The sequence below is a fragment of the Deinococcus sp. Arct2-2 genome (assembly GCF_004801315.1).
Lineage (GTDB): Bacteria > Deinococcota > Deinococci > Deinococcales > Deinococcaceae > Deinococcus.
The window spans coordinates 1-56,464 of record NZ_SSNW01000009.1 but is presented as its reverse complement, the minus strand read 5'-3'; the positions used below and the strand labels follow the sequence as shown (position 1 = coordinate 56,464).

Here is a 56,464-nt window from a genome sequence, read left to right as displayed (position 1 = left end):
AGGCCTTTCACTTAGAGTGATGTGCTTGGAGCTGGCCGAGAACCTCCCGAACGGCGGCAATTGAGATGCGCCCTGGTGGTGCAGCGAAGTTCATCAGTTGCCACAAGCGGGGCGTATTTCTTGCCCGCCCAGTCAGCACCGTCGCTATAGTTCCTCTATGAAAACATTTCTTTGGGCTTCGCTTACTCTCGCCACGCTTGCCGCTTGTGGCAGCACAAAGGTTCCTGTTGAAGTGAGTGGCACTTGGGCGGTTCAAATGTGTGTAGATGGAGAGCCTAAGGGCGTTAGGCCACTCGTCAGTCCAGTTGGATGCACGGACTATGTTGCGGCCGGAACGATGAACCTTCAGAAAAGCGCCACTACAAGTGCGGTCAGTGGTACATGGACGGACGCGGCAAGCGTCACATACACCGTGAGTGGTGATGCTGAAACTGGTCGTATGGCGCTGCTCAGTTCAGCCAAGCAGTACAACGTTCAGGGGTCGTTTAAGTACGACGTAGAACCTCGCTTTCAATACTTGGGGAGATACACACTTCCTTTGGCGGACGGCACATTCTCCAATGGCTTGATTGGTATGAAGCGCGTCAGCCAGTAAGCATCCCCTTTAGCCTTTGCCCCGCTCCAGCGGGGTTTTTCATTCCTTAGAAGAAGGTGACCGATGGTATCTGTGCAGGGGCAATCCTGGAGTCCTCCTTTTTTTGTCCTGGACTTGGCCAACAGGCCCTAGAACGACGTTTTCGAGGTCGTCCAGCTCATTCTCACTGAGGCTGTACGCCTCACCGCTCGTATTCGGCCACGAGTCGTTGCCCCCGCACCGTGTATGGGTTGGTGAGGTCGTCAGTCTGGCGCTCGACCCGCTCATATCGGGGGGTGAGCTGTTCAAAGCGGCCCTGCTGAAGGGTCAGGTACGCTTCTATATCCGCTTGACAAGCTCCAAGCGCGGTCAAATGAAGATGCAGTTTCTCTCGCAGGTCGGGGGTGAACGGGGGCAGGCTCACGCAGAGACCCGGTGCTTCACTTCGGCTGGATTAACCACCAGAAGTCCCCTTGCTACGGCTTCCCACTCTGGGAACCTCTTCATGTCGGCGATGCACTCAGCCCAATGGCGTCGTGCCTTCTGCATACTCTGTAAGCGCTCTTCTGCCGCCAGAATGGCTTCTGTGTCGTTATCCCGCAGAGCGTATCCGAGGGTGATTTCAAGCTCCTTCTCCGTCTGGGCACAGCCCTCGTCAAGAAATTCCACGAGGGCAACGAGGTCGGTGGGCTTCGTGGGGCGTGGTTGAGTCGTCATAGCTGTCTCTCCGGTGGCCGTGGCGCGGGCCTTAGCTTGAGTGTCGAGGGAAAACCGTGAGCGTGAGCGCTTCAGGGAGTGGGGAAAACCCATGCCCTGAAAGCTTGGGCCCTTCCCTATAGACAGGGCGACCCGACGGCGAAATAGGCGTCATAGAAGGCTGTCAGCAGGATTACGCTTAGAACAGTGGTATATCGTTGTTGATGTCAAGGTCTTCGCCTGCTTGAGGGCCTTCGTCCACCTCTTGCTGCAATTGAAACTCCAGAGTCACTAAGGCCAGACTTTCATGCAGCTCGGCGAGACGCTGCATCCGTGCTTTATACAAAGTGGCCAGACCAACCTGCTCTGCGCCTTGAAGACGGGTGTGTAAGTACCTGTTCCGCAGAGCCAACACGTCGTGGGCAAGATGGGCGTCCAGGGCCTTCAAGAGACCTTCAAAATCAGACGCGAGGATAGATGGAGCAGTAAAATTCACGGGAAACCTCCTAAAAACGAGAGCGGCGATAAACGTTGCGCCGGACTGCGTTGGAGCGTGAACCTTGAAGGGCCGCTTCTGCTCAAGGGCCAGAAGGGATAAGGCCGGGAAGGCCGAAGTCAGGTGATGAACGTCAAACGTTCACGCTCCAGCGGTGCGGTCTGCTTGTGGCAGTCCGGCGGACCAACTGGTTCTCAACGCTTCTCGGCACCTTGTGTCCCAACCCCAGTGCTTACTCTCACGCTGTCCTGCTTCGTGGCCTTACATTTCGGCTAATAAAATAGACGGACGGATGAACGATTCCTAATGGGACAGGCTCTGTCGGAATCGTCTCCAAACGATGGACGAGGATTATCGTGTGCTTTCCCGAAACCTGTCAATCCCCTGAACCCTCGTCGGCGGGGGTAACTCATCCGCCTAAGGCGGTACGTTCGGCTCGGCTGGGCCGCTTAGCAAGAGCCGCCCCACCCGAAAGTGCAGTGAACGCTGTCCAGCAAGAGCAACTGTGCCGTGAACGCCATCCGCGCCCAGCGGCCAGTGACCCCCTCAATACAGTGGGGCGGTGCTGAACAACCAAGGCCAAGCCGAAGAACTGCTCCGCTGCACCTGTGAAGGGGGACGGCTGGCGCTGAACCTGAACCGCAGGAGCCGGTTCTTCTCGGAGCGGACCTGTGTCCAACTCGGCATCCAACTCAGAATTCAACTCGGAACATTCCCATCTGCGGGAACGCCGCCGCAGGGCAGAAGGCCTGTGGTGCAAACCAATCGGCCCATTTTGCCCCGTCTTAACTCGGCATCCAACACGGAAATGAACAGAGAGCCACGCCTTGTTCGGCGAGGCCGCAGGGCACCTACGTCACGGCAGGAGAGCAGGGCCTGCACCCCTACGAATGCCGGTCTAGCTGATGACGTCCATAGAAAGAAGACGGACGTGGGCCACTCAGCACCCACGTCACGTCCTGTCTCTGCTCCCTTACTGCTTGTACACTTCCCCAGTTTCACTGGTAATCGCCAGTTCGCTACCGAGCCTCTCCAGCCCCAGTACGGTGTAGGCGCGTCCTGCCAGCGTTTTGCCGGGGCGCTCGACCCGGTAGTCGTAGTCGAAGCGCACCTGCCGGGTCAGGCCGCCGTCCGACAAGGTTGCCACCTGTGAGGCCAACGAATAGGTACGGCTGGGCCAGCGTTTGAAGTAGGCGCTCTTGTCTGCATACAAGAACGATTTAGGCTTTAGCCCTTGCTTGAAGTAAGTCACGTTGTCGGCGTACATGTTCAGCGCCGAAGCGGGGTCACTGAGTTCGCCTGCCGCGAGGTAAGCCACGACAATGCGGTTCACCTCCTCGTCGGTGATGCCGAATGCTGCGCTATCGTCGGTGTAGAGGGCCAGTTGGGTGTTCGGCAACTCCAACGGGGTCAGCGTCCCCTCCAAATCGTCGGGGTTCACGCCGGAATCCACCAGCCGGAAGCACTCGTCCAGCCGCTCTTTCTTTTGTGCAGTGGCTCTATCCCAGACGTACTGAGGCGCGTTGTACACATCTAACTGTCCTTCGGCAGGCGTGCCGTTGAGTTTCACGTACACCCAGTAGTCGTTCTCGGCCTTGCGCTGACAGGAAGCAAGGTAAGCACTGCGTTGGTCTTTGGCGTCCTGTACCTCTTGGGCGGCTTGCTGGGCTTCGGATTCGGCCTGCCCCTCAGCGTCCCGTTTGGCCTGCGCCGCCGCTTCTTCAGCCGCCTGCTTTTGTGCTTCCAGTTTGGCTTGGCTGGCCTGTGCCGTTGCCTTGGCTGCCTGCGCCGCCACACGTTGCTGCTCTAGGGCCAGCGTCGCCTGTTCGCGGGCGGGTACGGCTACCGCGAAGTAGTACCCGGCAAAGGCAGCACAGACGAGCACCAACGCCGCCAAAAGTCCGGAGAGCAGGTTCTTATTCACGCCTCATCTAAGCGCAGCTCGCCCTCTCATGCAAGCAGATGTGACCAACCCCGGAAGATGTGCCGCCTTCTTGCTCAACAGGGGCGGGTATCTTGAAGACGATTTCATGTCTAAACTCACCCTCAAACAACTGGAGCGGCACCTGTTTGCCGCCGCCGACATCCTGCGCGGCAAGATGGATGCTTCTGAATTCAAGGAATACATCTTCGGTATGCTGTTCCTGAAACGCGCTTCGGACGTGTTCGGGGCGCAGTACAACCGCATTGTGGCCGACCAATTGGCCCTGGGCCGTACCCCCGACGAGGCCAAGCAACGCGCCGAGTCGCGCTCGCGGTACGAAGACCAACAGGTGTTCTACGTGCCGGAGCAGGCCCGCTGGGAGTACCTGCGCGACCATCTGCACAAGGACGTGGGCGACGGCCTGAACAAAGCTCTCGCGGCACTAGAAGAAGAGAACTTCGCCGCGCTGGAAGGCGTCGTCGGGCACATCGACTTCAACCGCCGCGTTGGGCAGACCCGGATTGCAGACAGCAAACTGCGCGAGTTGATTGACCACTTCAGCAAGCAGCCCCTGCTGAACGAGAACTTCGAGTTTCCTGACCTGCTGGGGGCCGCCTACGAGTATCTGGTCAAGGAGTTCGCCGACAGTGCAGGCAAGAAGGGCGGCGAATTCTATACGCCGCGTGACGTGGTCCGGCTGATGGTGCGCCTGCTGAACCCGCAGCCGAACATGCGTGTGTACGACCCCACCGTTGGCTCTGGCGGCATGCTGATTCAGAGCCGCCAGCATGTGGAAGAACATGGCGGCGACCCCTCCACGGTGGCCCTGTACGGTCAGGATGCCAATGGCGGGTCGTGGGCGATGGCGAAGATGAACCTCATCATGCACGGGATTTACGACGCCACGCTGCACAACGACGACACGCTGGCCCGCCCGCAGCACCAGGAACCCGACGGCGGCTTGACGCGCTTTGACCGCGTGATTGCCAACCCGCCCTTCAGCCTGAACTACGTGCAAAAAGAGTTGCAGGTGACCAACCGCTTCAAGTACGGCTACACGCCCGAAGGCGGTAAGAAGGCCGACCTGATGTTCCTTCAGCACATGCTGGCCGTGACCCGTCAGGGCGGCATGGTCGCCACCGTGATGCCGCACGGCGTCTTGTTCCGGGGCGGCGAGGAAAAGGGTATCCGCACTGGCCTGCTGAACGACGACGTGCTGGAAGCCGTGATTGGCCTGCCCGCCAACCTGTTCTACGGCACCGGCATTCCCGCCGCCATCCTGATTTTGCGGCACCGGGGTGACAAGCCCGCCGAGAGGGAAGGCAAGGTGCTATTCATCAACGCCGACGCCGAATTTCACTCTGGCCGCGCCCAGAATTACCTGCGTCCGGAGCATATCGAGAAGATTGCCAGCACCTACGCCGCCTTCCACGATGTGCCGGGATACGCCCGCGTGGTGGGCCGCGAGGAGCTACGCGAGAACGACGACAACCTGAACATTCGCCGCTACGCCGACAACACCCCCGCCCCCGAACCGCATGACGTGCGTGCCCACCTTCAGGGCGGCGTGCCCCGGCGCGAGGTGGAGGCCCAGCAAGGGCTGTTCGCCTCACACGGCTTCGACGTACTGGAAGGCGTGTTCCCCGCGAGTACCGAGCGAGACGAATACGTGCAGTTTTCTGGGCACGCGGTGGAGCGCCCCCACCTCCGGCCTATCGTGGAGGGGAACGGTGGTGTACAGGCTGCCGAGTCTGCCCTGACCCGCCGCTTCGGCGCGTGGTGGGACGAGCATCACCGCCACATTGCCTGCCTGCCCGACACGAAGGCGCTCCAGACCTTGCGGGCCGAGTTGCTGGGGAGCTTTCAGGCAGCGTTCGGCGTAGTAAACGACCAGCAAGGCTCTATTGTGATTTCCACAACAGAGGAGATAAACAGCGATGCAGACGCACAAAACGTAGGCATAACGATTACCGTTACACCTCAAGCTGACCCAGCTATTGAGATGAACCCAACACCCCTCCTGACGCCCTTCCAAGTGGCCGGGGTCATCGCTTCCTGGTGGGACGATAACAAATTCAACCTGAAGACGCTGGCGGCCAACGGCTGGGCCGAGCTGCTGAGTGGCTGGATTGCCAACGCCACCAGCGAAGACGGCGACACTGCCACCACTGGTGGCATCGACCGTGACCGCCTGCTGCACGTCCTCGCCCCTAAAGCCATGAAAGACCTTGCTGCATTGGATGAACGCCGGGCCGAACTAGAAGCATCGCTAGCCGAACTGGAAGGCGACGATGACGGCGAAGACGAAGCCGACGAGCGCGATCCGTTGGAAGCCGCCCGGAACGCTGCCGAAGCCCGTTTGGTCAAGCAGAAGCTGACCGCCCTGAAGAAGAGCCACAAGGCCACCCTCGCTAACGCGCTGGGCAGTTTGGCCGCCGCCGCCCAAGCCATGAGCGACGCGCAGCGGGAGGCGTTGGCACTCGGCCTGATGCGCGAGAACCTGGAGACGGCCCTGACCCGCGCTATTACTACGCACCGCAACCGGATTGTGACCACGCTGGAGAACTGGTACGACAAGTACCATGTGAGCCTGCGGACGCTGGAGCAGGAGCGCAACGCCGCCGCCGAGCAGTTGGATGGATTCTTGCGGGAGCTGGGTTATGCCGGAGTTTAGATTCCCTCTCTTAGAACTAAATACCATGTCACTACGTATCACTGACGGGTCACACTTTAGTCCAACACCACAAACTTCTGGGAAGCCAATCGCAAACGTCAAAGACATGCGCGTCGGCAAAATTGACATCGACTCCTGTACCATAATTTCGATTAAAGATTTCAACCTACTAAAACGCAACGGTTGTTCTCCGGAGAAGGGCGACGTACTCTTTTCTAAAGATGGGACAATAGGCAAAACAATTCTTTACACACAAGATGAAGAAATTGTTACGTTGTCGTCAATAGCGATTATAAAACTCAAGAAGGAGCATTCTGCTAACTTCGTCTCTCAAGCACTTAAGTTTGACCATGCTACGAGACAAATAGACATTCTCACCTCTGGAAGCGCTTTGAGAAGACTGGTTTTGGGTGACTTGAAGAGTCTCAAGCTGCCTGCTCCCCCCCTTTCCGAACAGCGCCGAATTGCCGACATCCTCGATACGATTGACCGCACCATCGAAGACACGCGGCGCATCATCGCCAAGCTTCAGGCCGCCCGCCGAGGCTTGCTGCACGACCTGCTGACGCGGGGGCTAGACGAACGTGGCCAACTCCGCGACCCGGAAAAGAATCCGGAATTGTTTCAGGACACGGTGCTGGGGCGCGTGCCGAGGGCGTGGGAAGTTAAGCCTGCGAATCACGTCTGTTTGGCCATCCTTGACTGTATTAACCGTACTCCGCCAGAAACTGAGCATGGTTATGCAGTGCTCAAGACACCGAATATCCGGGATGGGAGACTTGTCGCATCAACTTTGACTTTTACGGATGCAAAGTCACTTGGTAAGTGGAACCGTCGTGGAAGCCCGAAACGTGGCGATGTTGTGTTCACTCGCGAAGCTCCCGCAGGTGAAGCATGTGTCCTACCAGACATGGATGAGGTCTGTCTTGGACAACGTGTCATGCTTTATAGGCCAAATCCAGAGGTCATGGTTTCTGAATTCATGCTCCTCTCTATTTACAGCCAGCATGTGCAGGACACAATTGATAAGTGGACTGGGGGCTCAACCGTAGGCCATTTGCGAGTGGGAGATGTGCGTAAGCTTCCTTTCCTTGTTCCTCCTTTGGCTGAGCAAAATCGTATTTCAGAACTTGTAGGACAGCAAAATTTGCGCGAACAGAAAGAGCAAGCTCAACTTGCCAAGCTGCAAACGCTCAAGCGTGGGCTGATGGAAGACCTGCTGACGGGGCGGGTGCGAGTGACCGTCGGAGAGAGTGAAGCCGCAAAGCGGCTCCAGGCTGAGCCAGAGCCACCCGCCAACATCCCCTTTGAACCGCATCACATCCCTACTTTTGACCCGGCTGTTCACTTCCGGGCGAGTGCGGGCGCAGACCCGGCCGCCCAGACCGATTGGGTGACACAGGCACGTGAGATAGCGGCACGCCAGCAAGTCCAAGCCTACTCGCGGGAAGCTTTGGACAGGGCAGTCCATGACCTTGCAGAGCTGTCTATGACGCTGGACGGCATCTTGCAGGTTCCAGATGTTCTCAAGGCGGCAGGCGTGCGCTTTGTGCTGCTCAAGCACCCCAAGGGCAGCAAGACCAGTGGAGCGGCGTTCTGGTTGGATGCTGAGGCCAAGCCCCCGACCCAGCCGGTGGTTGCTCTCTCCATGCGCTACCCGCACATCGACGTGTTTTGGTTCAACTTGTTTCACGAACTGGGCCACATCTGGCATGGCCATGCGGCAGTCATGGGCAAAGAATTGGTGACCTACAGTGACCCGGCTCCAGCCGAGAAGGAGGCGCATGCCTACGCCCGCGAAGCCTTGATTCCCGAAGCCGTCTGGCAGCCCTACTTGCAGAGTGGCAACCATACGGTAGGAGGCATACACGCTTTCGCCAGAACAGTCGGGCGGCATCACGCCACGGTAGCTGGGCGCTTGGCTCATGACTTGGATGCTTTCAACCGATTCAACAGTGGGGAACACCGCTCGGCTGTCCCCAAAGACTTGTTTGACCGTCTACTACTGCGGCTTGGAGGTTCTCTATGAACGCGGATTTGTATGGCCGAGAACTTCCGCCCCTGTTTGATGACTTCGTTAAACTGGACACACTCGATGAGCTGTTTCAGCGCAGCCGGGACTATCGGGGCAGCCAGCAGTACCTCAATACGTTGCGGTTCATTCGGAAATTCACGCAGTACAGCCCCTACAACACCTTCCTTATTCGGATGCAGCGCCCAGAAGCCACCTATGTGGCCACGGCAGCCAAATGGAAACGCGAGCACCGGCGCATGGTGCTGCCGGAAGCCCGTCCACTGGTTGTGCTGGTACCGTTCGGCCCCGTTCACTTCGTGTACGACCTTACCGATACAGCGGGAGACGACTCGCGTATTCCAGAACAGGCACTGCATCCTTTCGCGGTGGGTGGGCGGCTTGCACCCCAGGTGTGGGACAACACGCTGGCCCATGCCGAACAAGAAGGCATCTTGGTCGAGCAGCAACCGATGGAGCCGCTGAAAGCAGGTTACGTCCGCCGAACCGAAGCACATGAAAAAGGGCGCTTCGTGGTCATGCTGAACTCGACCCAACCACTCGAAGAGCGTTACGCCACGCTCATCCATGAATTGGCCCATGTGCTGTGTGGTCACTTGGGTAAAGCCCCCAATGAAAAGAGCTGGGATGAGCGTTCGCGCTTGCCCTTGGCTGAGCGGGAAATCGAAGCGGAGTCGGTGTTGTATCTCGTGACTGGACGGCAAGGGGTCTACGCGAAATCGGAAGAATACTTAGCCAACTTCATCGGCCAATTTGGGGACACGATTCCGCCTATCAGCTTCACGACGGTACTCACCGTATCCGGGGACTTGGAGCGGTGGGGGCAGTCGGCCCTTAAAAAGACAGGCAGAGGGGCACAAGCGGCGACAGACTCCATGCAGCAGTTGTTCGCCCGGCAGTTCTGGGCACCCACGGATTCAGAGCTAGACGACACGTAAATAGGTGCAGGTGGGTGCGGCAGCAGTGGTAGCGTGACAACCAACCTATGAAAATCGCGGACATCCTCAGCCAGATTGACCTGAACACCGTGGCACTCCCAGAGTTTCAGCGCGGCTACGTCTGGAACCGCGACCAAGTGCGTGGCCTGATGCGCTCGTTGTACCACCGCTACCCAGTGGGCAGTCTGCTGACGTGGATAACGCGGGGCGACACGACGGCGACCAGAGGGGGAGCCGCCTCCAGCTTAGGAGCCGTTAGCTTACTCTTGGACGGCCAGCAGCGCATGACCAGCTTGTACGGCGTGATGCGGGGCAAACCACCCCGTTTTTTTGACGGCAACCCCAAAGCGTTCACGGGGCTGTACTTCAACCTCGAAACCGAAGAGTTCGAGTTCTACGCGCCGCAAAAAATGCAAAACAACCCTCTCTGGCTCAGTGTCACTGAGCTGTTTACCGACAGCGCCAAGGCAGGCAAACTTATTGGAAAGTTTTATAGAACATATGAAGAAGCTCAAGCGGATGTGTTCAGCGACCGACTTAATCGGCTCAAGACGGTTGCGGATATTCGTGTACATATCGAAGAAATTGTTGGGGAAGACAAAACTGTCGAAACCGTCGTAGAAATCTTCAACAAGGTCAACAGCGGCGGCACCAAGCTGTCGAGCGGGGACTTGGCGCTGGCCAAAGTGTGCGCTGAATGGCCACAGGCGCGGGAGGAGATGCAAAAAGCCCTGCGCGAGTGGTCGGCGATAGGCTTTCACTTCAAGCTCGACTGGCTGATGCGCGTCATCAACGCCGTCGTAACTGGAGAAGCGTATTACGCGGCCCTCTCGCACGTCACGCCAGCTCAGTTTCAGCAAGGCTTGGCAGACTCGAAGAAGGCCATCAACCGCCTGCTGAATCTGGTGAATTCGTCCTTGGGCCTCGACAGCGACCAAGTGCTGGGCAGCCGCTACTCGTTCCCTCTCATGGCCCGCTACGTCCATCAGCGGGGCAAGGACTTCAACAGCCACACTGAGCGGCAGAAGCTGCTCTACTGGTACATTCACACCTTCTTGTGGGGGCGGTACGCAAGCTCCACAGAAAGTGTTTTGGCGCGTGACCTGAACCTCATCAGCCATCCGGAAGGGGCACTTGACCGCCTGATTGCCGACTTGAGGCGCAACCGGGGTGACCTGAAGGTACGTCCCGAAGACTTTGAAGGCTCGACGAGGGGAGCACGCTTCTACCCCATGCTGTACATGCTCAGCCGGGTCGAGCACGCCCGCGACTGGGAAAGCGGCATTGAGCTGCGTAACGCACTCCTTGGCTCACTTAGCAAGCTGCAAGTGCATCACGTTTTCCCGCAGGCGCAGCTCAAGAAGGCCGGGATAGACCGCCAGCTCATCAACGCCATCGCTAACTTCACGTTCTTGACGCAGGAAACCAACCTGCTGATTTCTGATGACCTGCCCGAACAGTATCTGCCCACCTTCGCCGCAAAACATCCGGGGGCCATTGAATCGCACTGGATTCCGATGACGCCGGAGCTGTGGTCGTTAGACCAGTACCGGGCTTTTCTGGCTAAGCGCCGGGAGCTGCTCGCCGGGGCTGCCAACACCTTCTTAAACAGTTTGATTGGCGGCACCCTGACCACCGCCACCGAAGAACCGCAAGACACCCTGCCTGCGGCCAGCACGGCTATGAGAGACGAAGAGTCGAAGGTGTTGGAGGAAGTCAATGCTTGGGTGATGGCTCAGGGCTTGCCCGAAGGCGTCCTGCGGCATGAACTGGTGGACACCGGGGGCGAACTGCTGGCGACGCTGGACATGGCTTGGCCGGACGGCCTTCAAGAAGGACTGAGTCAACCGGTGGCCCTGCTGCTGGCCGAACCCGACCTCACCCTCGCTGCGGCCAACCAAGCGGGCTACCTCTATTTCACGGATGCCGCGCAGTTCCGGAGCTATGTAGAGCGCGACGTGCTGGCCGAAAACCAAGCAGCCGAGGCGTGATGCTGAGTCCCAACGTGGCCCCTGCGGGGGTTTCTGACGGAATCGAATAAAACCACCGAGGTTCAGTCATCCTCTGAGCTTCCGCTTGGGCACCCACAACGCCTGTTCACACGCTACCCATCCTGAGTAAAGTCTTGCGAATAGACTTTACTCTACTTGTTTAGGATAGGCAGCAGAAGGCCTGCAATAGCCACCAGCAACGCCAGAAAACTGACGAATGTTGCCACGCGCAGTTGTGTTCTCCGCGCCCGCACCTCATCAGCCAGTTGTTGGGTGGATTTCTGAGAAGACGCCTGACTCGTATCAATTTTCTGGTCGAAGCGGGAAATCTCAGTTCGAATGCCGCTCAGGGTGTCTTGAACCCGCTTGAGGTTGGCTTGAGTTGACTGCGTGTTTTCCTCCAGCTCAGCACGGTAGCCAGCGAAGCGTTTTTCGGTGTCGCCCCGCAACCCACTAGCTTCACGCTCCATGTCGCCCCGCAGGTTTCTGAAAGCCACTTGGAGGTTGTCTTCGGCAGCCCTCAGTTCGCTGCGGAGGCCAGTGCGAAACGCATCGTAGTCGCGCTGCATCTGCTCGGCTCGGTTGTTCAAGTCGCTGGTCAACCCATCTACCCGGTCTTGCGTTCGCTGTATTAGAGCATCCGAGTCGCTGTATACCTTGCCCAGTCGGGCTTCAAGTTGGTGAGTCAAGATGTCTAGGGCTCTCTCAGTCTCTTGAAGCAACGTGGCCGTATCACTGTATAGCTGTTGGAGACGAGCTTGAGATTGAGTTTCATGGGTGCCGAATCTTTGCTCAAAGAGGGCAAATTGTTTGTCTGAGTCGTGATGCGATTTGGTCAGGCGTCCTTCGACTTGCTTGGTCAAAGTGCTCAGGTTGCTGTCGGTCTCTTTTGCCAATGTGGCAAAACGACCATAAAGCTCTTGGAGACGTGCCTCGGACTGCTGTTCATAAGTCGTGAACCGGTGTTCAACCATTGCAACTTGTGCATCTGCTTTTTCAATCGACCGTTGAAAGTTGTGTTCAAGCATCTGAAGTTCAGCATTGGACTGCTCGACGTTTTGCTTGGTGGTTTTGTAGACTACAGTCAAGTCCTTAAACTTGTCTTGAATAGTCTTCAGGTTATTCAGGAGGAGCACCGCTTGCTGAAGGCGGCCCTCCACCTCATTGAGTTGGCTCTCTAGGTAATTTAGGTCTGTTACACGTTGGGTCATACGTCTCCTCAGCTTGCCTCTTGCAGCAGCTCATCTAGGTCAGTGAAGCCTTGCAGCAGGTCAGCCACCGAGTCCTGAAGGGTGGCGACCACCGCATCAGCGGTCTTGGCCAATGTTTTGGTCTTGCGAACCGCACGCACGGTTCTGGTCTCATCTGCCTGCGTTCCGAACAACGTTGCGGCTTCGTGCTCCACCAGCGCGAGGCCCACGTCTGTGTTGAAGGGGCCTTTGATGGGTGTCAGCAAGTGAAAGCCTTCTGCGGGTTCGACATGGCTGGCTTCGCGGGAAAAATCGAGCAGGGCGGGCAACTCTGCTCCCTGCACCACGCCCTCCTGAAAGCCGCGCTTCAGAAATTGCATAGCTTCCAGTTTTCGGTCTGGTCGGCGGCGAGCCAAGGCCCCACTGAGGTACAGCGCGGAGAGGTTGGTGGAATCACTTTCCAAGCGGCTCACTGCGCGGGAATACATTCCAGCCACTGCGCCGCGTAGCACCGACGTCTGAATAACCCTCGTCAAGTCGTCGCGGTTAAATGCCTGCATCAGGTCGGGCAGCATTCTGGCCACCTCTTCCATTTGAGCGTCACGGGCAGGAATAGCCGCTTCTTTGCGGGTGAAGTTCAGGTCGGGGACACAGACATCGCAAAATCCGCACTGGTAGTCATCGGTTGGCAGATAAGCCGCGTCGTCAAAGCGTCCACGAAGGACGAGCCGACGACAAGTGTTAGAGGTCGCGTAGTCCAGCTCGTTGCGTAACATGTCGTAGCGCATCCGTGGAACAGTTTGATAGACCCGCTCCAACAAGATGCTGGCGCTGCTTTCGAGCAGGCTGCGCCCTTTATCGGCAGGTGCGGCTTGGACACGGCGTCGCTGCGTTGATTTGGGCCGAAGAGGTGCGACGCGGGCCTCGGCCTGCTCCTCGGAGTACTCGAATTTCAGCAGGAGGTCTTTGAGGCGGTCAACCAGCCTGTCTGGAGACCACTCTGCATTCAGCGTCACACTGAATTCGATGCGGGTCAGCGATTTGTATTTCAGGGCGTAGCCTTCCACCATACCAAGCTGCTGCAAGCGGTAGAGGGCAAGCTGCGTATCTTTGCTCTCGTCTTCGTTGAAGCGTTCATCCGTTTCAATGGGTTGGCCTGCCACCAAGGTGTCGTAAATGGTCATGACATCTTGAACATCCTCGCTAACCCCTGCGTAGCTGGAATGAATAAACCGTGCCTGCTTGCCGTAGTCACACAGGGTCTCTAGACCGAAAGGGCACTTGTGGAACATGAAATTGGCCTTTTCAGTGACGCAGGGGGGTTCGGGTTGACTGCGCAACTGGCTCAGGCAGGTCGGCGTTGGTGGGGCGTAGAGCAGCGCGACGTGGGAGTGGTTCCCATCACGTCCGGCGCGGCCTGCTTCTTGGTAGTAGCCTTCCAAGCCGGAGGACAGCGCGTGGTGGACAATAAAGCGGAGGTTCCGTTTATCAATGCCCATGCCGTACCCCTTGGTGGCAATCAGGATGGGAAAGTCGTTGTTCTGAAAGTCATCCTGATTTTTCGAGATAGTTTTGTCCCAGTTGGATAAGCTCGCGTAACGAACAAAGGTCTCGCCGCAGGCCAGACACCGCTTGCTTGACGTGTCTATCATCCCTGCCAACTTGAGTTCGGCCTTGGACATCGGTATCCAGAGCGGGGACTTGCAGGTGGGGCAGACCGTGGGTGCCGTGCTGGCATGAACCCTCACCAACTCAGGGTCGAAGGTCACGCGCTCATTGACGGTTTGCGCAATCGCGTGTACCCCTTCAGGCAGAGTGCCACGCCCATGGGGATTGGCATAGACCGCGAAGACGACGCCCGCATGGGTATACGGGGGCGGCTTTCCATGAGGGACGAGGTCGTTTGCTGGAATCTTTAAAACAGCAGGGAGGGTCTTTTTGAGAAGGCTCTCCAAATAGGCGGGCTTAGCCGAACTGGGTACCGGATGAACCGAGAGGCTTAGGTTGGGCCGGTCACTACTGGAGAGCTGAACGACGCTGTCTTCGGGCAAGTTCAGAACAGACCGGATGTCCTTGCGCACCAACTCTGAGGCTGTAGCGGTCATCGCTAACAGCGGAATTGACCGGCCACTGGCCTCGGCCAGCAGCTCACGCAAATTGCCAATCTGAAGATACGCGGGCCGGAAATCATGACCCCATTCAGAAACGCAGTGGGCCTCATCAACCACGATGGCTCCGACAGGCGTGCTGGCCATGCTGTCCCGAAGTTCCTCGTAGAACGCTTTAATCTGGAGGCGTTCCGGTGAGATATACAGCAGCCGAAGCTTTCTTGCCCTGAAGGCTGCCATCTTTCGGTCTTTGAGTGGCGCGGCATCCGCTCCAGTAATGGCGTCCACGCATGACAGCCCCAAGCGGTGCATGGAATGCAATTGGTCACGCATGAGGGCCTTAAGTGGACTGATGACCAAGGTAGTCTGTGGAACCATCACGGCGTAAAGCTGAAACACCAAGGACTTGCCGAAGCCAGTGGGAAGAATCCCCAAGCCGGATTGACCCAGCAGCGCCCGCTGGACCAGATGGGCTTGCTCTGGTTTGACCTCTGGAAGCGTGAAGTAGCGACGCGCAAAAAAGTCCAACAGGTGCCGCTCGACATTAGCGGGAGGCGTGTCCTCTTGGGGCGGCGAACTGACCTGAGCCAGTAGTCGAGAGCTAAACCGGGCCAAGAGTTTGGGTCTCAAGGCATCCACTGGAGCCGAGTTGTTGTCGTCCGCCGCAAACAAATAGTCCCCAGACAGTTCTGCCGAGGGTTCTGTATGGTCTTCAAGCGTGATTCCTGTCTGGGGCGCATCTGGAAATGAAGTGTTGGATAGGGGATAAGCGGCCAGTAGGTCACGGTACAGCTCTGGATTTCTAGGCCGAACAGTATGAATATAAATTTGGGGCAGACCGACTGGGCACCCATACAACACCCCTACACGCTCGATGAGACTGACGATGTCCATCACAGCCAACGGCAACAGCGGGAGTTCAGGCTCGAAATCGACCAAGGTCAATTGCTTTTTTCCAGTCGAATCAGACAGTAAAGCGAGGACGGCCTTCTGAACTTCTGGGAAGAGGGTGGGTAGTTGCTGGAGAAGCAACTCCAGGGAATGCAGGGCCAGTAATCCAGCAGGTGGGGTTCCGTCGTCCTCCACGCGTGCTCGAACGAGGCGAAACAAAACCAGGTCATCTGCACACAGGTCTGTCAAAAGGCCCTCAGCCCGCCCACTCCGGATGTCATTAAAGCTAAAGGGCGTGTAGCGGAAGCCCTGCTTGGCCAAGTCCCGTTGCCGCGCTTTCTCGTCATCGAAGCGTTCAGAGTCCTGCAAACTCGACGAGTGATAGCGGCGGCCTTCAACCTCTAGCGCATATTTCGTGCCGGTGTTCAGCAGAAAGTCAATGCGCCGCTGCTTTCCTGCCGAATCTACGAAGGGAGCTTGAGGCTGGAGGTAGGTCAACCCCGCTAGGCCAAAGGCGGGAACAAACGCCTCGTGCAAAAACGCCCGTTCCGCGTAGTGTTCATCGGGTTGTCCAGGAGTGAACAACAAATTGTGAACTTGGCAGAACTCATCTACCGAGCCGTAGCTTTGCCTTGGACTGCGCTCGCCCTTTGAAAACAGCAGATGTTGCAGGCTTTCGTTTCGGATTCTCCATCGGCGAACCCAGCTGTACTGACCTTCCGAAAACAACAGCGTCGTATGGTCACTCTCAACGTCAAATTCTTCAGGTGCCAGTGATTTGGCCAAGCCAACAACGGCAGAACGGAGCGGAATAGGCAAGGCTCCCAAAGGTTCTTGAACGGTGTTAGAAAGCATAGTGAGGCCGCTCAAGTGATACGAGAGTTGCCAGATTTTTTGCATGTCGCATTATGGTGCGAAGCGGAGAGCAATAAACGTAAATTCGTGTGTTGCTCTATCGGGGCCGGGCTATGCTGCCCTGAATGACGACGTCCCACGGCCCCGAATACAACGAGGTGGAATTCCCCCTGATGGGGCAGCTCAGTGGCCTTGGCTGGGACATTCTGTTAGGCGACACCTTCGTTCCGGCCCTGACCGAGCGCGAGTCGTTCAAGGAAACCCTGCTGATGGGCCGACTACGGGCGGCAGTGCGGCGGATTAACCTACCCCACTGCCCCTGGCTGGACGACAGCCACGTCACCGAAGCGCTCAGTGCCTTCACCCGCCTGCCTGCCGGAGTCAACGGCCTGATGGCGGTCAATGCCCACCTGACGGGACTGCTGCTCGACGGCGTGCAGGTGACGGGGCCAGACGGCAAGGGGCACACGGTGCGCTTCTTGGACTTCCGGAACCCAGCCAACAACGACCTGTTGGCGGTCAACCAGTTCCGGGTGGACCCGCCGGGGTACACCGGTGGGCCGGGTTTCATCATTCCCGACCTCGTCCTGTTCGTGAATGGCCTGCCCTTGGTGGTAGTCGAGTGCAAGTCGCCCGATGTAACCTCGCCGATGGAAAAAGCCGTGGGCGACCTGCTGATGTACCAGAACCTGCGCGGGAGCACCGAACCCGAAGGCGTGGAGCGCTTCTTTCACACGGTGCAGCTGTTGGTCGGCACCAACTTCTATGGGGCCGTCCTCGGTACCGTGGGTGCGCCGATGGAAGCCTTCCTGACGTGGAAGGACACCTATCCCTTCACGCGGGAACAGGTGCAGACCACGCTCGGTAAGCCGAAGCTGCACCCGCAGCAGGTCTTGACAGCGGGCGTCCTGAACCCGGCGACCCTGCTTGACCTGCTAGAGAACTTCACCCTGACCGATGCGGGGGGCAAGCGCGTGGCCCGCTATCAGCAGTACCGAGCGGTGCGGCGGGCACTGACGCGGCTCCAGACTGGGGAAACTCGGCTCCTGGGCGCTGAGCATGACAAGCGCGGCGGCATCGTCTGGCATACGCAGGGGTCAGGCAAAAGTCTGACCATGATGTTTTTAGTGCGGGCCATTCGCACCGTGCCGGAACTGCGCCCGTTCAAGATTGTGGTGGTCACTGACCGCCGTGACTTAGAGAAGCAACTGAGCAGCACCGCCAGGGTCGCCGGAGAGCCACTGACAGTGGCCAAGGGGGTCAAGGCCCTCAACTCGGCCCTCGCCCAACCGGGGCCGGGGTTCGTGTTCGGCATGGTGCAGAAGCTTCGTGGACAGACCGGCGAGGACTTCGACCCCCAGCAGGCGGTGCTGAACCCCAGCGAGAAGATTCTCGTGCTGGTGGACGAGGCCCACCGCTCACACACCAACACCCAGCACGCGCACCTGCGGGCGGCCCTGCCGAATGCGGCGCTCATCGGTTTTACCGGAACTCCCATCATTCAGGGCCAGCAAAAGAAGACCCAGGACATTTTCGGCCCCATCATCGACCAGTACACCATCCTGGAGAGCCAGCAGGATAAGGCCACCGTGCCGATTCTGTACGAGGGCCGCAGCGTCAAGGCGTTCCTGAAAGACGGGCAGTCGCTCGACGGTCTGTTCGACGTGTTCTTCGATGAGCTGGACGATGCGGCCCGGAAGAAACTGCAAGAGAAGTACGGCACGCTGGGCGAACTGCTGAACTCCCCTAAACTCATAGCCCTGAAAGCCGAAGACATGCTGCTCCACTATGCTTCTCAGGTGCTGCCGAATGGCTTCAAGGCGCAGGTGGTGGCGCACAGCCGCGAGGCCGCCGTCGAATACCACCGGGCGTTCTTGAAGGCGCAGGTAAATCTGGTAGACGAGCTGAAAAACTTGCCTCCCAGTTTCTTGAGCCTTTCTCCCGACAAGCTGGGTAATCTTCCTGAACGCACCCGCTCCCTTGTCCTGGCCCACCCTTACCGGGAGCGGCTGAGCAAGCTGGAATTCGCCCCGGTAATTTCAGACGGCGGGAAGTCCGACCCGGCGGACTGGGCGCAGTGGACGGATTCGACGAAGCAAGAAGGCCGCATCGGGGAAGGCGGGCAGTTTAAAGACCCGGCGCACCCGCTCAGCATCCTCATCGTCAAGAGCATGTTGCTCACCGGCTTCGACGCCCCCGTCGAGCAGGCCCTTTATTTGGACAGAAATATTCGCAACCATGAGCTGCTTCAGGCCATCGCCCGCGTCAACCGGACTGCGCCGCACAAGACCCACGGTTTAGTCGTGGACTACTACGGGGTCGGCCACCACCTCGCGCAGGCGCTGAGTGACTACACGCAGACCGACGTGGCTGGGGCCATGAACTCGATTAAGGACACCCTGCCAGTGCTGGAGACAGCCCACCACGACGTGCGGCGCATCTTCACCGAGGCCGGAATCGGGCTGGAGAACCGCGAGGACGCCGTCAACCATCTGATTGACCCGAAACTCCGGGCCGAGTTCAAGGTCAGACTCTCAGCCTTTCTGAACGCGCTGGACATCGTGCTGCCCCGCCCGGAAGCCCTCCGGTACGTGCAGGACGCCGCCCTGCTGGGCCGGATTGCCGACACCGCCCGTCAGGTGTATGCCGAAGGAGAAACAGATTCCCCTCTGGGTGGCGGCGAGAAGGTCAGGGCGCTTATCGCGCAATATGTGGACGCCAGCGGGATTCAGGTCAAGGTGCCGCGCATTGAGGTGCTCGACCCGAACTTCCGGCAGGAGGTCGGCGGGTTCACGTCCAAGCGCACCCAGGCCGCCGCGATGGAACACGCCGCCCGGCTCTTTATCAACACCCGAATCGGCGATGACCCGGTGTACTACCGCAAGCTCAGCGAGCGGCTGGAAGAACTCCTGAAGCTGCATGCCCAGCACTGGGACGCGCTGGTCGAAGCCCTCCTGGCCTTCTTCGAGGCGATGCAGGCGGGACGGCCTGCCGACACCACCGGCCTGAACCCGCACACCGAAGCGCCGTTCTTCAGCCTGCTCCTAGAAGCTCAGCCGGAGAAGCCCGAAGACCTCACCGGAGCGCAGGGCCAGCGGCTGATACAGGGGACAGTGCATATCGTCCAGGCGTTACGCCAGCGCACGGCGATTCCGGACTTCTGGCGCAACGCTGTACAGCAGGGCAAAGTCCGGGGCTGGCTGGCGAGCTACCTGGACGACCAAGGCCTGATACCGTTCTCGACATGCGAAGCGGTGGCCGACGAGTTGATGAATCTGGCGCGGCGGCTTCATCTGCGCTGGGTGACACCGGGCTAACGCTGGCCCCTGCCGAATGGACGCTGACGCTGCACGACCTGACCTTCACGGTGCGGGAGAGTGCCCGGCGGAGGACGGTGAGCCTCGGTCTGGAGCGCGACGGAGCCCTGTTGATTCTGGCCCCCAGCGGCACCGAGGCGGGCGTGCTGCGGCAACTGGTCTTGTCCCGGCAAGATTGGCTCTACGGCAAGCTGGCCGAAAAGACCCGTCTGCACCGGCCCCGCCGCGAACGGGAATTCGTGGCAGGCGAGGGATTTTTCCATGCTGGGCGGTCATACCGGTTGCTTCTCACGGAGAAGCAGCCCGAAGAAGAAGCGCTCAATTTGAAGGGGGGACGCTTTCAGCTTCACCGTGCCGAAGCGTCGCGGGGCCGCGAGCTGTTTATTCAGTGGTACTCCGACCATCTCTCGACTTGGGCCAAGGAGCAAATCATTCGTCTGCACTCTCGGTTGCGCGTCCAACCCTCCAGCGTGCGCGTGGCAGACCTCGGTCAGCGGTGGGGGTCATGCGGTACCGGACAGGCCGTGGCCCTGCACTGGCGGGTAGCCCTGTTGCCACGCCGGATGGCTGAATACGTGCTGGTGCATGAACTCGTGCATCTGGAACACCACCATCACCGCGAGGCGTTTTGGACTCGCTTGGGCGTCCTACTGCCGGATTACGCCGAGCGCAAGTCGTGGCTGGCCCTGCATGGTGCCGAGTATGACCTCTAGGCTGGCTGCGAAGGGACTCATCGGCAGGACAGTGGCTGCGACGGTAAGGAGTGCGCCGAAAAGTTGCTGTTGCACCGCTGAACCGACCCCTTTTTTCCACCAGAAAACGGCCCGCAGCAAAGTTGTAATGCTGTCCTGAGGAGGCCCCCCCGTGTACATCGACGCGCCCGCCAACAGGCAAAGTCCGAGAGGTTGTAGGACTCCCCCCATACACCCGCCCCGGAGTTGCACGCGACTTGACCTTGCTTCGACGCACAAACGGTCAAGTCATCGGCCCAACCCCAGCGCCGCCTGAAGGCGTCGTGGCGCTTACGCGCCGATTGCGCTGTGAAGGGTTAATTTCAAGGTTGTTTGGTTTCGTATCGCACAATGCCGGGCGCGACGTGTATCTCAAGCAAGCGATGGGCCTCACCACGTCGTTTTTCAGCATCGGGAAGCTGGCGTGTGCTTTCCTAACCCTGGCCAGGGATTTCTCTTGACTTTGAATTCTTATTTTTGGGACTCTGGTAAGTAATGATTGTATCTTCATCCACCCCTATAGCCAGAATAGTACGTCTGGGACGAGGAATTCCCCGATTTCATTCCACAAGAGCAGTACAGTGATGGCAACACCGCCAGCGAAGGTCACGCGAGAAGAGTTGTTGCCCATCCTTAACACCACTCTACGGGGCGAGGTCACCGTGATTGTGGCTCCACCGGGCTCACAAAAAAGCGCGGCTATGTATCAGGCTGTGCATGACATTGTTCTTGACCGTTCGTCTCGCCTGCTCCCCCGGTACCGAGTCTTGTGGGCCACCCACGGCACACAGGAAAAAGAGTCGAAAGATTCCAAAGAGTCTCTGGGACAAGAAGCCAAATGCCGACTCCATGCCCTGCTTGACCCCCGATTCAATATCTTTGCAGCCGACCCCTTCGAGAGACCGTGGGAAGTCGTCAACATCTTGTATGGCCACGACTACGCCACGCAGAACGGCATCAACTATTACGAGCAGTTTGATGAGGCTCACCGAACACTGGCTCAGGTGGTCAGTCACGCCCATTTACCCTCATTTCTCCAACATCCGGAGCACAAGCTCTCTAAGCTCCTGCTGAAGGACGTGCAACTCATCGTTGTGGACGAAGACCCTGTCGGCTCGTTCATATACACCCTTGAGGACTCCGAAAAGAGCAACCCGTTGACGTTGGCCTTCTTTGAGAAACATCAGGCGAGTGGAACAGATGGGCCCATCGAGGGGGCATTGCTCAGGCTCATGCACCGGGCCTTGCGGGGTGAGTTCAATGCCTCTGCTGACAGGGTAGATGACGGTATCAAGAAAAAGACGCTGTTTAGCCTCACTGGAAAGGTGTTCTGGACTGAATTGCATAGAGAATTGGCGGGCCTGAGCCTGAACACGGCCTGCTTTAAGCACGCCCTCAAGAAAGCCACCAAGGGGCGGAAATCCCCTGTGCCAGAAGACTTTTTCCGCACGTTTGAAGAAGACCTGTCCAGTCCCTGCAACACCAGTGCCCGCTTCGGCTTAACTTGGGACAAGAACAGCAAAGGGGAGGTCACCCAGATGAAGTTCCGAGGTGAAGTGCTGCGCGTCCTGCCCCGCGACACTCCACCCATCATCATCTTGGATGCCTATGCCAGTCCAGAACTGCGGCAGTACGAACGGATGTTTCCCCACCACACGGTGCGCTATGTCCAGAACTGGCCTTACACGCCGCTTGACATCGAGTATGTAGGAGACAAAGAGGCCGAGGAGGACGCGCTCGAAATCGACCGCAAGAACCTTCGGAAGGGCACTCAGCAGCTCAAGCGGCTCCACTATCTGATGGCGGAGACCGGCGAACTGACGCGGGGCCACGCGGCAGGCACGGTGGTCTTGTCCTATAAGGAATCTGTCGAGGTTCTGCAAGACGAAGCACCTCAAGAGCGGTGGTCATGGCACTTTGAGCCGCCGTTGGCGCCGGGAGCCATCCGGTTCATGTACTGGTTCAGTGGTCGTGGCGTGAACACCTTCGATGGCAGGCATGTCGTGGCTTGGCATGCCCCGCGACGCCCCAAAACCTATGAACTCCACACGCTGGCGGCCTTGGCCCCCCACTCTCCACAAGACCGCAAGCAACTTGCTCTCCACGGCTATCAGAGTGAGCTGCTTCAGATGCTCCACCGGGGTAGACAGACCAATTATCCTGTAGGAGAGCGTCCGCGTGTGGTCTTGATGTTCAATCCCGGCCCGTTGCCGACCTCTTGGGCACGGTGCCGGAAGTTCACGCCCCGCCTAGCCTTTCAGCGCTGGAGTCGCAATCCGCTTCATGCGGGCGCGGTGCAGGCTCTGGCCGAGGAGCTGTTTGTGCTCTTCGGTGGGGTGCCTCATGCGTGCCTGGCTGGGCTAGGTCTCTACAAGCTCAAACCGCAGGAGGCCGCCCTGTGGAGGGTTGCCCAGGCCAAAGTGGTCAAGAGGCTCACCACCTTTAGGCGGGCGGGCACCGACGCCAAGGTGCTGACGGCGTGGCTCTCGAATCCAGACGCCATCCAACGCCTCTTGGGTGAATTTGACGCTGCGGACGGCGCCCATACCCGGCTTGTTGAGGCCCTCTTGCACGCGGCCCCATCAGCTCGGCTGCACACGCTCAACAGTCATAACGTGGCTGTGCCTAAAACGATAGGAACATCTACCACTCGCATCTATGCCGAGAGTCCAGCCGAGGCAGAAGAGGTTCTTCGTCGTCTGTTGAGGTGAATTTCTTTCTCCGCCAACAGAGTTCTCTTGGTTTCTTTTTTCTCTTTTTTTGATTCCGCCTCCCCCTTCACCCTCTGCCCGCCCAGTCTCCCGCTGGGCGGTTTGTTTTGCCTAGGAGCATCCCATGACATACACCCGCACGTTGACTCCCCGTATCCAAGCCCAACACCGACAAGTTCAGGAAGCCCACAGCCTCGGTTTCCTGAACCCCGAAATCGCCGAACTTCTCGACCTCAGCCTGTCCACCGTCAAGCGCTGCAAGAACGAACTTGGCCTCGGCAGCAACGAACCCCGTAATGCCTTGGCCAAGTGCGGAGAAGAGGTGGTAGCCGAATACCTAACCGCTGAGGGCCACCCTGTCTACCGGCAGTGGCATACCGCCCCCGATGACCTGCGCGTCAATGGGTGGCGGCTGGATGTCAAAACCACTGGCAGCCTTCACGGCAGATGCTTTCGCTTCCGCCTCGATGAACGCCGTACCACCAAGAGGGGCCAGAAGGTCTACCAGAAAGACTTCCAGCGAGACGTGGATTTCTTCTTGCTGGCCGTGGTGGAAGAGGGCGTCCTGACCCAACTGTACTGCGTGCCTGTCGCCCTCCACGCGCCTATTCTTTCGGTTTGCCCCGGCGACCCCGCCTGCGCTTTTGCGCCGTACCGGTGGGCGACGCATCTGCTGGGATTGCCGATGCGTCAGGCAGTGTGAGCGGCACGCCCCAGAACGGCAGCAGCGCGTCGAGGGCATCCACCAAGGCGTCCAGACGGCTGCGGTCAAGGGTCATCTCCCAGCCGAGGGGGCCGCCCCCCTGCTCGGCAGTGAGCCAAGCCCGCAATCCACCCACTGTCCATTCGTTGCGGCCAAACACCACTTCCACCTGCCCAGCGGCGATGGCCTGCCGCCATTGGGGGAGACGGCTGCGGAAGCTCTCCGGCTCGCTCAGCAGCAGGTCTGGGATGCTGCGCCGCCGCTGGTTGCGGGGGCCCTGAATGTCGGTGTCGAGCCAAAGGAGAGCCTCTTCCAGCGGGCAAATCGCCACCCACAGCAGCAGCGAGGCACACAGCTGCACCCCCACCGAGGCCCGGTTGTTGCCGTAAGGGTGTTCTTCGCGCCATGCGATGTATTCAAGGTTGCCTCTCAATGCAATGGTGGCCGCACAGACCTGCTGCTGGAGGACAGTCGGCTTGGCACTCATCGGCTCACCCTTTGATTCGCCATCAGACGGTCGGCGGGCGAGACTCGGCCATGCACCTGCTGAAGGTCTTCGGGCAGGAGCTGGACGTAGCGGCGGGTCATGTCGAGGTTGGTGTGGCCCATGACGTGCTGGAGCGAGAACACATCGCCCCCGTTGCGCAGGTAGTTGACGGCAAAGGCCCGCCGAAAAGCGTGCGGCGCGGCATGGGCCCTCGGAATCGCGGCCTGCTTCGCGAGGTCGGCCAGCACCTGTGAAACGCCGGAGCGGGTCAGGGGCAGCCCGGTTCGGCCTAAGAAAACTCCTTGCACACTGATATGCCGAGGCTGGCGGTGGCGACGAATGTATCTCTCTAGCGTTTCGGTAGAACGCATGCCTAGCGGAACCACCCGCTCCTTGTTGCCCTTGCCAACGACCAGGAGGTGGCCTTCGGTAAAGCGCACATCGGTCAGGGTGAGTCCAGCCAGTTCAGCCAGCCGCAGCCCCGTATCGAAGAGAGTCACGACCATCGCTGTGTCGCGGCCTTTACTTGGACTCTTACGGGCCACATCCAGCAAGCGGCGGCACTCGTCGGGACTGAGCGTGACCATCATTCGCTGCGGTTTCTGGGGTCGTTCCAGACGGCGAGTCGGGTCACGGTCGAGCAACTCTTCAGCTACGGCCCAGCCGAACAATCCTTTCAGGGCGCGGTAATGGGCGTCAATGCCGCCTTCGGCGAGGCCCTTCTCTTGCAGATGCTCCAGGTATCCCCGCAGGTCGCCCACTGTGACGCCCTCGGCCTGCATGGGGTGCTCCACTTCGGTCAGGAAGCGGCATAGACTCCGGGCGGTGGCCCGATAGTAGGTGAGTGTGTACTCGCTGCGCCGCCGCAGCTTCAGGCTCCGGGCGTGACGTTCCCACAGTTCGGACAAGTTCATGAGTGCCCCCTTGCGGTGTTCGGGGTCAACTTTCGGCCTACCGTGCTGAATAGTGTGTTGCTCTCCGGACTGCCCAGACCACACGATTCGGCCTATCTCATCTCACTCATGACGCGAGAGCAAAACGAAAAAACCCCGTCCTAGACGGGGCTAAAAGCTCTTGGTGGCAAAGGCCGGATTTGAACCGGCGACCCAACGATTTTCAGTCGTTTGCTCTACCAGCTGAGCTACTTTGCCGAAATTCCCCAAAAGGGGAGGGGATGGCGGTCCGGACGGGATTTGAACCCGCGACCTTCTGCGTGACAGGCAGATATGCTAACCGCTACACTACCGGACCATTCCTTAAACTGTAGGCCGCTTCAGTCCTCCCAGAAGAAGACACTGAAAAGCAGCGGGGTTAAGGATAGCCGCGCTCCTGCGCCTTGTCAACCGGACGGCAAGAGGGCGGCCAGAAATTGGGGGTCTGCACCGCTCAAAAAGGACTAAAACGGCACGGCCCGCACGCTCTGAACGGGGCTGAGGGCGTCGGCATCCAGCATCAGCTCTAGGTACTCGCGGCTGTGTAGCGCGTCAATCATGGCAAAGTCGGGGCGGCCTTCTTCGTCTTCATGAATGTAGATTCCGTTTTCCAGTTGGGTGTGGCCGTACACGCCGAAGGCCAAGCCTGCCATCTGCACGTATTCCGGTGAGTCGCGAAACCAGCGTTTGGTGGAATGATCGGCGTAAAAGAGGTCGTCGTAATAGGTGTGCGCGGGCAGAGGGCTGACATGCGCGAACTGCACCCCGGCCAGCCGGATTTCCCGAATGAAACCCTGAATCCAGACGCTCAGGTGGGGCGGCAGATGAATGCCGCCGTGCGCCGGGTCGAATTCCACATGCACCATGCCAGCCGTCGTGCCCAACACATACGAGGTATTCAGCACCGCGTCGTCGTGGTTGCCCAAAATGAGATGCACGGCGTGTGGCGCGGCCTCCTGATAAGTTTTCAGGCGCTCCAGTTGCTTGACCTGCTCGCGGGCGGCCAAAAATAAGTGGTCAGGGTCGCGGGGATCGAAGTCCAGCAGCCCCGTCAGGCGGGCATATTCGCGCAAGTTTTTGGGATGCACGAGGTCGCCGATGATGACCACCTGATACAAGCCCGCCCGCACCGGCAAGGTGGGCAGGCCGTCCAGATCCACGCAACTCGCCGCCCGGAGCGCTCCCCACAAGCCGTCCCAGTCGGCGTGAACGTCCCCTATGGCAATAAACTTCTGCACGCCCCTCGCCTCCTGTCTGCTGGCTCTTTCCGCTCCTATTCTGCCCTAAGCTCAGGCCGTTCCGCAGGGCAAATGCCGGATTAGCCCTTCAGAATCCCCTGAAGTTCCTTATAAATGGCTCGGCTTTCGTCCACGGTTTCGCCGTAGCCACGAAGCACCACCCGCGCCGCCGCGCCGCCTTTGCCCGCCGCCTTCAGTTGCTCCATCAGGTCTTCGATGTGCCGCCGCGCTTTTTCCATCTGAGGATCGCGGGGTGGTTCGGGCGGCAGCGGTACGGCTCCGGTCATGCTCACGGCCCCTTCCTCGGCCTCCACATCCAGATCGGAGGTATTGGCCCCGTCCTCGGCGTCGTATTCCACCCACTGCCCTTCCGTGCTGCTGCCCACCCCAAACAGGCGGCCCGCATCGGCAAGGGCGGCCAACTTCGCATCGGCCAGCGAGTGCGCCTGTGCCAGCCCTTCACGCTGCACACCCAGCACCGTCAGACGGGCACGCACCACCGGCGGCGTCATAGAGTCGCAGCCCCAGCCGATGCCCCACGTCGGGTCGACGCGGTCTAGCAGTGCGGCCAAGGAATCGGGGTCAGGGGCGGGCGTCACGCGGGCCTGATCGCCCCGAACTTCTAGGGTTGCCCAAGCGGTCATGCTGGCACGCAGCGCCTCACGTACACGGTCTAGGTCGGCCATAGGCCCTGAGTCTAGCGGCTGGGGTGCGGGTGTGCAGCGACAGGTTGGCGAAAGATGGAGATGGCGTTTTGGGCCGCTGCTGTGAAGTGAAAAAGCAGCAAGCTTGAGCCTTCACGCTTCACAGGAAGTTCAGTCAGTTCTCTTGGCTCGTTCCCACGCTTTCCCCCACCCCCCAGCCCCCGCCCCCAAAGGGTGCAGGGGAGTTTGTCGCTGCGCTCGGCAGGATTGATCTTGTCGCGTCCAGACTCGGCTGAATCGTCCCTCTGAAGCGGAATTGCCAGTCGTCTTGAACATGGAATTGGCCCGCGCGTTGCACGCACGACGGCCTCACACTCAACGGGAAGTTAGGTTTTGGGTTTGCAATACAGAACAACCGGAGCGCCGTATCTGCCCAGCGCCCCGCTTTTCCCACTACCCACTCACCACTTACTGCGTTTTACCTTGTCAACGCCTCCTCCAAGGCTTCCGCGAAGGCTTCCTCGTCATCTATCCACGGGTAGTGTCCGGCGTCCAGCACGGTCACGTCGGCGTCGGCTAAGTCGGCTAGCCAGCCTACCTGTTCGGGGTAACTCGTGCGGTCTTGTCCGCCCGCAATGACAAAAATGGGGCGGCGTACTTCTTGCAAAAAGGGCGTGTATTCAAACTCCCACATGCCCTGATACACCAGCGCCTCCTGCACTTCGCCGCCGCCTGCCAACTGGCCCCCAGCATCGGCAAATTCCAAATGCATTCGGCTGGGCGCGTCTTTGAACTGCATGGCGTTCAGGAGGTCGCGCCCGTTCAGCAGCTCAAAGGCGGCTTCTACGCGGGCGTTGCCTACTGCCGGATATTCGCCTTCGGGCGTGTTGGCCCGCAGATCGGCGGCGGGATCGTGCAGGGCCACTTTGCGGCGGGCGCTTGCCTCACTCAGCAGGGTCAGGGCCAATTCGGGAAAATGTACCCACGGATTGACCACCACCACCCGCGCCGTCGTTTGGGGATGCCGCCGTGCATATTCCAGCGCCACCAGCGCCCCGAACCCGTGTCCTAGCGGAATAATAGGCCCCAAGTCCAAGTGGTCGCGCAGGGCTTCCACATCGGCCACCAACGTATCCAGATCCAGCGCGGCGTCGCCCTGCTCGGTGTCTTCCAGCGGCCCGCTACGCCCCGATCCGCGCTGATCCAGATAAATTACGCGGCGGTGTTCCAGCCGTTCTCCAAACAGCGCCCGGAAGGAATAGCTGTTGTAGCCGGGGCCGCCGTGCAAATAGATGATGGCAGGAGCGTCGGTGTCTTCCGGCCCGGTCACCTCGAAATATAAATCTGCACCGTTCAGGCGCTCTTCAAAGGCATCGTCAGACCACGTCATACCGGCATTCTAGGGCAGGGGTGGGGATTCAAAAGCGTCTAAGGGGCGAGGGTCTAAGGGTCTAAGAAGGGATTGTTTGATATGTGGGTGGGTTGGCACTCGTTTGTCATGGTGGAAGGTGAACCCCCCCGTTGCTGTGCAACGCCCCCCTTAAGGGGAGGACCAAAGCACTTGCGCTCCCCTCTAACGGGGGCTGGCTGCGGACTGGTACAGCTGCGAAGCAGAGCAGACTGGGGGTTTACACGCAGCGTCCATTCCCCTCTCCCGATTCCCAGCGAATCTTTAGCCTGCCGTCACGCAGAGGCCAGCGGCGGGCGCTATGACTGGAGCTATGACCAAAAGCGATGACAGCACTTTGGGCGGCCTCCCAGACGATGCGGGCAACGGCATGAGCGAGCGGGCCGGGTACACCGATGAGTCGGAAAGCGGGATGGCCGACACGCCCACCGTCACGGGCGGCCCCACCCACACCCGCGACGCCGACTCAGCGGTGCCGCAGCAGCCCGGCCAATCGGATAGCGCGGCCAGCACAGGCACCAGCTTCGGCAGCACTCCGGGGGATGACAAGGGGCTGTAATCGGCTGAGCAACTGCTCTAGCGCGTATAGACCTTGTACCGCGCCGTGATGTCGAAGGTGACGCACGGCGTTTCTCCTACCCTCACGGGAGCCACGCACACGGTCAGTTTGCCGCCCGCACTCACGGTATCGGCCTTATTTTGGCCCGCTACGTCGCTGAGTTTCTTAAATTGCCCGGTCAGCTCTACCGCCTCATAGGTGGCCGAATCTACAGCGCGGTGCAGGGCGTCGGCCCCAGGATTCACCAGCGGCGACAGCGGCAACCATTTGCCGTTGCCCCGGCTGTCTTTGGCATACAGTGTGGCCGAGACCCGTGGAATAAAATAAAATGTCCGCGCCCCCGGCCAGCGTTGCCGCAATGCCAGCGGCAAGCGCAGGGTACACAGCGGGTAGCTTTCATCGAGCAAGAGGTAATTCTGGCGCGGCGATTTGAAATAGGTGTCGTTACAAGTCAGGCCGATTTTTTGGCGCGGTACGACGATGGGCCGGGCAGAAGCGGACGGCGTGGACGGTGCAGCAGCAGGCGGCGTGAGCGTAGTGGCCGAAACGAAGCCGAGGGTGGCGAGGGCCAGCAAGCTGAGGGTACGGTTCATGGGATGCCTCCTGCGCGGTGAAAGAAATGTCTGCTCAACGGCCTGCGCTTAATTGGCCTGAATAAGCTGCGCGATAACGCTTTGATCGGCCAGCGTAAAACTGCAACTGAAATCGGTGCGGGTGTCGCCCTGCCTGACCCAGCCGTCCCAGCGTTTGCCGTCCGCATTGGCGCTGAATTGCCCCGACGCTTCCTGCCAACTGGGGAAAGCCAAGTCGCTCTGAATCTGCAACAGTTGGCCGCTCACTTCGGCTTGGCAGCGGTTCATCAGGGCAGAGTTGGCTATGCCGCCCGCTGTATCGTCGGTGGCCCGGTCACTGGGCAACAGGTTGGGAAACAGCAGCAAGGTGGCCGCCACGACAGGTACGGCAGCCAGCGCCCAGCGCAGTGACCACCACCAAGGCGCGGGCCGGGGCCGAAGCTGAGCGCGAACTTCCTGACGGTAAGCCTGCACCGCCTCCTGATGACGCACTTGGGACGTACTGTGCGCCAGCGCCTCTGCCGCCGCCACCTCCTCGGCCTCGATGCGCTGCCGCTCTTCGTTGCTCAGCATGCTCATCAGAGTGCGCTACACATGACACTCCGGTCATCCATCAAAAGGTGTCAGGCAAAAGGTGGAGACTGGCCCTTCGTTTCCCTAATTCCCCTCATTCATGCTCCATAAACTCCAGTGACGATGACCCGCAGCGGGCTTCGGCGGCTTATCATGCCCGCATGACTATCTTCCCGCGCCTGATGGGTGTCCTCGGCGTCCTGCTGATCGTGGGCGCGTTGGTGCTGCTGTTTGCCAACGTGATCGCCATCAATCAACTGCACGCGGTGGCTTCGGCCCTGCGCAACAACACCACCGCCAACCCCGGCCTCGGCGTCATGTTCACGGTGGGTTTGGCGGCCATCGGTGGGCTGCTGGCAGGTGCGGGCAGCGTCCTCGCCATGCGTGGGCGGCGGAACAACTAGATAAACTCTCGCGCCGTTCCCTCTCCTCCATGCTCCGTTCGGGTATGGAGGTTTTTGCTGACCCGCTGCCTGTCTATATGGGCTGCGAAGCTTGAAATGTAATCTATATACACTCCAATATGGATTTATTCACAACTGGGAAGTGGACGGGCTAGCTGCGGCAGATAGAGGGTTTGGCCGCACGGATCGGCTCTGGAAGAGCTTCCCGCACTCAGGCGCTTCACGGTCAATGCTGTTCGGAGTCGATTCTTCTCCAGCCTTACCCCACTCCGGGGTACACCGTTCAAGATTCACGGATTCGCTCTGACGCTCAGTTGGCGGGACGGCACGCTGTTCAGGCGGCGCTGCCCTCGGTCAGCAGTCAGGCCAAACCACAGCACTTCAGAGGAGAAATCACCAGATGACCACGACTGTTTGGCAAAAACTGATGCGAACCAAAACGGCAGATGCCGAAGCGGGAAGCGGGCATGGGGGACACGGGGAACTGGGCCGCAGCCTCAATCTTTTTTCGCTGGTGATGTTGGGTGTGGGGGCCACCATCGGCACCGGTATCTTTTTTGCGATGGCCGAAGCTGTGCCCAAAGCTGGCCCCGCCGTGATCTGGTCGTTTATTTTGGCGGGCGTGGCGGCGGCCCTGACGGCGCTGTGTTACGCCGAACTCGCCTCCAGCATTCCGGCGTCGGGGTCGGCGTACTCGTACACTTACGTCACCATTGGAGAATTCGCGGCCTACATCGTGGGGGCGTGCCTGCTGCTGGAATACGCGCTGGCGGCCAGCGCCACCTCTATCGGCTGGTCTGAATATCTCAATAACTTCCTGACCAACGCCACCGGCTGGAGCATTCCCGAAGCCCTGCGCTCGCCCATGCTGGTGCGCGGCGACACGGGCCTAGAGATTCACGCCGGACACATCAACTTGCCGCCCATCATTCTGGTCACGATGTGCTGCTTGCTGCTCCTGCGCGGCGCACGCGAATCGGCGGCCATCAACGCCATCATGGTCATGATAAAGGTCGGTATTCTGCTGTTTTTCTCGGCGGTGGCGCTCGCTGCCTTTAAATCCAGCAATTTCGTGCCGTTCAATCCGTTCGGCGTCAGCGGCACCGACGTAGCCGGAAACAAAGTGGGCATCGTGGCGGCGGCAGGCACGATTTTCTTCTCGTTCATCGGCCTAGACACGGTGGCAACGGCGGGTGCAGAGGTCAAAAACCCCAAGCGTAATGTCCCGCTGGGCATCATTTTGGCGCTCGTCATCGTGATTGCCGCCTATATCATCGTGTGTGTGGCGGCTATGGGCGCACAACCGGCCTCGGCCTTCAAAGACCAAGAAGCGGGTTTGGCCGTAATTTTGCAGAACGTGCTGCACGCCAAATGGCCCGCTGTGCTGCTGTCGGCGGGCGCAGTCATTTCGGTCTTCAGCGTCACACTGGTCACCATTTACGGCCAAACGCGCATTCTGTTTGCCATTGGCCGCGACGGCCTCATTCCCAAAGCCTTCCATTCGGTGAGTCCGCGCACGCTGGCCCCGGTGTTCAATACGGTGGTCGTGTGCGTGCTGGTGGGCTTGGTGGGCGGCTTTGTGGATTCGGCCTACTTGTGGGACATGGTCAGCATGGGCACGCTGGTGGCCTTTTCGCTGGTGTCGGTGGGCGTGATCGTCATGCGCTACAAAGCGCCCAAGCTAGAGCGCGGCTTTAAGCTGCCGTTCGGCCCTTGGGTCATTCCCGGCCTGAGCATCGCGGTGTGCATGTTCATCGTCAAAGACCTGCCCACCACGACGTATCAGGTGTTTTTCATCTGGATGGCGGTGGCGTTGGTGGGGTACTTTGCTTACGGCATCCGGCATTCCAAACTGGGTCAGCTTAAACTGGCGCAACAGCGCAAGAGCCGCCGATGACCACCGTGCTGGTGGGCTACGCCGCCGATCAAGCGGGTGCGGAAGCCTTGGTGCTGGGCCGCCTGCTGACGGGGCAAGGGACGGGTCAACTTATCGTCTGCACCATCGTTCCCGAGGTCTGGAACCATCCCACCCTCAGCGCCGTGGATCAGGAGTACGCCAACTACCTAGACGAACACGCCCAAGAAACCCTTGCCAGCGCCTGGAGTCTGCTGGAAGGCATGGAGGGCGTTCCTCCAATTCAGGTGCAGTACCTCAAGCACGCGGCCAAATCCACCACTGTCGGCCTCAGCGAAGCGGCGGCGCAGGCAGGGGCCGATGTGTTGGTGGTGGGTTCAGCCCGTGCAGGAGTCAGCGGACGCCTGAGCCTCGGCAGCGTCTCCAGCGAGATTCTGCATTCGTCCGGCCTTGCGGTGGCGCTGGCTCCGCAGGGCTACGACTTGGCACCGGGGCAGCGCGTGACCCGTCTCAGTTGCGCCTACGCCGGAACCGAAGTGTCGAACAGCACGGTGTTGGAAGCACTCCGGTTGGCGGGCAGTTTGGGCGTGCCGCTGCGGGTGGTGGCCTTTGCCGTGCGAGACCGTCAAATGTACCCCTCGCTGGCGGGTTACAAAGCCGAAAACATGATCGTGGATGCTTGGCGCGAGCGCACGAAAGCCGCGCTGGAGCGCTTGCAAGAGCAGTTGGCCGGACACTCGCCGCCCATCAGCGTGGCCCTCGCTGACGGAGAATCTTGGGAAGAGGCGTTGGGGCAAGTGGACTGGCACCCCGGCGAAGTCTTGGCGCTGGGTTCCAGCCGGATGGGGGTGTTGGCCCGCGTCTTCCTCGGCTCGAACGCCAGCAAGATTATCCGAGCCTCGCCTGTGCCCGTGCTGGTGTTGCCGAAAGTGGGGTGAGGGAGCCAGATTGATAAGCTCCTGCTTCAGGCAGAGGTTTCTGCTCAGAGCATCAAGTGTCATATACTTAATGGCATGACTCATACCACCAACGCTGTGAGAATCAGTGCCACCTTGCCCGCAGAGCTGGCTATGTTTTTGGACAATTACCAAGCCAGCCGCGCTCTAGATTCTCGGAGTGCGGCTTTGGCTGATGCCGTCCGGGCGCTCCGTGACCAAGTGCTAAACGAGGCTTACCGGGAGTTGGGAGACGCTCAACGGGCAGGATTGGAACAGTACCCAGCCGACAACACCGATGGATTGGAAGGCGTTTGAAACTGGTGCGGCGCGGCGACATCTGGTTGATCAACTATCGCCCAGACGGGCGGGAAGGTGAGGCTGGGCAAGTCCATCCCGGAATCGTGGTCAGTAACAATGCGGCCAACGCCAACGCCGTCTTACTGATGACCGTTCCCCTGACCAGCAACGTAGAGCGGATGTATGTCACTAATGTTCTGCTGCCCAATCAGCGCACGGGCCTCGATTACGACAGTAAAGCCCAGCTAGAGGCTATGCGAGCAGCCAATGTCACCCGGTTTCTTAAGCGGCTGGGACATGTCCCGGATGACCTGATGAGCGAAATAGACGCCAAGCTGAGAATGCACTTGGGAATCTAGATTTCTCCCGTTACACCTCCAAAGCCAACTTATCCACATCATTCAGCAGCGGCGTGCCTGCCGGATAGTTGCCGTTGAAGCAGGCGAGGCACAGGCCGGGGCCACTGACGGCTTCGGCCAGCCCGCGTTCGCTGATGAAAGCCAGCGTATCGGCCCCGATCAGTTGGCAGATTTGCTCCAAGCTGTGCGTACTCGCCACCAGTTCTTTGCGGGCGGCGGTGTCGATGCCGTAAAAACACGGGTGCTTGATGGGCGGGCTGGACACCCGGAAATGGACTTCGGTGGCCCCGGCGTCGCGCAGCAGATTTACGATCAGGCTGGAAGTCGTGCCGCGCACGATGGAGTCGTCTACCAAGATCACCCGTTTGCCGCGCACCGCACTCGTGGGCGAGAGCTTCATCCGCACTTTCAGGTCACGGGCTTCCTGTGTGGGTGCAATAAAGGTGCGGCCAGCGTAAGGGTTTTTGGAAAGGCCGTAGTCGAAGGGCAAGCCACTTTCGCGGGCGTACCCGATGGCCGCTCCGATGCCGGAATCGGGCACGGGCACCACCACGTCGGCCTCTACGGGGTGTTCGCGGGCCAACTGAATGCCCATGCGAATTCGGCTGGCGTAGGTGTCTACACCGTCCAGTTCTCCGTCGCTGCGGGCAAAATAAATCCACTCGAAGGCGCAGGGCGTGGGCGCGGCAGGATGCACCATCAGGCTGTGCAGGCCGTTTTCGTCTACCCAGACCAGTTCTCCGGGCAGCACGTCGCGCAGCAGCCTTGCCCCCACCGTGTACAGGGCGCAGGGTTCGGAGGCGATCACGTATGCGCCGTCGTCCCGCTGCCCGATCACGAGGGGCCGCACGCCGTTGGGGTCACGGAACCCGATCAGGGCCGTGCGGCTCATCAGGACGCAGGCGTAGCCGCCTTTCAGTTGCTGCATGGCTCCGGCGGTGGCTTCCACCAAGTCCATGTGCGACTCGCGGGCAATCAGGTTCAGCATCACTTCAGAGTCGTTGGTGGTGGCAAAGAGTGCGCCTTCCATCAACATTTGGTTGCGAACTTCACGGGCATTTACAAAATTGCCGTTGTGCGCCAATCCCAAAATGCCCTTGTTGGTGCGGGTCGTGAGGGGCTGGGCATTGAAGCGCAGGTTGCTGCCGGTGGTGCTGTAGCGCACATGCCCGATGCTGACGCGGGCGTTGGGGAGGCGCACCCGCTCCAGCCGCCGCTCGTCGAAGACCTGCGTGACCAGTCCGAGGTCTTTTTCCACATGGAACTTGTCGCCGTCACTGACGCACATGCCCGCCGCTTCCTGCCCTCGGTGCTGGAGGGCGAAAATGCCGAGGTACGTGAGCCACGCCAGATCAAGGGCGTGGGGCGAATACATGCCGAACACACCGCATTCCTCGCGGGGCTTGTCGAGGGCGGGGTCGAAGTCGGCGTTCATGTCTGGGCTGTCCGTCCAGTTGTCGCCCACCATCATCCCAAAATCTCCCGCAGGGGCGCGTCGTAGGCGGCTTTCAGTTCCGAGAGCTTCACGCTCAACTGTAATTCTTGTGCAGGCAAAGAAATGGTCACGCTGTCACCGCCGCTGAGGCCGAGGCGGGTAAACGGCACATTCAGTTCCGTCAGGGTGCGCTCTGTGGCGTCCGGGTCGGTCACGGCCACGATGACACGGCTGTGCGCTTCGCCGTACAGCAGGGCGTCGGCGCGGGCGGTTCCGGGCAGGGTCACTTGCAGTCCCACGCCACTCACCATGCCCATTTCGGCCAATGCGACGGCCAAGCCACCTTCGGCGCAGTCGTGGGCGGTGTCGGTCAGGTGCGTGCGAATCAGGGCCAGTGTTCCGGCGATCACGCGGGCTTCGAGGTCAAGGTCTAGCGGTGGCACGCGGCCCGCTTCCAGCCCATGCACGGTTTCTAGGTACTGACTCGCGCCGATGGAATCTCCGATGTCTCCAAGCAGGTACAGCGTCTGGCCCGCCGCCTTGAGGTTTAGCGTGGCCCGTACCTTCACGTCGGGCAGCACGCCCACCATGCCAATGGTGGGGGTGGGATGAATCGCCACCGTGCGGCCCGTGGTTTGGTCTACGTATTGGTTGTAGAGGCTCACGTTGCCGCCCGTGACCGGCGTATTCAGGGCGCGGCAGGCGTCGGCAATGCCCTGCACGGCCTGCTGAAGCTGGTAATACACCTCGGGGCGGTGCGGGTTGCCAAAGTTCAGATTGTCGGTAATCGCCAGTGGCGTTGCGCCCACGCAGGCGAGGTTGCGGGCGGCTTCGGCCACAGCGGCGGCGGCCCCAGTGTAGGGGTCAAGTTGCACAAAACGCGGGTTGCAATCGGATGTCGCGGCCACACCCTTGTTCGATCCCTTCACGCGCATGACGGCGGCGTCGGCGGCTCCGGGCACGACTACCGTATTGGTCATCACCTGATGGTCGAAACGCTCGTAGATGGGGCGTTTGCTGGCGATGGTGGGGTGGGCCAGCAGTTGCAGGAGCACACTTCCGAGGTCGGCAGGGACAGGCAGGCCGCTTAGATCGCGCTCACGGGCCGCCTTGATATCTTCCGATTCCACGCCCTCTCGGGTGTATTTCGGCGCTTCGTTCAGCAGGGCCACCGGCAAATCACAGACCACTTCTCCGCGCCACGTCAGGCGGTAGCGGTCATGGGCTTCAACTTGCCCAATATCGATCACGTCCAGTTCCCACTTGTCCAGCAGGGCGTGCATTTCGTCCTCGCGCCCCGGCACAGGTACCAGAATCATGCGCTCCTGCGATTCGCTCAGGCACAGTTCCATCGGCACCATGCCCGATTCGCGGGTGGGCACACGGTCTAAATCCATCGTGATGCCCAGTCCGGCGCGGTAGGCCATCTCGCACGTGCTGGACACCAAGCCCGCCGCGCCCATGTCCTGCACGCCTGCCACCACACCCGCGTTGATCACGTCCAGCGTGGCTTCCAGCAGCAGTTTTTCCATGAAGGGGTCGCCTACCTGCACGGCGGGACGGTCAGCCTGGCTGGCGTCGCTCAGGTCGGCAGAGGCGAACACCGCGCCGCCCAATCCATCGCGCCCGGTTTTGCTGCCCACATACACGATCCGGTTGCCCGCTTCGCCCATCGTGCCTTTCGCCAAATCCTCGTGCCGCAGCAGGCCCAGCGCCATCACGTTCACCAGCGGGTTTTCCTGATAGCTGGGGTGAAAGGTGACTTCGCCGCCCACGGTAGGTACGCCAATCGCGTTGCCGTAGTGCGCGATGCCGTCGACTACGCCGTTGACCAAAAAGCGGGTGCGGGGGCTGGCGGGGTCGCCAAAGCGCAGGCTATCCAGCACCGCGAAGGGCCGCGCTCCCATAGCAAAAATGTCGCGCAGGATGCCGCCCACGCCTGTGGCCGCGCCCTGCACGGGTTCTACGGCGCTGGGGTGGTTATGGGATTCCATCTTGAACGCCACGCCCCAGCCGTCGCCAATGTCCACCACGCCCGCGTTTTCGCCGGGGCCTTGCAGCACTTGCGGCCCAGTGGTGGGGAAGGCGCTGAACAAGGGCCGGGAGTTCTTGTATCCGCAGTGTTCAGACCACATCGCGCCCACGATAGCGGCCTCTAAAGCGTTCGGCTCGCGGCCAATGCCGTGTACCAAAAGGTCGTATTCGCCTTCGCTGAGGCCAAAGGTGGCAGCGCGGTCACGCAGGGATGGAGCGCTTGCGGTCATGCTTGCTCCTTCCTGCCCAGCGCCACTTGCCCTCTGTGGTACGCGATGTGGCGCACATGCATTCCCAATGCGGCGAGGCGGGGGCGCTCTCCGGTGGGGGCGCTGGGGGAAAAGGTCATGCCCTGCATTTCGGCGTCGCTGGCAGCGGCCAAATACGCCACTGCTTTCGCGCCTACGTCGTCCAGATGGGCCAGAACCGCGGCCTTGTCTGCCTGCTCATTCAGTGGTGCGGCTTCGGTACCCATCGGCCCTACCCAAGGCTTGTCTTCCCAGCCCAGATGGTGATAATTCGGCGTGCAGTCTTGTAACACCGTCAGACGCACCCACTCGGCAATGTGGAGGGCGTGCCACGCGGGACTGTGGCCCAATGTGGCGGCGGCAAAAGCCTCGGTGGGCACAGCGTCCAGCACGGTGCGGAAGGCTTGAAACTCGGCGGTGTACTGCTCGGATAAGAATGTCTGCAGACCCGTCATTTGACCAGCACTCCCTTGCTCAGAATTTGGCTCAACGATTCGAACAGCCCGCGCCCGTCTTCGCTGCCCAGCAGGGCTTCTACCGCACGTTCGGGGTGCGGCATCATGCCCAGCACGTTGCCCCGTTCGCTGATAATCCCGGCGATGTCGTTCAGACTTCCGTTGGGGTTGTTGACGTACCGGAACACCACGCGCCCGTCGCCTTCCAGCCGCGCCACCGTTTCAGGGTCGGCGTAGTAGTTGCCTTCGCCGTGAGCAATCGGAATCTCAATGATTTGGCCTGCTGTGTACGCGCCCGTGAATGCGGTGTCGCTGGTTTCGACGCGCAGATGCACCGGGCGGCACAGGAAATGCAGGTCGGTATTGCGGCTGAGTGCCCCCGGTAGTAGGCCCGATTCGGTCAGCACTTGAAAGCCGTTGCAGACGCCCAGCACGTAGCCGCCGCATTCGGCGTGGGCCTTGACTGCGTTCATGATCGGGCTACGTGCCGCCACTGCGCCGCTTCTCAGGTGGTCGCCGTAAGAGAATCCGCCGGGCAAGAACACCAGATCGGTTCCGGCGGGGAGGCCGTCATCGGTGTGCCACACGAATTGGGCGTCGGGGTCGAGGGTCAGGCGGGCCGCGTGCAGGGCGTCGCCGTCGCAGTTGGAGCCAGGGAACTGGATAACGGCGACGTTCACGCGCCCGCCACCGCCTGCACGGGGGATTCTTCCAGCTCCCAGCGCACGTCTTCCATCACGGGATTGCTCAGCACGTTCACGGCCATGTCTTGCAGGCGGGCTTCCACCTCGCCGCGCTCGCCCTCCAGTTGCAATTCAATCAATTTGCCCACGCGCACGCTGCTGGCTTGTTGGCCCAAATGGGACAAAGCGCGTTCTACGGTGCGCCCCTGCGGATCGAGGATGGACGGCTTGAGGGTCACGAAGACTTTGGCTTGAAACACTGTGGCTTGGTGGGTTTTGGTGGGTTCGGGGGACATAGTGGCTCCTCCTGTGTTTAAGGGGCGCGAGGTCTAAGGGTCGAGGGTCGAAGAATCTAAGAACGGCAAAAAGAAGGCTGTGGGCGGGTTTTTGTCAGAGAAAAGGGGCAAGAGCGTTTCGGCCTACCGCCTTAGTCTGTTAGACGCTTGACCCTTAGACTTCCCGCCTCACGCGAGACAGCATTTCGGCATAGGCATCTTCTACGCCGCCCAAATCACGGCGGAAGCGGTCTTTGTCCATCTTTTCGTTTGTTTCGGCGTCCCAAAAGCGGCAAGTATCGGGGCTAATTTCGTCGGCCAGCACGATTGAGCCGTCACTGAGCTTGCCAAATTCCAACTTGAAGTCGATCAGTTTGATGCCGCGTGCCAAGAAAAACGGGGTCAGGAACTCGCGCACTTGCAGGGCCAGTTCACGAATGCGGGCCAACTCAGTTTCGGTAGCCCAGCCGAGGCTGACGGCGGTATCCGTATTGATCAGCGGGTCGCCCAGCGCGTCGGATTTGTAGCAGTACTCCACCACCGGACGGGGCAAGGGCGTGCCTTCCTCTATGTTCAGCCGCTTAGAAAAACTGCCTGCCGCCACGTTCCGCACGATTACTTCGACGGGCACGATCTCTACGGCCTTCACCCGCTGCTCGCGCTCGCTCAGCAATTCTAGAAAATGGGTGGGAATGCCTGCCGCCTCCAGTTGCGGATAAATGGCCGCCGTGATCGCGTTGTTGATGGCCCCTTTGCCGCCAATTTGGGCCTTCTTTACGCCGTTGAAGGCTGTGGCGTCGTCCTTGTATTCCACGATATACACGGCGGGGTCGGCGGTGGCGTACACGCGCTTGGCCTTGCCCTCGTAGCGCAGTTCTCCAAGGTCAGGGTGGGGCTGAAAGCTGGCGGGCTGGGTCATCGGTTCGCTCCTATTCGTTTCGCGGCAGTTTGTTTGGCGGCTAAGCACCGGGGCATCAAAGTAAAGCGAGCGTCTCCCCAAGTTTGACTGGGGTAGCGCCCTAAGGTTGCGGTGCTGAACATGTGTGGAACCCCCATCACCGTCTCTCGGACGGACTGACCCACCCATGCAGGGCCGGTGGCGTCTCGCAGGACGCATTTGGAAGAACTGCCTGAGGCAGCGGGTATGTACAGAGAACGCGCCGGAAGCACGCGCACTGCCGTACATCACCTTAACACCCATAGCCGGAGCCGGAGCGGGGTTGTTCATGCGGGCTGGACGGTGGGTGTGGGAAAAGCTTTACGCTCCTAGCTCCTGCCGCACCCAGTCCACGCGCCAATCGTGTTCGCGGTGGCCCCGGCTGATTTGCACGGTTTGGCCCTGCGGCAAGCGCCAACGCTCGGTTTCGCGCTTGTCCAGCTCGATCAGCAGCAGGCGGCGGCGCGTAATAAACCGCTCCAGTCGCTCCCGGCTGACATACACGCCGGGGCCGTGATGCAGCGTCAGTTCGGTGTTGGAAACGCGAACGTGAAGACGGGCCATGCCTCACTGTAAGGGATTTAACAGCCGGGGTGTTCAGATATCAGTCAGGTTCTCAGGGCCGGGGTGGGCCAACTGACCCGCACAAAGCGTTCCCGGCCTGCCAGATCAGGCAACACCTCGGCTTCAGCGCCCAAAGTGCGGGCTTCGGCGGCCAACGTGGGCGCGTTGCGGGGGTCGAGTTCCAGCAGCAACACGCCGCCCACTGTTGATCCTGCTTGGGCTAACACTGCCCGCACCTGCGCCAGCAAGGGCCGCGCCACGCTCAGGCCATCGGCTCCAGCGTACAGGGCCAAGTCGGGATCGTGCCGCACTTCCGGATCGGCGCTGTGTTGGTCGGTATCGGGCAGGTACGGCGGATTGCTGACGATTAGATCGAAGGAGCCGGAAATGCCTCGAAATAAGTCGGCCTGCACAAATTGCACATCCAACCCGTTCAGCGTGGCGTTTTCCTGTGCCAGGGCCAAAGCCTCCGTGCTGATGTCGGTCGCGGTCACGGCGGCGTCGGAGCGGGCAAATTTAATTCCCAGAGCCAGTGCGCCCGTGCCTGTGCCTACGTCCAGCACGCGGGGGTTGACTGTGCCGTGCAGGGCTTCCAGCGCCAAATGCAGCAGCCATTCGGTTTCGGGCCGGGGAATCAGCGCCCGCCCGTCCGATTTCAGGCGCACGCCGCCCCATTCCACTTCGTCCAGCAGATGTTGCAGCGGTATGCGGGCGGCTCTGGCATCTATCAAGGCTAAGAGTTGCGCCGCCTGAGTTTCCGAAACTTCCCGGTCAGAAGACAGGAACAGGGCCGTATCATCGAGCCTCAGCACGAATTTCAGCAGTTCCCGCGCATCGGTTTGGGGGGAAAGCAAACCGACTTCTGCAAAGCGTGAGGTGGCCTGAACTTGCCAAGCTTTAATGCTGGACAACGGTAACCCTGAAGCGCCTTACCCGTGCCGGGGCCGAATCATCAGGCGGCGGGAGGCACCTTCGCCCACCGATTCGCTCATCACGTCCGGGTGTTCCTTGAGGGCAATGTGAATCACGCGGCGCTCGGCGGCGGGCATGGGCTGAAGCTCGTGCGCTTCGCCGCTTTTGGCGACTTGAATGGCGAGGCGCTCGGCCAGTTTGGTCAGGGTGTCGGCCTGCCGTTTGCGGAAACCGCCTACATCAATTCGCACGCGCAGATCGCTGCGGCCCGCTTGCTTGGCCAGCACCGTGTAGGCGATCACCTCTATAGCCCCAAGCAACCGCCCGTCGCGCCCCGCGAGTTTGGCCGCGTTTTCACCCGTAATCTCGGCTTCCAGCGCGTCTTCGGCCTGCTGCACCGACACGGTCAGGGTGTCGTCCATCCGGCTGGTCAGGGCGTTCAGGAAGCGTTCCAGCACTTCTTTAGGGTCTTCGTTGGGCGTGCCCTCGGCGGGCAAAGCGTCTACGGAAGCGTCAGGGGCAGGCGGCGGCGGCGTGACCTCGTCCTCGTCGGCCTCGCTAATTCCCAAGCCCGCGAGATAGTCGTCGAGGTTCGTGCGGTTGTCCATAATCCACACTTTACCGCGTAACTCTCACGGTTCTCTCTCACATTCAGATTCGGTCAGCTTGGGCCTCGGCTTCCGGCGCGGCGGCCTGCCTCGCAAACTCTTTGGCGCTGCGTTCCAGCATCTCGAACATGCTCTCGAAGCCCGCTTTGCCGCCCATATACGGATCGGGCACGTCTGCGCCGGGGGCGATTGGGTCAAAGTCACGCATCAGGCGCACACGGCTCGCGGCTCCGGGCGTTCCGGCGAGGGCGCGGGCTTCTGCTGCGTTTTGGGAATCCATCGCCAGAATCACGTCGTAATCGGCAAAATCACGCCGAAGCAGTTGCCGCGCCTTGCCGTTCAGCCTCAGCCCATGCCGCCGCGCCACGTCTATGCTGCGCGGGTCGGCGGGCCTGCCCACGTGCCAGTCGCCGGTGCCCGCGCTGTCCACCACAGCCTCCACCCCGGCGGCGGCCAATTCCCGCCTCAGCAATGCCTCGGCCACTGGAGAACGGCAGATATTGCCGAGGCACAGGGCGAGAACGCGCAGGGGAGCGGGAGGGGTCATGTGGGTATTGTGGGGCGTTTGGGGTTATGCGTGAACCCCCCCGTTGCTGGCGCAACGCCCCCCCTTAGAGGGGAGGACAACAGCTTTTGCGCTCCCCTTTAAGGGGGGCTGGCTGCGAAGCAGACTGGGGGGTTTACACGCGGCTGCAACACAAAAAGTAGATCGTAGTCGCAGTTGCCCACGATCTACGATCCACCCTCCACAATCAATCTGTTATCTGTTCGTATTCACCACGAGCGGTCTTACTGGCTTCGCTCGATCAAAAACGCCTTTTCGATGATGTCGGGCGTGCCGGGGTAGCCGGGCTGAATGCGGGTGAGGCGATCTAGCACGTCCAGCCCTTCAACGATGCGGCCAAACACGGTGTGCTTGCCGTTCAGGTGGGGCGTGGCGGTAAAGGTCACGAAAAACTGGCTACCGTTGGTGCCGGGGCCACGGTTCGCCATGCTCAGCACGCCTTTTCCGTCGTGGCGGTGGTCGCTGCCGAATTCGTCTTCAAAGTCGTAGCCGGGGCCGCCGCTGCCCGTGCCGGTGGGGTCGCCCGCCTGCGCCATAAAGCCGTCGATGACGCGGTGAAACTTGATGCCGTCGTAGTAGTGATGACGCAGCAAGTAGGCGAAGGAGTTGACGGTCACGGGGGCGTCGTCGGCAAACAAGTCGACGATCAGGCGGCCTTTGCTGGTGTCCAGCACGGCGCGGTAGTCCTTGCCGGGTTCGATGCCGTCTCCGAGTTCGGGGGCCGCAGAAAACTTGATCTGACGCTCGGCGCTGAGTTCGGGTGTTGCGGTAAAGCCTTGGGGCAGGTCGGTGTAAGCGTCGCTCATGCGGGCATTGTAGCGGGCCTAGTCACACAGTCGGCTTTTAGGATGATGAAGAAAACCGGGGGTTTGACATTTGAGTTCGTAAGGTCTACGACTTTTTAAATCACCCACTCCCCGTCCCGCATGAGTGCTTCGCGGCTGCCGTCTGCACGCACGCCGTCCACGTTCATGCCGGGGCTACCGATCATCCAGTCCACGTGAATCAGGCTGTGATTGCCGCCCAAGTCGGCAAAATAGGTTGCGGATTCCGTACCCCCGATCAGGTCAGGCCGAATGGTGGTGGGGTAGGCGCGCCCCAGCGCAATGTGGCTGGCCGCGTTTTCGTCAAACAGCGTGTTAAGAAACAGCGTTCCGGTGCGGGCCACAGGCGCACTTGCGGGAACCAGCGCCACTTCGCCCAAGCGGGCCGCGCCCTCGTCGGTGGCGATCAATTGACGCAGGGTGTCTTCGCCGCGTGTGGCGCTCACTTCTACGGCGCGGCCCCCCTCGAACCTCACCCGGATGCCTTCCACCAGTTGCCCGCGCACGCTCAAGGGTTTGCTGGCGACCGCCACGCCGTCCACGCGGTCTTTATGCGGGGCCGTAAACACCTCGTCGGTAGGAAAGTTCGGCACGCCCAGCACGCCGTTTTTGGCCCGCTCTGCGCCGCCCTGCCAGAAGTGTCCATCGGCCAGTCCTACGGTGAGGTCGGTGCCGAGTTCTCCCTGACTGTGTGTGTCCAGAAAGTGCAGAGCTGTAAAACGCTGCTCGTTCAGGCGATCCGTGCGGGCTTGCAGGCCTGCCAAATGCGTCTGCCACGCGCCCACCGGGTCAGGTGTGTCCACGCGGGTCACGGCAAAAATGTCGTCCCAGAGGCGGGCCACCGCTTCGGCTTCGGGCAGGTCGGGAAACACAGCCCGCGCCCAAGCCGGGGTGGCAATGGCCGCCACCGTCCAGCTCACCTCAAAGTTGCCTGACGCCTCGCTGACCTTCTGAAACGCCTGCGCTAAAGCTTTGCTGCGCCGTGCCACCCGGCCCCCGTCTACGCCCGCCAACAGCGACGGATCGTCCCCCAGAATGCCGATAAAGGCGTACCCATCGGCCACCATCGCTTCCCGCTCCTGCGCTTGCCACGCGGGAAGGAAGGCCACCGCCTCATCGCTGCCGTCTTCGTACAGCGCCAAATCGGTGTGCGCGTCGCCGTACACCACGCGGGCATCCAGCGCCCCGGCGCGGTAGGCGGCCCGTTGCACCAACCGGGCAAAGGCGGCGGCCTCTACAGGCGCACCTATTCGCACCTTGCCGCCAGCGGTCAAGCCCACGCCCACGCGCACCAGCAGGTCGGCGTAGCGGGCAAGCTTGGCTTCAAAGTCGGGGGTAGACGGGGCAGGAGAAGACATAGGGCTACTTTATGCCGAGGGGCAAAAGGACGAGTGGTCTGTAACGTTGCTAGGGCTTGGTCTAAGGGTGCTGTGTCGAAGGGTATAAGAGTCTAGGGTCTAAGGTGCTGGGGCGGTGGTGTTCTGGGTGGCCCCCTCACCCCGCTGTTTCACAGCGCCCCTCTCCCACAGGTGGAGAGGGCAAATGCTTAGATTAGAGTTGGAATCTTTGCCTTAGACCCTTAGACACAGCACCCTCACCACCCCTCGATCTGCCGCCCCGCCTCGAACGCCGCGATGCCTGCCGCCACCGCCAAATTCAGGCTGCGGCCCCCGCCGGGTTGGGGCAGCTTGAGCCGGGGCAACGCGTCGCGCAGCCATACGGGCAGGCCGCGCGATTCGGGGCCGAACAGCAGATAATCGCCGCGCCGGAAGCCTGCTTGCGTGTGCAGTTGCGTGCCGTGTGTACTGAAAGCCCAGACCCGCGCACCGGGCGGCAAGGTAGCCGCAAATGCCGTCCAGTTGGCGTGTTCGTGCAGAGCCACGCCTTCCATGTAGTCCATCACGGCCCGCCTGAATTCGCGGTCGTGCAGATGGAACCCGAAAGGCCGGATCAGGTGCAACGTGGCCCCCAACACCGAGCAGGTGCGGGCCACGTTACCCACGTTCCCAGCCTTCTCCGGCTCGAAGAGGACGACGTGTAGGAGCGGCGTGGCGGGTTCGGCGGCGGTCATGCAGAGCGCACCAGCAGCAGTGTGACCCGCGTTTGCACATGCTCCGGGGCCAACCCTTCCGACGTTTTGAAGCTCACGCCCACCTCCGATTCGGGCAGGCCGAGCAGCAGCGCCACATTCTGCGCGATGGCGGCCCGCAGCGGCCCCAGCTTGGGCCGGTCTAGCGTAACCACCAGCGCAACGTTTGCAGGTACGTAGCCCCGCTCCCGCACCAATTCCAGCGCCCGCGCCACGATCACCGCCGAATCCAGCCCCTTGTGTGCCGCGTCGGTGTCGGGGAAATACTGCCCGATGTCGCCCAGCGCGAGGCCGGACAAGAGGGCGTCGGCCAGCGCGTGCAGCACGGCGTCTCCGTCGCTGTGGGCCACCGCACCCTTTTCGGCGTTGGGAATCGGCACACCACCCAAAATCAGCGGGCGGCCCCCAGAAAGTCGGTGGGCATCTTCGCCAAATCCGATGCGGTAGGGGAGAGTGTGGGAATGGGTCATGGGGGGAGTGTAGAGCGTGCCGGATCAGAGCCGGAGTGACGCTGCGTGTAAACCCCCAGTCTGCTTTGCAGCCAGCCCCCCTTAAAGGGGAGCGCAACTGCTGTTGTCCTCACCTCAAGGGGGGGCGTTGCGCCAGCAACGGGGGGTTTACACGCGGCTTAAACTGAATCCACCACCGCCACCGTTGCCCCTCCACTCGTCGCGTCCCTCATCGCCTGTGCAAAAGCGGGCGCATCTTCGGGGTACAGGCTGACCGGCAGCAGCACGCCCGCCGCCGTGAATTCTTCCTCGCCCCGCACGGCGTCCACGCTGCCCAACAGGTGATACAGGGCGCTGAGATGCCCAAAGCCCACGCCCACGCGCAGGGTCACGCGCCCGCGCACCAGCACACGCGGGGCGGTTCTCAGGCACTCTGCCGCCGTGCCGCCATACGCCCGCACCAGCCCGCCTGTACCCAGTTTGGTGCCGCCGTAATAGCGCACGACTACCACCATCACGCGGTCTACGCCCTGCCCGCCTATAGCCCGCAACATGGGTGCGCCCGCCGTGCCGCCCGGTTCACCGTCATCGCTGAAGCGGTACAGCGGGCCGATCTGGTAGGCCCAGCAGTGGTGCGTGGCATCGGGGTAACGGGTACGCAGCGCCGCTAACTGTGCCAACGCTTCCGGCGGCGAGTCGGCGCGTTCGGCAAAGGCCAAGAATTCGCTGCCTTCAATCACGGCGCTGTGGCGGTGCGGGGCAGCCAGCGTGGAGAACGGGGGCGGCAGGTCAGGAAGTTGTAACTCTACGCTCAAAGAAGCCCGCGCTCCTGCAAGAGCCGCCGCGAGTGCCACAGCGTCAGGCTACTGGGGCCGTCTAGAATCTGGCCCGCCTCCAGCAGCGCGTAAATGTCGGGCAAGGGCATGACCACGCGCTCGATGACTTCAGTTTCTTCGTGGGCCGTGTCGCCCAGAGCAACCCCCAGTGCCAGAAACGGATAAAAAATGACGCCGCTGATGCTGGGTTGAGGATAAAACCCCGGCAAAGCTACCCACTCGGTTGCCACGCCGCCCACCTCCTCGCGCAGTTCGCGCACGGCTGCCGCGTGCAACTCCTCGCCGCGCTCTACCCCGCCCGCCACCACTTCCCACACGGTGGCCCGCAGCGGGTAGCGGTATTGCCGGATCAGCACGCCCTCGCCCGCCGCCGTAATAGGCAGCACGAAAATGGCGCGTGGGCCGCGTGGACGGTACTGATACTGGCCCTCCAGCCCGCCGCCCATATCTACCCGGTCAAGTACCACCGAACGCGGCCCCGGCACCAATTCCCGCGATTCCAGCGTGTGCCAAGGCTGCGCTTCATCGGGCACCAACGTGGGCCAGTTGGCGTGCGTGGTGGTGTCGCTGCTGCCTTCTCCGTGTCCGTCGCCCGTCATGCACTCAGGCTACGCGGTTTGGGGGCTAGGCGCGTGTCGGTGGCACCGTTTTAAGGTTTCAGTGCTTACCTCAAGCTAGGATTGTACGGCCACCACGCCTTTCCCACTCACTACTGACCACTTACCGCTTCTCATCTCATGACCCCATCCGCTGCATTTCCACCACATAGCGGGCGATTTCTTGCGGCGAAGCCACCCCACGCGCCACTTCCACCCGCTCTACCAGCACTTCGGGGTCGTAGGGGTCTACGCGCAGCAGTTGGTTCGCCAGCAGCAGGGCGCGTTTCAGATCGCCCGCTTCCCGCGCCCGACGCATTTGGCCGCGAATGGCCCCCGTCACGGCCCGTTGCAGTTGCTCGCGCAAATCGTCGGCCCATTCGCTGTCGGTGATGGTTTTCAGGAACGGCCCCCGGTACAGCGCCAGCATCCGGGCCATATCGCCGCGCTCTAGGGCTTGCTCCACTTCCAGCACGTCTATGGTCAGGCTGATGCCCGGCCCCAGCGAGTAGCGCGGCATATTGTGCGGCCCCGCGTGAACCACTGCGCCCTTGCCCAGCGCCTCCCGCAGTTCCCGAATCACGCTTCGAATGTAGTTCGATCCGGCCACCGGGTCTTTGTCGGGGTACAGATCCAGTTGGATTTCTTGGCGCGTGCGTCCCGGATGCCGTGCCAAATACACCAGCATCAGGGCGCTGCCGTGCAGGGTCAGGGCCACCGGTTGCCCACTGACCACCACGCGGGTTCGGCCTAGCGTTTCCACTTGGGCGTGCGTCAGGCGTTCTTCGTCCAGCGGCACACTGCCCGTCAGGGTCGCAATTTTTTCAATCACCGCTTCCATAAACGGAGCCACGTCGGGTTCCAACATGGCGCTGTGGGTCAGCTCGCTCAGTTCCTCCAAGTCGGGCCGGAAACGGGCTTTGTCCTTGTCTTGTAGCAGGCGTTCCAGTCCCTCACGCAGCACTTCCACCGATTCCTGCCCTCTTCCCGCCCGCCGCAACGAATCCGACAGGTGCAGCAGCGTGCGCGTCAGCAGATGCGAGTCGCCCGATTCGCGCACAGCAGGCAAGGCCGCCTCGAAATCCAGCAGGGCCAGTTCGACTTGCCCGCGCCGCCGGAACACCACGCCGCGTGTCACCAAAAGCGCAGCAGGCAACTCCTCGCCAGCGTCTATGCCAGCGTGGAGGGCTTCCAGCGCCCGCCCAAATTGCCCCTGCTCACTGTGAAACTCGGCGAGGCGTGAAGCGACCCAAATCCTGACTTCATGATCGCCCGACCCGTCGACCAAGTCGCGAAGCTCTAACAATGCTCCCAAAGTACGTTGGCTATTTCCCTTCAAACGGTAAATATCCGCTTCATTGGTAAGTACCAAAATCATCCATTGATCAGAATAGTATTCTGGATTAGAAAGAATTTGTCTCGCCTCTTTAACATAGATCTCAGCTTCTTCAAAGAGTCTCGCTTCTATATAAATAGTGGCGATGCTCTGCAAAGTAGATAGACGTGGATAAGGAACTGGGTCAACACTCAAGACCCTCAGAGCCTCTTTATTAAGCTGTAGGGCGCGGGAGACATTCCCAAGCACGCTATACATCTGCGCCAATGTTTGAGTGATTCGCCCAGTCAATTCATCATCGCCCAGCGAAATATAACCATGCCAAGCTTTTTCACAGCGGGCCAATCCGGAATCCACATGACCCATCTGAAATTCAGTGGTTCCCCACCACCGCTGAAGGCGTAAACTCAGTTCTCCAGCAGGCATCGGCCCCAACTGGGCAAAATGCTGCGCTGCCTCCTCAAAGCGTCCCATCAGTCGCATCAGATTGCCCAGTTCAATCATGGCCTCGGGGTCACCCAAGATTGAAGCTCGGGTTAACGGTGTCTCAGCTATCTCGAACTCCCGTAGGCGAAGATGTGACAATCCCAACATGCGCCAAGTGGCAGCACCCATTTGCTGCAATTCGGCGGCAAGTGTGATGACAGACCGGTAATTCCCCGACTCAAAAGCAGTTTCTATTTGATTCGGGGGGATCATTGTGTCACCTCACGGCCTCCTGACTAGGCTCTGCTCATGAACTTCAGCCATAACACGAACGCTCTGACAAACCTCTTACAAGAAATCGACACTTTTTCTAGCACCCGCGGAACTGAGAAACTGCAGATGGGCGCTCGGGATTACGGCGTGATGCAGATGGGTGCTCGGGATTACGGCGTGATGCAGATGGGCGCTCGGGATTACGGCGTGATGCAGATGGGTGCTCGGGACTACGGCGTGATGCAGATGGGTGCTCGGGACTACGGCGTGATGCAGATGGGTGCTCGGGACTACGGCGTGATGACCAGCGGAAAGGCGGCTTGAGATGACACGGACTAAAGTGACGCCCGCCCCCGCTCCCAAACCCGCCCCTGTAGTCAACACTGCCCCACGCAACGATAAGCCACGTGAAGTGACCTTGCCCGTGATGCGGGGAGCGGCGGCGGATTTCGGAGTCATCTGAATGAAATCGAATATAGAACACAACGCTTTAAAAGAAGAAGTCACCCAGTCGGTGGCTTCTTTCCTTTGGTTGCTTACGCCCCACAAGGCCAAATCGCAGCGCCTTAGGACAGATAACGCCAATTGCACTCGGAAGCCGTGTCTCAGAGACTTTTAACCTCGACTACAAGAAGTGAGAATATCTACAAAATTTGCATCAATAAAGCCTTCACTCGGCACACGCCGCCGTTGGCTATTACTGCTCAGCAGCGCCAAGGGTGCGGGCATGAAGCGGAAGCCCTGCAAACGAAGCAAGCGGGCACACAGCGTTGAGGTACACACTGTCTTGACCCGCCGCGTCTGGCAAAAGCAAGCACTGTAAACTAAGCATTGTGAAGGTGTCCCGATGACTGTGTTTCTATGGACGGTATTGCTATGACTGCCCCCCGTATTTATCCCATGCGCCTGTACGGCGATCCGGTGCTGCGGCGCAAAGCCCGCGTGCTGAAGCCGGGTGAGCGCCTGACCGTGCCCGGTTTCGATTCCCAGTCGGTGCGCGAAGTGGCTGACCAGATGCTGGAAACCATGTTCGAGCAGCGGGGCGTGGGGCTGGCCGCGCCGCAAGTGGGCCTGTCGGTGCGGCTGTTCGTGGCGGTGGAATATGAGGATGACGAGGAAGAGAACGAGGGCGGCGAGGAGAATCTGCGTTCACGGGTGCTGCGCGATTTCGTGATGATCAACCCCGTGATGAGCGTGATCGACAAGAAAAAAGACCGCTCCTATCAGGAAGGTTGCCTCAGTATTCCCGGCATCTACGAGGAAGGCGTGCCGCGTGCCCGCGCCGTGCAGGTGCGCTACACCGATCTGGACGGCCAAGAACGCACCATCGAAGCCGACGATTACTTGGCACGGGTGTTTCAGCACGAACTCGACCACTTGGACGGCGTCCTGTTCCTAGATCACTTGCCCGCCGAGATTATGGAAGACCACCGCAAGGCACTCACGGGCCTCCAGCGCCAGTCCAAAACCTTCCTGAGCGACTTGGCGGAACACGAACGGCGCAGGCAACTGGAGCGGCTGGGTTGATTGGGCCAAGGTTGACGCTGCCAAACGGTTCCGCCCGCCCCCGCGTCGCTTTCTTCGGGTCGCCTGCCTTTGCGCTACCCGTGCTGGACGCCATTCGCGCCGAATTTGAAGTGGTGCTGGTGGTGGCCCAACCCGACAAACCGGTGGGGCGTGGCCTGAAGCTGACGCCGCCGCCTGTGGCCGCCCACGCCGCCGCATTAGGTTTGCCGCTGGCGCAACCCCGCAAGTTGCGCGGCAATGCCACCTTTGAAGCCCAGTTGCGCGAGTGCGGGGCCGATGTGGCTGTCACCTGCGCTTACGGCAAAATCCTACCGGGATCCCTGCTGGCCGTGCCACGTTTCGGGTTTCTGAATACGCACACCAGCCTGCTGCCCGCTTATCGGGGCGCGGCCCCAATCCAGTGGGCGCTCATCCGGGGCGAAACGGTCACGGGAACCACCATCATGCAGACCGACGAGGGCATGGATACTGGCCCGCTGCTGTTGCAAGAAGCGCTGCCCATTGCGCCCGACTGGACGGCGTTGGAGTTGGCCGACGCACTGGCAACGCAGGCCGCCCGCCTGATCGTATCGGCGCTCCATGACTTGCCCACCCTGATTCCCACCGCCCAAGACGACAGCCAAGCCACCCACGCGCCCTTACTCGTCAAAGAAGACGGCTTCGTGCGCTGGCAGGAGTCCGCGCAGGCTGTGGTCAACCGCCACCGGGGCGTGGCTGCGTGGCCGCAAACCACCGCGTTCGTGGGTGGCAGTCGGCTAAAACTGGCGGGCCTCAGCGTGGTAGCAGAGAGTGGGGGAGAGGTAGATCAAACAGAAGCCGGCCAGATTCTGCGGGCCGACGGCGACGCCTTGATCGTGGCCTGCGGCGTGGGCGCGGTGCGAATCCAAACCGTTCAGCCCGAAGCCCGCAAACCTCAAGCGGCGGCGCAGTGGTGGCAGGCGCAAGCCGCACCGGGCCAGCCTTCACATTTCGATCTTTGGGAACCTACTCAGCCCTAAAACCGTATCTGTGGCGTGACTTCCTTTTCCGCCGCCCCCCTAAATGCTGGCCCCCGCGCCAACCTGTTGCCCGCCGCGCAGTTTCCCCTGACGCTGGAATTCAAGTTCAGCCTGTTTACCGAACTGCGCGTGACGGATGCAGGCGGGCAACTTGTGGCGGTGGTCAAGGAAAAGACCTTCAGTATTCGGGATGAGGTGAAGGTCTTTTCTGATGAGAGCCGCACGCGCCAGTTGTACGGCATGCGGGCGCAGGGGCTGATGGCCGGGGCGCTGGACTGGCGAGCCAAGCGCCTGATTCGCCGCGCCGACGGCAGCGACGTGGGGGCGCTGCAAGCTCAGGGGATGCGGACGCTGTGGGCCGCCAGCTACGAGTTGTTGGACGCCCCCGGCCATGTGCGCTTCACTATCCGTGACGATCAGCCCTGGCTGGGCATCGTGGAGGGCGTCATCGGGGCTGTTCCGTTCATTGGCGACCTAATAGCTATGGGCTTCGATTACCTGATCAATCCCACCTACACCGTCACCGATGCGGGCGGCGAGCCTGTTCTGCGCGTTCGCAAACGCCGCAGCCTCTTTTCGCGCCGCTTTGTGGTAGAAGCCCTGCGCCCCGTGCAGCCGCAAGAAGAGGAACTGCTGACGCTGGGACTGGTGCAGTTGGTGCTGCGGGAGCGTGAGCGGGGGTAAAACGTAACAGGGAACGTGGATCGTAGATCGTGGAAAAAGGCCAACCACGTTTTACGATCCACGTTCTACACGCCTACTTCCTACTTCCTACATCCCACGTTCTACATTCTCGCCTTCCCCACTCGCCGCCACCGCCTGCCGCACAATCGGCATAATCGTCAGGCCCTGCACGGCAATGGTAAACAGCACGATGGCGTAGGTGGCCGTGACCAGCAGCGAGCGGTAAGGGCTGTCGGGCAGGCCCAGCACGAGGCTGATGGCGATGCCGCCGCGCAGGCCGCCCCATGTCAGCAGGCGCACGGTGTACGCGCCGTAGCCTTCGCGCCGCCGCACAAAATGGAAGGGAATGACCACGCTGATCCAGCGGGCGGCCAGCGACACGCCGATAAGCACAGCGCTCGCCAACAATTCTGGGCCAGTCACGTTGGTCAGCAGCACATCCAGCCCGATAAAGGCGAACAGCACGATGTTCAGCACCTGATCCAGCGTTTCCCAAAAGCCTTCGACATATTCAAAGGTATGGGCTGTAAACACCTCGTGCTTGACCGCAGAAATGACCAGCCCCGCCACCACCATCGCCAGCGGCCCGCTGATGCCCAAAGACGCAGCCAGCACGTAGCCGCCGATCACGAGGGCCAGTGTCAGCAGCACTTCTACCGCGTGGGATTCGATGCTTTTCAGCATCACGTAGCCGATGCCGCCCAGCGCCGCTCCGAACAGCACGCCGCCGCCCGCTTCTTTCACAAACAGGGTCAGTGCCCCCAGTGCAGTTGGGGCGGTATGGGAATCGCCGATTCCGGCCAGCCCTGCGATGACCAGAAAAATAACCACGCCCACGCCGTCGTTGAACAGACTTTCTCCGGCGATCAGGGTTTCTATTCGCTTGGGAACTTTGGCCCGTTTCAGCAGGTCTAGCACGGCCACCGGGTCTGTAGGACTGATCAGTGCGCCGAACAGCAGTGCCCACAGCAGCGGCACGCCCAGCCCCAGCACGCCAAAAATGCCGTAGGCGGCAAAGCCGATCAGGAATGTACTGATGAGGGTACTCAGCACCGCCAGCGTCAGGATACTGACCCGCTGTTTCAGCATTTGGCGGGCGTCCAGACTCAGCGCCCCGGCAAACAGCAACACACTGAGGATGCCGTTCAGCACGAAGTCAGTAAAGTTCAGGGTTTGCAGCAGCCCCGCCGCCCACCCCCGCGCCCCGCCAACGCCGAGGCCGTCTAGCACGATCAGAATGATGCTCGCCAATGCGCCTGCCAGAGTGACGCCTACCGTCGTCGGGAACTTGAAAAACCGTTCGTTTAAGTATGCCAGAACCGCTGTCACACTTAGCAGCACCGCGAACGCCGTCAACATAAGACCGCCAGAATCATAGGGGCCACTGTAGAGGACACGCCGCCTGCCAGTGCCGCCCACATCTGAGCCGTAGCCGTGAGAGCCACAAAAAAGCAGGCCCACCCAACTGCTCTGGCAGGCCCACTCTCCTCTTTTGCCTAATGACGGTTTGCCCTACTTACAGCTTGTTCAGTCGCGTTCGCGCTCACGCTCGGCGTTCAGCATGGCTTGAAGCTGTGCCTGCCGCTGCCGCACGTAATCCTGATGAAAGCGGGCTTCGTCCATCAGTTCGGTGCCTACAATCAGCTTGCCCGTCGCAAGTTCGCGCATGGCCTGCGTCACGAGGTTATGCGTCTTCACGCGCTGTTCGGTGGGCAGCACGCTCGGCGCACCCGAACGCAGTTGCAGGGCGCGTTTTGCCGTCACTACCGACAACCGGTACTTGCTGTCGGTCATCGAAAGCAATTTATCAATGTCTTTTTCTGCCATACTCCACACCCCTTTTGTCACTTGCTCCGCGCCCTCTCTGGCCTGCACAGGCGCGGGAGCCAGACACTCAGCCAGTCAGTCTAGCCCGCCGCAGGCCGGAAGGGCAATCTGTGAAGGCACGTTTGGGGGGTAGAGAAGCACGCGGGACGTGAAAAAGCGTCTAAACGTCTTGGGTCGAAGGGTCTAAGTAAGGATTTGGGCAACCGTCAGACACCTTGCTCTAGCCCCTGCTCCCAAGTCACCCACATCGCTTCCGGCACATAGCCGAGGCGGGAATTGACGCGCAGCATCGGCAGATTTAACACTGTGCCCCCAGTTCCCGCAGCTATGAACCCCTCAGCTTTGGCCCAAGCGAGGGCACGGGCTTTGACCAGTGTGGCGAGGCCGCGTGAACGGTGGGCCGCGTTCGTGACGGTGTGTTCGGTTTCTACCTCCGCGCCATGTGGTGTGAGGCGGGTACTGGCGACCAGTTGCCCGCGCCAGCGCACCACGAAGGCCACTTCTTCACGCTCCACCATCTCGCGCAGTGCGGCGGCACTCAGGGCATCGGGCGTGGTGGTGGGGTTACGCGGGGCGTCGGCGCTGCCTTGCACGTAAAGGGTGTGCAAGGCGGCCCAGTCGGAATCACTGGCGTCTTTCTCCAAGCGTTCCACCTCGTAGCCGTCCAAAAACAAGCGTTCTTCTAGCGGCTGGTAAGGGGCAAACTCGAAACCCGCCAAGTCCAGATGTGCGCCCCACGATTGCCAAGCGTTGCGGAAGCCTGCCGACGCAAAAAAGCCCATCTTCTCCGGCCAATCTTCGCGGGTCACACCCAGGAGGCGCGTGAATCCGGCGGGCAGGCGACCCAGCAAGGTCAGATACAGCGGCGTGAACGCTGCGCCTTCACCTGCCAAATCTAGCCGCAGGGCGTCCGGTACGCCAGACCCGAACGGCGCTAGGCGGACGGTTGCCACCACGCCCCCACCTTGCTCGGCCACCCACCGCACACGGTCTGGCTGCACGTCTTCCGGAAACTGTTCGGCACTGTACACCCAATGCCCGCGCACACTGTCTGTCACGAGCTGGGCCACCGTCTCGGCATCGGCATTTTGGAAGGGGCGTAGCGTGAATGGCGTGTGGGCGAGCGAACTTAGGGGTTCGGACATAGGGACATGCTGCACCGCCACAGATCGGAAGGCCAATTTTGGGAGTACGCCACTTGGCTTAGTCAGGCGTTATGCGCTCGCCTCTGTCCAAGCTTAGCGCTCTCAGAAGACTCTCAGGCCTATGTGTGTATTTGTGACCAAACATATATTCACATATCTCTTGACAAGATTCTGTCTGTATCATATTATGTTCTTACCGGAATGGAAGTGCCATCGGCGCACTTGTCCTCCAACCCGGAGGGATCACAATTCTCCTTGAAACGAGAGGAGCAACGCCTGACCCAACCTCAGTCTTAACCCGCGCCCCCCGCCTGTTTCCGGCGGGGGCTGCGCTGTTTTGAACAAGAGTTTCCACCATTATCCCAATCTCGTGTCAGGCGGCGTGGAGTTGTTGTGGTACAGGCTGCACCTCGGTCAGGACGTACAATTCTGTGTGTTGTGCCGCTCGGTGCTGAGCCGCTCGCCACGTCAGTTGCGGCTGTTCCTGACGGACGAGCCGCACCGCATGAAGAGCCTCGACTACGCACCAGGCCCAGTTATCTTGAGCCTGGATGGTTCGACAGCGGCAGCGTCCCAGCGCGAAGTGTTGCTTCATCAAGCGGTGAATGACTTCGATGCCCCAGCGGGCCTTCCAGGCCCGC

54 protein-coding genes and 2 tRNA genes are annotated in these 56,464 nt (G+C 60.6%); 20 read left to right on the top strand and 36 right to left on the bottom strand.

Features of this window, described 5'->3' with window-relative positions; translation table 11 throughout:
* Window positions 1–157: 157 nt before the first annotated feature.
* Complete coding sequence (locus tag E7T06_RS06150) at window positions 158–595, top strand: hypothetical protein (protein WP_136364952.1); 438 nt, start codon at window positions 158–160, stop codon at window positions 593–595.
* Between the two features lie 181 nt (window positions 596–776).
* On the opposite strand, the gene E7T06_RS06145 is transcribed toward E7T06_RS06150, so the two are convergent.
* The 4 genes from E7T06_RS06145 to E7T06_RS06130 form a co-directional block, all read right to left on the bottom strand.
* Window positions 777–998 carry a hypothetical protein gene (locus E7T06_RS06145; RefSeq protein ID WP_136364951.1) on the bottom strand — a complete coding sequence of 74 codons (222 nt, stop codon included), beginning with the start codon at window positions 996–998 and terminating at the stop codon, window positions 777–779.
* On the bottom strand, window positions 995–1,291 hold the full coding sequence (locus tag E7T06_RS06140) for a hypothetical protein (RefSeq protein WP_136364950.1): 297 nt from the start codon (window positions 1,289–1,291) through the stop codon (window positions 995–997). Before E7T06_RS06140 ends, E7T06_RS06145 begins: the two co-directional genes overlap by 4 nt.
* Before the next feature lie 178 nt (window positions 1,292–1,469).
* Window positions 1,470–1,766 carry a hypothetical protein gene (locus E7T06_RS06135; protein ID WP_136364949.1) on the bottom strand — a complete coding sequence of 99 codons (297 nt, stop codon included), beginning with the start codon at window positions 1,764–1,766 and terminating at the stop codon, window positions 1,470–1,472.
* 973 nt (window positions 1,767–2,739) lie between these two features.
* Entirely contained in the window at window positions 2,740–3,690 is a 951-nt protein-coding gene (locus E7T06_RS06130) for a hypothetical protein (RefSeq protein ID WP_136364948.1), read from the bottom strand.
* Window positions 3,691–3,796: 106 nt separating this feature from the next.
* Here E7T06_RS06130 and E7T06_RS06125 point away from each other — a divergent pair, with 106 nt between their 5' ends.
* The 4 genes from E7T06_RS06125 to E7T06_RS06110 are packed head-to-tail and all read left to right on the top strand — an operon-like array spanning window position 3,797 to window position 11,325.
* Complete coding sequence (locus tag E7T06_RS06125; RefSeq protein ID WP_136364947.1) at window positions 3,797–6,364, top strand: class I SAM-dependent DNA methyltransferase; 2,568 nt, start codon at window positions 3,797–3,799, stop codon at window positions 6,362–6,364.
* A gap of 25 nt (window positions 6,365–6,389) precedes the next feature.
* Window positions 6,390–8,393 carry a restriction endonuclease subunit S gene (locus E7T06_RS06120; RefSeq protein WP_168733400.1) on the top strand — a complete coding sequence of 668 codons (2,004 nt, stop codon included), beginning with the start codon at window positions 6,390–6,392 and terminating at the stop codon, window positions 8,391–8,393.
* Window positions 8,390–9,334 carry an ImmA/IrrE family metallo-endopeptidase gene (locus E7T06_RS06115; RefSeq protein ID WP_136364945.1) on the top strand — a complete coding sequence of 315 codons (945 nt, stop codon included), beginning with the start codon at window positions 8,390–8,392 and terminating at the stop codon, window positions 9,332–9,334. The genes E7T06_RS06120 and E7T06_RS06115 overlap by 4 nt, the downstream gene beginning before the upstream one ends.
* A gap of 47 nt (window positions 9,335–9,381) precedes the next feature.
* Entirely contained in the window at window positions 9,382–11,325 is a 1,944-nt protein-coding gene (locus E7T06_RS06110; protein WP_136364944.1) for a DUF262 domain-containing protein, read from the top strand.
* 152 nt (window positions 11,326–11,477) lie between these two features.
* Here E7T06_RS06110 and E7T06_RS06105 read toward each other — a convergent pair whose 3' ends face one another.
* Together E7T06_RS06105 and E7T06_RS06100 are read right to left on the bottom strand one after the other, a co-directional pair.
* On the bottom strand, window positions 11,478–12,536 hold the full coding sequence (locus E7T06_RS06105) for a hypothetical protein (RefSeq protein ID WP_136364943.1): 1,059 nt from the start codon (window positions 12,534–12,536) through the stop codon (window positions 11,478–11,480).
* 8 nt (window positions 12,537–12,544) lie between these two features.
* Window positions 12,545–16,102 carry a DEAD/DEAH box helicase gene (locus tag E7T06_RS06100; protein WP_168733399.1) on the bottom strand — a complete coding sequence of 1,186 codons (3,558 nt, stop codon included), beginning with the start codon at window positions 16,100–16,102 and terminating at the stop codon, window positions 12,545–12,547.
* Window positions 16,103–16,494: 392 nt separating this feature from the next.
* On the opposite strand from E7T06_RS06100, the gene E7T06_RS06095 reads away from it, so the two are divergent.
* The 4 genes from E7T06_RS06095 (at window position 16,495) to E7T06_RS06080 (ending at window position 23,831) form a co-directional block, all read left to right on the top strand.
* Entirely contained in the window at window positions 16,495–19,686 is a 3,192-nt protein-coding gene (locus E7T06_RS06095) for an HsdR family type I site-specific deoxyribonuclease (RefSeq protein WP_136364941.1), read from the top strand.
* Window positions 19,614–20,399, top strand: a complete 786-nt coding sequence (locus E7T06_RS06090; RefSeq protein WP_136364940.1) for a YgjP-like metallopeptidase domain-containing protein — start codon at window positions 19,614–19,616, stop codon at window positions 20,397–20,399. The genes E7T06_RS06095 and E7T06_RS06090 overlap by 73 nt, the downstream gene beginning before the upstream one ends.
* 602 nt (window positions 20,400–21,001) lie before the next feature.
* The gene (locus tag E7T06_RS06085; protein WP_136364939.1) at window positions 21,002–23,128 is read left to right on the top strand and encodes a hypothetical protein; all 2,127 of its coding nucleotides are present in this window, start codon (window positions 21,002–21,004) and stop codon (window positions 23,126–23,128) included.
* Between the two features lie 124 nt (window positions 23,129–23,252).
* The gene (locus E7T06_RS06080) at window positions 23,253–23,831 is read left to right on the top strand and encodes a hypothetical protein (RefSeq protein ID WP_136364938.1); all 579 of its coding nucleotides are present in this window, start codon (window positions 23,253–23,255) and stop codon (window positions 23,829–23,831) included.
* Here the strand turns inward: E7T06_RS06080 and E7T06_RS06075 are convergent.
* The 7 genes from E7T06_RS06075 to E7T06_RS06045 form a co-directional block, all read right to left on the bottom strand.
* Window positions 23,734–24,318, bottom strand: a complete 585-nt coding sequence (locus E7T06_RS06075; RefSeq protein ID WP_136364937.1) for a hypothetical protein — start codon at window positions 24,316–24,318, stop codon at window positions 23,734–23,736. The two genes, E7T06_RS06080 and E7T06_RS06075, sit on opposite strands and share 98 nt — an antisense overlap.
* Window positions 24,315–25,232, bottom strand: a complete 918-nt coding sequence (locus E7T06_RS06070) for a tyrosine-type recombinase/integrase (RefSeq protein WP_136364936.1) — start codon at window positions 25,230–25,232, stop codon at window positions 24,315–24,317. Before E7T06_RS06070 ends, E7T06_RS06075 begins: the two co-directional genes overlap by 4 nt.
* A gap of 161 nt (window positions 25,233–25,393) precedes the next feature.
* Window positions 25,394–25,469 (bottom strand) — tRNA-Phe (locus E7T06_RS06065).
* A gap of 24 nt (window positions 25,470–25,493) precedes the next feature.
* A tRNA-Asp gene (locus E7T06_RS06060) sits at window positions 25,494–25,569 on the bottom strand.
* A gap of 145 nt (window positions 25,570–25,714) precedes the next feature.
* The gene (locus E7T06_RS06055; protein ID WP_136364935.1) at window positions 25,715–26,488 is read right to left on the bottom strand and encodes a metallophosphoesterase; all 774 of its coding nucleotides are present in this window, start codon (window positions 26,486–26,488) and stop codon (window positions 25,715–25,717) included.
* A gap of 80 nt (window positions 26,489–26,568) precedes the next feature.
* Window positions 26,569–27,174, bottom strand: coding sequence for a single-stranded DNA-binding protein (locus E7T06_RS06050; RefSeq protein ID WP_136364934.1), 606 nt, complete (start codon window positions 27,172–27,174; stop codon window positions 26,569–26,571).
* A 436-nt stretch (window positions 27,175–27,610) separates the two neighbouring features.
* Entirely contained in the window at window positions 27,611–28,522 is a 912-nt protein-coding gene (locus tag E7T06_RS06045; RefSeq protein ID WP_136364933.1) for an alpha/beta hydrolase, read from the bottom strand.
* A gap of 331 nt (window positions 28,523–28,853) precedes the next feature.
* Here E7T06_RS06045 and E7T06_RS06040 point away from each other — a divergent pair, with 331 nt between their 5' ends.
* Window positions 28,854–29,099: a hypothetical protein gene (locus E7T06_RS06040; RefSeq protein ID WP_136364932.1), complete on the top strand. Its 246-nt coding sequence runs from the start codon at window positions 28,854–28,856 to the stop codon at window positions 29,097–29,099.
* 17 nt (window positions 29,100–29,116) lie between these two features.
* Here E7T06_RS06040 and E7T06_RS06035 read toward each other — a convergent pair whose 3' ends face one another.
* Entirely contained in the window at window positions 29,117–29,692 is a 576-nt protein-coding gene (locus tag E7T06_RS06035; RefSeq protein WP_136364931.1) for a hypothetical protein, read from the bottom strand.
* Window positions 29,693–29,740: 48 nt separating this feature from the next.
* Window positions 29,741–30,244, bottom strand: coding sequence for a hypothetical protein (locus E7T06_RS06030; RefSeq protein WP_136364930.1), 504 nt, complete (start codon window positions 30,242–30,244; stop codon window positions 29,741–29,743).
* Between the two features lie 161 nt (window positions 30,245–30,405).
* On the opposite strand from E7T06_RS06030, the gene E7T06_RS06025 reads away from it, so the two are divergent.
* From E7T06_RS06025 to E7T06_RS06005, 5 genes are all read left to right on the top strand, one after another.
* A complete protein-coding gene (locus E7T06_RS06025) occupies window positions 30,406–30,648 on the top strand; it encodes a hypothetical protein (protein ID WP_136364929.1) in 243 nt (80 codons plus the stop codon).
* Between the two features lie 400 nt (window positions 30,649–31,048).
* Window positions 31,049–32,545, top strand: a complete 1,497-nt coding sequence (locus E7T06_RS06020) for an amino acid permease (protein ID WP_168733398.1) — start codon at window positions 31,049–31,051, stop codon at window positions 32,543–32,545.
* On the top strand, window positions 32,542–33,441 hold the full coding sequence (locus tag E7T06_RS06015; protein WP_136364928.1) for a universal stress protein: 900 nt from the start codon (window positions 32,542–32,544) through the stop codon (window positions 33,439–33,441). The genes E7T06_RS06020 and E7T06_RS06015 overlap by 4 nt, the downstream gene beginning before the upstream one ends.
* Before the next feature lie 75 nt (window positions 33,442–33,516).
* On the top strand, window positions 33,517–33,756 hold the full coding sequence (locus E7T06_RS06010) for a ribbon-helix-helix domain-containing protein (protein WP_136364927.1): 240 nt from the start codon (window positions 33,517–33,519) through the stop codon (window positions 33,754–33,756).
* Between the two features lie 5 nt (window positions 33,757–33,761).
* Window positions 33,762–34,097, top strand: coding sequence for a type II toxin-antitoxin system PemK/MazF family toxin (locus E7T06_RS06005; RefSeq protein ID WP_240740883.1), 336 nt, complete (start codon window positions 33,762–33,764; stop codon window positions 34,095–34,097).
* Between the two features lie 10 nt (window positions 34,098–34,107).
* Here the strand turns inward: E7T06_RS06005 and purF are convergent, their stop codons facing one another.
* From purF to E7T06_RS05920, 17 genes are all read right to left on the bottom strand, one after another.
* Entirely contained in the window at window positions 34,108–35,565 is a 1,458-nt protein-coding gene (purF, locus tag E7T06_RS06000) for an amidophosphoribosyltransferase (RefSeq protein WP_205750837.1), read from the bottom strand.
* Entirely contained in the window at window positions 35,565–37,796 is a 2,232-nt protein-coding gene (purL, locus tag E7T06_RS05995) for a phosphoribosylformylglycinamidine synthase subunit PurL (RefSeq protein ID WP_136364925.1), read from the bottom strand. The genes purF and purL overlap by 1 nt, the downstream gene beginning before the upstream one ends.
* On the bottom strand, window positions 37,793–38,269 hold the full coding sequence (locus E7T06_RS05990; protein ID WP_136364924.1) for a DinB family protein: 477 nt from the start codon (window positions 38,267–38,269) through the stop codon (window positions 37,793–37,795). The genes purL and E7T06_RS05990 overlap by 4 nt, the downstream gene beginning before the upstream one ends.
* A complete protein-coding gene (purQ, locus tag E7T06_RS05985) occupies window positions 38,266–38,949 on the bottom strand; it encodes a phosphoribosylformylglycinamidine synthase subunit PurQ (protein ID WP_136364923.1) in 684 nt (227 codons plus the stop codon). Before purQ ends, E7T06_RS05990 begins: the two co-directional genes overlap by 4 nt.
* The gene (purS, locus tag E7T06_RS05980) at window positions 38,946–39,248 is read right to left on the bottom strand and encodes a phosphoribosylformylglycinamidine synthase subunit PurS (RefSeq protein WP_136364922.1); all 303 of its coding nucleotides are present in this window, start codon (window positions 39,246–39,248) and stop codon (window positions 38,946–38,948) included. Before purS ends, purQ begins: the two co-directional genes overlap by 4 nt.
* A 154-nt stretch (window positions 39,249–39,402) precedes the next feature.
* Window positions 39,403–40,146, bottom strand: a complete 744-nt coding sequence (purC, locus tag E7T06_RS05975; RefSeq protein WP_136364921.1) for a phosphoribosylaminoimidazolesuccinocarboxamide synthase — start codon at window positions 40,144–40,146, stop codon at window positions 39,403–39,405.
* Window positions 40,147–40,485: 339 nt separating this feature from the next.
* Entirely contained in the window at window positions 40,486–40,728 is a 243-nt protein-coding gene (locus E7T06_RS05970; RefSeq protein ID WP_136364920.1) for a hypothetical protein, read from the bottom strand.
* A 44-nt stretch (window positions 40,729–40,772) separates the two neighbouring features.
* On the bottom strand, window positions 40,773–41,639 hold the full coding sequence (gene prmC / locus E7T06_RS05965; protein ID WP_136364919.1) for a peptide chain release factor N(5)-glutamine methyltransferase: 867 nt from the start codon (window positions 41,637–41,639) through the stop codon (window positions 40,773–40,775).
* Between the two features lie 18 nt (window positions 41,640–41,657).
* A complete protein-coding gene (locus E7T06_RS05960) occupies window positions 41,658–42,248 on the bottom strand; it encodes a protein jag (protein WP_136364918.1) in 591 nt (196 codons plus the stop codon).
* 43 nt (window positions 42,249–42,291) lie between these two features.
* The gene (locus E7T06_RS05955) at window positions 42,292–42,795 is read right to left on the bottom strand and encodes a low molecular weight protein-tyrosine-phosphatase (protein ID WP_168733397.1); all 504 of its coding nucleotides are present in this window, start codon (window positions 42,793–42,795) and stop codon (window positions 42,292–42,294) included.
* Between the two features lie 242 nt (window positions 42,796–43,037).
* Window positions 43,038–43,619: a peptidylprolyl isomerase gene (locus E7T06_RS05950; protein WP_136364917.1), complete on the bottom strand. Its 582-nt coding sequence runs from the start codon at window positions 43,617–43,619 to the stop codon at window positions 43,038–43,040.
* Window positions 43,620–43,714: 95 nt separating this feature from the next.
* Window positions 43,715–44,995, bottom strand: a complete 1,281-nt coding sequence (locus E7T06_RS05945; protein WP_136364916.1) for an aminopeptidase — start codon at window positions 44,993–44,995, stop codon at window positions 43,715–43,717.
* A gap of 236 nt (window positions 44,996–45,231) precedes the next feature.
* The gene (locus E7T06_RS05940; RefSeq protein ID WP_136364915.1) at window positions 45,232–45,708 is read right to left on the bottom strand and encodes a tRNA (cytidine(34)-2'-O)-methyltransferase; all 477 of its coding nucleotides are present in this window, start codon (window positions 45,706–45,708) and stop codon (window positions 45,232–45,234) included.
* Window positions 45,705–46,196, bottom strand: coding sequence for a 2-C-methyl-D-erythritol 2,4-cyclodiphosphate synthase (gene ispF / locus E7T06_RS05935; RefSeq protein ID WP_136364914.1), 492 nt, complete (start codon window positions 46,194–46,196; stop codon window positions 45,705–45,707). Before ispF ends, E7T06_RS05940 begins: the two co-directional genes overlap by 4 nt.
* Window positions 46,197–46,354: 158 nt before the next feature.
* Window positions 46,355–46,990, bottom strand: a complete 636-nt coding sequence (locus E7T06_RS05930; RefSeq protein WP_136364913.1) for a YigZ family protein — start codon at window positions 46,988–46,990, stop codon at window positions 46,355–46,357.
* Window positions 46,987–47,610 carry an NUDIX hydrolase gene (locus E7T06_RS05925; protein ID WP_136364912.1) on the bottom strand — a complete coding sequence of 208 codons (624 nt, stop codon included), beginning with the start codon at window positions 47,608–47,610 and terminating at the stop codon, window positions 46,987–46,989. Before E7T06_RS05925 ends, E7T06_RS05930 begins: the two co-directional genes overlap by 4 nt.
* Window positions 47,611–47,746: 136 nt before the next feature.
* Window positions 47,747–49,447 (bottom strand): tetratricopeptide repeat protein, encoded by a 1,701-nt coding sequence (locus E7T06_RS05920; protein WP_168733396.1) that lies wholly within the window; start codon window positions 49,445–49,447, stop codon window positions 47,747–47,749.
* A gap of 231 nt (window positions 49,448–49,678) precedes the next feature.
* On the opposite strand from E7T06_RS05920, the gene E7T06_RS05915 reads away from it, so the two are divergent.
* The 5 genes from E7T06_RS05915 (at window position 49,679) to E7T06_RS05900 (ending at window position 52,851) form a co-directional block, all read left to right on the top strand.
* Complete coding sequence (locus E7T06_RS05915) at window positions 49,679–49,966, top strand: hypothetical protein (protein ID WP_136364910.1); 288 nt, start codon at window positions 49,679–49,681, stop codon at window positions 49,964–49,966.
* A gap of 1 nt (window position 49,967) precedes the next feature.
* On the top strand, window positions 49,968–50,105 hold the full coding sequence (locus tag E7T06_RS21155; protein ID WP_168733395.1) for a hypothetical protein: 138 nt from the start codon (window positions 49,968–49,970) through the stop codon (window positions 50,103–50,105).
* A 413-nt stretch (window positions 50,106–50,518) separates the two neighbouring features.
* Window positions 50,519–51,169 carry a peptide deformylase gene (gene def / locus E7T06_RS05910; RefSeq protein ID WP_136364909.1) on the top strand — a complete coding sequence of 217 codons (651 nt, stop codon included), beginning with the start codon at window positions 50,519–50,521 and terminating at the stop codon, window positions 51,167–51,169.
* A gap of 11 nt (window positions 51,170–51,180) precedes the next feature.
* Complete coding sequence (gene fmt / locus E7T06_RS05905; RefSeq protein ID WP_240740873.1) at window positions 51,181–52,167, top strand: methionyl-tRNA formyltransferase; 987 nt, start codon at window positions 51,181–51,183, stop codon at window positions 52,165–52,167.
* 66 nt (window positions 52,168–52,233) lie between these two features.
* Entirely contained in the window at window positions 52,234–52,851 is a 618-nt protein-coding gene (locus E7T06_RS05900; RefSeq protein WP_136364992.1) for a hypothetical protein, read from the top strand.
* Between the two features lie 87 nt (window positions 52,852–52,938).
* Here the strand turns inward: E7T06_RS05900 and E7T06_RS05895 are convergent, their stop codons facing one another.
* The 4 genes from E7T06_RS05895 to E7T06_RS21150 all read right to left on the bottom strand — a co-directional run.
* The gene (locus E7T06_RS05895; RefSeq protein ID WP_136364908.1) at window positions 52,939–54,210 is read right to left on the bottom strand and encodes a sodium:proton antiporter; all 1,272 of its coding nucleotides are present in this window, start codon (window positions 54,208–54,210) and stop codon (window positions 52,939–52,941) included.
* 168 nt (window positions 54,211–54,378) lie between these two features.
* Complete coding sequence (gene rpoZ / locus E7T06_RS05890) at window positions 54,379–54,678, bottom strand: DNA-directed RNA polymerase subunit omega (protein WP_019009125.1); 300 nt, start codon at window positions 54,676–54,678, stop codon at window positions 54,379–54,381.
* A 206-nt stretch (window positions 54,679–54,884) separates the two neighbouring features.
* Window positions 54,885–55,823 carry a GNAT family N-acetyltransferase gene (locus E7T06_RS05885; protein WP_136364907.1) on the bottom strand — a complete coding sequence of 313 codons (939 nt, stop codon included), beginning with the start codon at window positions 55,821–55,823 and terminating at the stop codon, window positions 54,885–54,887.
* 373 nt (window positions 55,824–56,196) lie between these two features.
* Window positions 56,197–56,464, bottom strand: a 268-nt coding sequence (locus E7T06_RS21150) for a transposase (protein ID WP_168733394.1), incomplete at its 5' end; no start/stop codon positions are given.

Bases quoted from the DNA above. Each gene is read 5' to 3' on its own strand.
- E7T06_RS06150 (WP_136364952.1), top strand. From the start codon at position 158: ATGAAAACATTTCTTTGGGCTTCGCTTACTCTCGCCACGCTTGCCGCT.
- E7T06_RS06140 (WP_136364950.1), bottom strand. From the start codon at position 1,291: ATGACGACTCAACCACGCCCCACGAAGCCCACCGACCTCGTTGCCCTC.
- E7T06_RS06125 (WP_136364947.1), top strand. From the start codon at position 3,797: ATGTCTAAACTCACCCTCAAACAACTGGAGCGGCACCTGTTTGCCGCC.
- E7T06_RS06120 (WP_168733400.1), top strand. From the start codon at position 6,390: ATGTCACTACGTATCACTGACGGGTCACACTTTAGTCCAACACCACAA.
- E7T06_RS06115 (WP_136364945.1), top strand. From the start codon at position 8,390: ATGAACGCGGATTTGTATGGCCGAGAACTTCCGCCCCTGTTTGATGAC.
- E7T06_RS06110 (WP_136364944.1), top strand. From the start codon at position 9,382: ATGAAAATCGCGGACATCCTCAGCCAGATTGACCTGAACACCGTGGCA.
- E7T06_RS06105 (WP_136364943.1), bottom strand. From the start codon at position 12,536: ATGACCCAACGTGTAACAGACCTAAATTACCTAGAGAGCCAACTCAAT.
- E7T06_RS06095 (WP_136364941.1), top strand. From the start codon at position 16,495: ATGACGACGTCCCACGGCCCCGAATACAACGAGGTGGAATTCCCCCTG.
- E7T06_RS06090 (WP_136364940.1), top strand. From the start codon at position 19,614: ATGCGAAGCGGTGGCCGACGAGTTGATGAATCTGGCGCGGCGGCTTCA.
- E7T06_RS06085 (WP_136364939.1), top strand. From the start codon at position 21,002: ATGGCAACACCGCCAGCGAAGGTCACGCGAGAAGAGTTGTTGCCCATC.
- E7T06_RS06080 (WP_136364938.1), top strand. From the start codon at position 23,253: ATGACATACACCCGCACGTTGACTCCCCGTATCCAAGCCCAACACCGA.
- E7T06_RS06075 (WP_136364937.1), bottom strand. From the start codon at position 24,318: ATGAGTGCCAAGCCGACTGTCCTCCAGCAGCAGGTCTGTGCGGCCACC.
- E7T06_RS06070 (WP_136364936.1), bottom strand. From the start codon at position 25,232: ATGAACTTGTCCGAACTGTGGGAACGTCACGCCCGGAGCCTGAAGCTG.
- E7T06_RS06050 (WP_136364934.1), bottom strand. From the start codon at position 27,174: ATGGCCGACCTAGACCGTGTACGTGAGGCGCTGCGTGCCAGCATGACC.
- E7T06_RS06045 (WP_136364933.1), bottom strand. From the start codon at position 28,522: ATGACGTGGTCTGACGATGCCTTTGAAGAGCGCCTGAACGGTGCAGAT.
- E7T06_RS06040 (WP_136364932.1), top strand. From the start codon at position 28,854: ATGACCAAAAGCGATGACAGCACTTTGGGCGGCCTCCCAGACGATGCG.
- E7T06_RS06035 (WP_136364931.1), bottom strand. From the start codon at position 29,692: ATGAACCGTACCCTCAGCTTGCTGGCCCTCGCCACCCTCGGCTTCGTT.
- E7T06_RS06030 (WP_136364930.1), bottom strand. From the start codon at position 30,244: ATGCTGAGCAACGAAGAGCGGCAGCGCATCGAGGCCGAGGAGGTGGCG.
- E7T06_RS06025 (WP_136364929.1), top strand. From the start codon at position 30,406: ATGACTATCTTCCCGCGCCTGATGGGTGTCCTCGGCGTCCTGCTGATC.
- E7T06_RS06020 (WP_168733398.1), top strand. From the start codon at position 31,049: ATGACCACGACTGTTTGGCAAAAACTGATGCGAACCAAAACGGCAGAT.
- E7T06_RS06015 (WP_136364928.1), top strand. From the start codon at position 32,542: ATGACCACCGTGCTGGTGGGCTACGCCGCCGATCAAGCGGGTGCGGAA.
- E7T06_RS06010 (WP_136364927.1), top strand. From the start codon at position 33,517: ATGACTCATACCACCAACGCTGTGAGAATCAGTGCCACCTTGCCCGCA.
- purF (WP_205750837.1), bottom strand. From the start codon at position 35,565: ATGGTGGGCGACAACTGGACGGACAGCCCAGACATGAACGCCGACTTC.
- purL (WP_136364925.1), bottom strand. From the start codon at position 37,796: ATGACCGCAAGCGCTCCATCCCTGCGTGACCGCGCTGCCACCTTTGGC.
- E7T06_RS05990 (WP_136364924.1), bottom strand. From the start codon at position 38,269: ATGACGGGTCTGCAGACATTCTTATCCGAGCAGTACACCGCCGAGTTT.
- purS (WP_136364922.1), bottom strand. From the start codon at position 39,248: ATGTCCCCCGAACCCACCAAAACCCACCAAGCCACAGTGTTTCAAGCC.
- purC (WP_136364921.1), bottom strand. From the start codon at position 40,146: ATGACCCAGCCCGCCAGCTTTCAGCCCCACCCTGACCTTGGAGAACTG.
- E7T06_RS05970 (WP_136364920.1), bottom strand. From the start codon at position 40,728: ATGGCCCGTCTTCACGTTCGCGTTTCCAACACCGAACTGACGCTGCAT.
- E7T06_RS05960 (WP_136364918.1), bottom strand. From the start codon at position 42,248: ATGGACAACCGCACGAACCTCGACGACTATCTCGCGGGCTTGGGAATT.
- E7T06_RS05955 (WP_168733397.1), bottom strand. From the start codon at position 42,795: ATGACCCCTCCCGCTCCCCTGCGCGTTCTCGCCCTGTGCCTCGGCAAT.
- E7T06_RS05950 (WP_136364917.1), bottom strand. From the start codon at position 43,619: ATGAGCGACGCTTACACCGACCTGCCCCAAGGCTTTACCGCAACACCC.
- E7T06_RS05945 (WP_136364916.1), bottom strand. From the start codon at position 44,995: ATGTCTTCTCCTGCCCCGTCTACCCCCGACTTTGAAGCCAAGCTTGCC.
- E7T06_RS05940 (WP_136364915.1), bottom strand. From the start codon at position 45,708: ATGACCGCCGCCGAACCCGCCACGCCGCTCCTACACGTCGTCCTCTTC.
- ispF (WP_136364914.1), bottom strand. From the start codon at position 46,196: ATGACCCATTCCCACACTCTCCCCTACCGCATCGGATTTGGCGAAGAT.
- E7T06_RS05925 (WP_136364912.1), bottom strand. From the start codon at position 47,610: ATGACGGGCGACGGACACGGAGAAGGCAGCAGCGACACCACCACGCAC.
- E7T06_RS05920 (WP_168733396.1), bottom strand. From the start codon at position 49,447: ATGATTGAACTGGGCAATCTGATGCGACTGATGGGACGCTTTGAGGAG.
- E7T06_RS05915 (WP_136364910.1), top strand. From the start codon at position 49,679: ATGAACTTCAGCCATAACACGAACGCTCTGACAAACCTCTTACAAGAA.
- E7T06_RS21155 (WP_168733395.1), top strand. From the start codon at position 49,968: ATGACACGGACTAAAGTGACGCCCGCCCCCGCTCCCAAACCCGCCCCT.
- def (WP_136364909.1), top strand. From the start codon at position 50,519: ATGACTGCCCCCCGTATTTATCCCATGCGCCTGTACGGCGATCCGGTG.
- E7T06_RS05895 (WP_136364908.1), bottom strand. From the start codon at position 54,210: ATGTTGACGGCGTTCGCGGTGCTGCTAAGTGTGACAGCGGTTCTGGCA.
- rpoZ (WP_019009125.1), bottom strand. From the start codon at position 54,678: ATGGCAGAAAAAGACATTGATAAATTGCTTTCGATGACCGACAGCAAG.
- E7T06_RS05885 (WP_136364907.1), bottom strand. From the start codon at position 55,823: ATGTCCGAACCCCTAAGTTCGCTCGCCCACACGCCATTCACGCTACGC.